The sequence below is a fragment of the Pantoea sp. T14 genome, from assembly GCF_036663535.1.
In the GTDB taxonomy this organism is placed as follows: Bacteria; Pseudomonadota; Gammaproteobacteria; order Enterobacterales; family Enterobacteriaceae; genus Pantoea; species Pantoea phytostimulans.
Map to the genome: position 1 here is coordinate 173,015 of NZ_JAWUEB010000015.1, position 57,671 is coordinate 230,685.

Sequence of the window (57,671 nt, forward strand, 5' to 3'; positions counted from 1 at the left end):
CCGCTTGGCGATTACATGGCCGCGAAAGGGCTTAAAGCGGGCGAGATCCATCCCGTTTATCAAGCGCTCAATACGCTGGACTACAGCGTGGGTAACCTGGGTAATCACGAGTTCAACTACGGTTTGCCCTATTTGAAAAAAGCCCTTGCTGGTGCCCGCTTTCCTTACGTTAACGCCAATGTGATCGATAGTAAGAGCGGCAAGCCACTGTTTACGCCTTATCTGATCAAATCCACTGATGTCGTCGATCGCGATGGAAAACGGCAAACGGTGAAAATAGGTTATATCGGCTTTGTTCCGCCGCAAATCATGGTGTGGGATAAAGCGAATCTTCAAGGCAAAGTGCGGGTAGACGACATTACCGAAACGGCTCGTCGTTACATTCCTGAAATGCGTAAGCAAGGCGCGGAAGTGATTATTGCCATTCCGCATTCTGGCCTGAGCAGCGAGCCTTATCATGCCATGGCGGAAAACTCGGTTTACTATCTCAGCCAGGTCGAAGGCATAGACGCCATTCTGTTTGGGCACGCACATGCCGTATTCCCAGACAAAGATTTCGCCAACATTAAAGGCGCCGATATCGCTAACGGAACCCTGAACGGCATTCCTGCGGTGATGCCGGGCATGTGGGGCGATCATCTTGGTGTGGTCGATCTGGTGCTGAACAATGACGATGGGCGTTGGCAGGTGAGCAGCGGTAAAGCGCAGGCGCGTCCCATTTACGACATCGCGCAGAAAAAATCGCTGGTGGCTGAAGATCCGGCGCTGGTTAGCGTGCTGGCGGATGCGCACCGTGCTACACGAGAGTTTGTTGCCAAGCCGATCGGTAAATCAGCAGATGTGATGTACAGCTATTTGTCGTTGGTGCAGGACGATCCCACCGTGCAGATCGTTAACAATGCACAGCGCGCCTATGTAGAACATTTTATTCAGGGCGATCCTGACTTAGGACGTCTGCCGGTGCTTTCTGCTGCTGCACCGTTTAAAGCGGGTGGACGTAAAAACGATCCGGCAAGCTATGTTGAAGTTGAAAAAGGAGCGCTAACCTTCCGCAATGCCGCGGATTTGTATCTTTATCCCAACACGTTAGTGGTGATGAAGGTCAGCGGCGCGCAGGTGAAAGAGTGGTTGGAGTGCTCAGCTGGCCAGTTCAATCAAATTGATCCCGCCAGCGGCAAGCCACAATCACTGATCAACTGGGATTTCCGCACCTACAATTTTGATGTGATCGATGGCGTGGAGTATCAGATTGATGTGACGCAACCCGCGCGATATGACGCGGAGTGCCAGATGATTCACCCTGAGGCTTCGCGTATCAAGCAGCTTAGCTGGCAGGGCAAACCGGTTGATCCGAAGGCGACTTTCCTTGTAGCGACCAACAATTACCGTGCGTATGGCGGCAAATTTGCCGGAACCGGCGATAAGTACATCGCTTTTGCTTCACCGGATGAGAACCGTTCAGTGGTGGCGGCTTATATCAGCGCAGAGACCAAGAAGCATGGCGAGGTTAAGCCACAGGCCGATAACAATTGGCATTTGGCACCGATTGCTTCCACTGCGTCCGTCGATATTCGTTTTGAGACTGCGCCGGGAGAAAAAGCCAACGGCTTTATCAAACAGCATGCGCAATATCCGATGCAGCAGAAAGGCAGTGATGAGATTGGCTTTGCGATTTGGCAGGTGAATTTGCAGCAGCAGAAGAAGTAAAACAGAGAGGGCGGCATGATTGCCGCCCTTGGGTATTACAGGATTTCGAGCAGCTCGACTTCAAACACTAACGTGCTGAAAGGTGGGATGGATGCGCCCGCACCGCGCTCGCCGTAAGCGAGGTTGTGAGGAATAACCAGTTCCCATTTTGAGCCGACCGGCATCAGGGTCAATGCTTCAATCCAGCCTGCAATCACGCCGCTAACCGGGAATTCCGCTGGCTCGCCACGTGCGACTGAGCTGTCAAACACGGTGCCGTCAATCAGTTTACCGGTGTAGTGAACGCGTACGCGATCCTGACGAGATGGGATTGGGCCTTCACCTTGAGTGATTACGCTGAACTGCAGACCTGATTCGGTGCTGCTCACGCCTTCACGCTGTGCGTAGTCAGCCAGGAACGTCTGACCTTGTGCTGCCATTGCTTCAGTACGCTCACGACGTACGCCTTCCGCACGCTCATGCACTTCACGCAGCGCGCGATGTACCACATCTACCGGGACCGCCGGTGAATTCCCTTCCAGCGCGTCGCGCAGGCCCGCGAGCAGTGCTTCTGGTTGCAACCCTTGCAGACCAGATTCCAGCAACTGCTGGCCAACCTGTAAACCAATACCATAACTTGCTTGTGCTTCGACGCTGTCGAAAGAAGGGGTTGTCATCTTCGTTCCTTTCACTCTGGTAAAAAATTCGAGCGGGCAGCATAGCAGCGCAGGCCGCTGGCGTAAAATGCCCTGCATCGCGGATGACTTTTCGCGATGAAAGAGAAACAATACGCAGGTCAAATTTATCAATGCTGGCGGGCACTTCGCGTCCACATTGCCCATACTGTATCTCAGAACGTTCGAATTGCAGGAAAGCAGCAAGCAGAGAATATCCGGGAGCAAGCAGCCTGGGTATTCGATCCACTGCATATGCAAGTTGAAAAGATGAAAGGTATATCACAACAGACAAGGCTTCTCTTGTCTGTGGCACATAATGAAGAGAGAGAACATGGGCCAGATCGCCCCACGACGCCGCAGGACGCACGCACCGCGTATTTTATCCCGGCTGCAAACCTGGCTGCATCAACGCAAGCCACAGCAATCCGCCGGAGAGGAGGAACCACGAATGGCTTCAGACGCGTCATCCCGCTTACCTAACTGGCTGCATCGTATTTGGCACCTGACAGACACGATTCGCTGGATGGACCCACTACCTGCCCCGCATCGCCGTGGCATTGTTATTGCCCTGCTGCTGATGCTGCTGGCGTTTCTCTGGCCGAGCAGTACGCCAAAATATCCGGTGGAACGTCCTGTGACCTCATCCTCTGAGCAAGAGACGCCGATGCAGGCGGATATCTACGAAAACAAGGCAGCACCTTCACAGCAGCAAACTCCACCGAAAAGTGATTCACAAGGTGCGTGGCGCAGCTATACCGTGGCATCAGGCCAGACGCTAGCGCAGCTGTTTCGCGATAATAATTTGCCGGTGAATGATGTCTTTGCCATGGCGCGTGTCGAGGGCAACGATCAGCCGCTGAGCGCTCTACAAAGTGGACAACAAGTGAAGATAAGACAAGATGCGCAAGGCGCAGTGACAGGATTGACGGTTGAGAGTGCAAATGGCCCGGTGCTGTTTACGCGTCAGCCAGATGGCAGCTTTCTTCGCGCGCAATAAACAAAAACGCCGGCACAAGGCCGGCGTTTTGCGTTGCTGGGTAATAAATTACGCAGCCACTACTTTCACGATCAGTTTCGCGAATACATCGCTGTGAACCTGGAAGTCCACTTCGTGCTCACCGGTGGTGCGCAGAACGCCGTTCGGTAAACGAACTTCGCTCTTAGACACTTCAACGCCAGCTGCAGTTACTGCATCTGCAACGTCGCGGGTACCGATGGAACCGAACAGTTTACCTTCGTCGCCTGCTTTAGACGCGATGGTAACGGTGTCCAGTGCGTTGATTTTCTCAGCGCGTGCAGTCGCTGCAGACAGAACGTCAGCTTGTTTCGCTTCCAGTTCTGCGCGGCGTGCTTCGAAGAATTCAACGTTTTTCTTGGTAGCAGGGACAGCTTTGCCCTTAGGAACCAGGAAGTTACGAGCGTAGCCCGCTTTAACGTTAACCTGATCACCCAGGTTACCCAGGTTTGCTACTTTATCAAGCAGAATAACTTGCATTACCTTATCCTCTTAAAGTCGTTAATGGACAGTTGCCGATTACTGATGACGATCAGTGTACGGCAGCAGAGACAGGTAACGCGCGCGCTTGATAGCACGAGCCAGCTGACGCTGGTATTTAGCGCGAGTACCAGTGATACGGCTTGGGACAATCTTGCCGCTTTCAGTGATGTAGTTTTTCAGCGTTGCGATATCTTTATAATCGATCTCTTGAACGCCTTCCGCGGTGAAACGGCAGAACTTGCGACGACGGAAATAACGTGCCATTTGGCTAGTCTCCAGAATCTATCAATTCAATCTGCTCGGCATGTAACACCATTTTACTCTGGCCATTTCGCGCCTGATGGCAGCTAATGAAACCTTCGAGAATGAGTTGCGTGCCGACCGTTATATGTTGAGTAATCACCTGATGGGTGCTGCCGCTGATAATCACCGGCATCCGACACCAGGCTTGCCGGTGAAACCCGGCTTCCTCCTGCACTGAGTTGTGCTCAAGCACAAACTGACAATGCGGGATTCCTGACGGACTTATTTTTCGAACCGGTGTCTTGCACACGGTGCCAGACAAACGCAGTCGATTAGCCGTCACGATGGATTACTCTTCAGAATCCCCAGCATCTGAGTCATCAGCGGATTCGTTAGCAAAATCTTCGCGACGATCACGACGCTCATCTTTCGCTTTAACCATCGGTGATGCTTCAGTTACCGCGTTTTTAACGCGCATAACCATGCTACGGATAACGGCGTCGTTGAAGCGGAAGTTCGTTTCCAGCTCGTCGATCACTTCCTGCGGAGCTTCTACGTTCAGCAGAACGTAATGTGCTTTGTGCAGTTTGTTGATCGGGTAAGCCAGCTGACGGCGGCCCCAGTCTTCCAAACGGTGGATCGTGCCTTCTGCACCAGTGATAGCACCAGTGTAACGCTCGATCATGCCTGGAACCTGTTCGCTCTGGTCAGGATGGACCATAAATACGATTTCGTAATGACGCATCGAAATTGCTCCTTACGGATTATTCAGCCTCCTGTCTGGGTCAACCGCGGCCCGTGGAAGCAAGGAACGTTATAGACCGTGCCCCAATTTTCATGGGTCACAGCCTGAGAATGCGGCTGAAAAATTGACGCGTAATCATACTGATGTCCCCCACTAAACTCAAGAGCACATTTCAACAAATCGTACAGATCGTGCCAAATACCGCTACCTTTTGTGCTATCTCTGCTAATACAACGCGTTGTATAAGAATTGTTCAAATTAGCTGAAGAAGAGCATCAAAAGGCCGACTGGCGACATAATGACCAGCCACTAAACTTTATTCAGACGTCGCGGCCTTTTTGTCGGCGTCCTGCCAGAGTGTTTTCCCTGTAGTGAGGAGTCGAGCATGAAAACGTTCGTCATCGCCACCTTACTGGGTCTCTTCCTGTCTCCACCCGCCCTTGCCAGCAGTGCTGACTGTGCGCAGCAGATGAGAAGTAACAGTAGCAAAGCGGCTTCAGGCTATGTTTACGTTAATCGATTGGATACGCCAGGCAATAGCAATGCCAACGTCACCATCAGCGCAGCGGAGCGGTTATCGAATTCGTACTAATGCCCTGTAACGTAACGGGCTGGCAGCGTGCTACCAGCCCAATTTCATTTACAGCCGGTGTTTAAAGAAACTCACTAGCGCGGTCAGGCCTGAGGGCGTGATTTTGTGGCCGATATGTTTTTCGGACAGCGAGGTCAAATTAGCGTCCAGCCCTTGTTCGCGCAGGGCCGTATCAAGCCTTGTGGTTTCTGCAAAAGGCACCACTTCATCAGCTTCACCATGCCACAACAGCAACGGCCGATTAGCCAGCTTATCCAACTGTCCGCAAGGATCGTAACCCGCTAGCGGTGCCATGCGTTCGGCAAACTGCGTCTTTTGTTCTGGTGTGCGCGCCACCAGCGGCGGGAACAGCGTATTGCTGAGCTGCATAAAATAGCCCGACCCCATCATACAGGCGACGCTGTGAATCTGCGGATAACGCGCCATTGCACCTAATGCTGTCATTCCTCCCATCGATGCCCCTGCGACCGCAAAACGATCATGACTAATCAGGTCATTCTCGCGCAGCGCGGCTTCCAGTTGAGGGACTTCATCAATGTTCTGTTTCAGGATGTCCCAGAAGTGGCTCATTCGAGACTCGGCATCACCGTTGTAGCGCGCCCCATGCATATCCGCATCTGGCATTACCGCACGAAAACCAGCCTGAGCCAGCGCTACGGCGAAATAGGCATAGACCTCTTTAGACGACGTAAAGCCGTGGTAAAACAGCACGGTCGGCAGCCTGGCGTGGCGCTGACCTGCGGGTGCTGCGTGTAGGCATTCAATACCGGCCAATGTTTCCGTGGTGAGTTCAATCATGTGCTCTCCTGAGTAAGGGGCAAAATCTGCTTTGACGTGTACATTCTGCCAATAAAAATATTAATCAGCCCACCCTTGATCTAGATCAATGCGTCCTAAACTTTTCTTCTTACCTGCCGTTGATCTTGTACCCTCCTATCATAATCAAAGGTAATTTATGAAGCGTCTCTCTCTCAGCAGCCTGAGCCTTGGAATAAAGCTGTCTGTACTGACGTCTCTTAGTGTAGCGCTGCTGTTATTTGTCCTGACTCTCACGCAAAGTCATAACGCATCTCGTCAGCTGGAAAGTCTGGCAATGGACGATATGCATAACCAGGTACAAGGCATCAGCGAAATGGCGACGATGTTTAACGCCACACTGACCGAAGAGGTCAGCAGCTACACCCAACTTTTCGCCAGTTTCCTGCCTAAAAATTTTAGCCGCGACGACAGTGCTCGTATTCAGGTGGGTAACTTCTCGACCCCGACGCTGAGAGCCGGACTGAAGACGCTTAACCTTGATCAAACGGCAGTGGATGATTTCACCGAGCGCACTGCTGCGGTTTCCACCATCTTTGTGCGTGATGGCGATGACTTCGTGCGTATTTCGACCTCACTGAAAAAGGAAGATGGCAGTCGCGCAATCGGTACTCAGCTGGATCGCACCAGCGCCGCGTGGAAAAGTGTGAATCAGAGTGAGGTTTATCGCGGTCTCGCCACGCTGTTTGGTCATCGCTATATCACGCAGTATCAGCCGGTGAAAGATAGCAGCGGTACGGTCGTTGCCATTCTGTTTGTCGGCGTACAGATTGATAAAGAATACGCCTTAATGCGTGAAAAAATACTGGCGCGTCGACTCGGCGAAAGCGGCCACTTTTACGTGCTAAATGGCACGTCAGGCAAATTGCAGGGCCAATACCTGTTTGATAAGCAGCGTGAAGGCCAGCAGCCCGCTTGGGATAAAGCGCTTCTGCAGCAACTGGTCACTCAACCACAAGGTATCCGTGAAGCAGAAATTGCGGGCGAGAATAAGATGCTTGCCTGGCAGCAGTTGCCTGGTTGGAATTGGGTGATTGTGGGTGAAGTCAACCGCGCCAGCCTGCTGGCTCCTATCACCCATAGCCGCAATCTGTTTATGATCACCGGTCTGGTTCTGGTGGTGATCTTCGCGCTTGGTTTTGCCTGGTACAGCCGACGCGCCATTACTCGCCCATTACAGCAGGTTATCCATCTTGCAGAGCAATACGCTGCGGGCAATCTGCAGGTTCATCTTGATACGTCGCGACGTGATGAAGTGGGTCAGTTGATCACGGCCATTAACGGCATTGGTGACGGTTTAGAAAAAATTGTGGCGCAGGTGCGCGGCGCGGCGCAAGAGATCAGCGATGGTACTGACACTATCGCCGCCAGTAGCCAGGATATCAGCGCCCAGATAAGCCGTCAGGCCAGCAGCGTTGAAGAAACCTCGGCCAGCATGGAACAGTTTGGCGCGACGGTGGAACACACGGCAGACAGTTTACGCCAGGCGATGTCGTTGGTATCGGAAGCCACCAGCATGGTGAATCACGGCAGCAAAACAGTGGTGCGCTCGGTCAACACTATGTCGGCGATTAAAGTTTCGTCACAAAGCATTGCCGACATTACTCACGTGATTGAATCGATCGCTTTCCAGACCAATATTCTGGCGCTCAATGCCGCTGTTGAAGCCGCGCGTGCCGGTGAGCATGGCCGCGGCTTTGCTGTTGTCGCGGCTGAGGTGCGTGCGCTGGCGCAGCGTTCGGCACAGGCCGCCAAAGAAATTGATGGCCTGATTGCGACTTCCATCAGTAACGTTGCTGAAGGCCATACCTTGTCTGAGCAAACACGCGAAGCGATGACTAACATTGTGACGCACATTGAGCAGGTTCAGGCATTGATGGGTGAAATCAACGTTGCCGCGCAGCAGCAGGCAGCGGGCATTGGTCAGGTGAATCTGGCCATGAATCAGATCAGCCAGGCGACGCATCAGAACAGCGATTTAGTGGCGCAGGCAGAAACCACTGCACAGAACCTGAGTCAGAAAGGGCATCATCTGACGCAGTTGGTCAGCGTTTTTAACCTCAAATCGTAATTGCCTGCGGGACGGTGTGACATACACTTAATACATCGTCCCTCAGGAGGATTTGCCATGCGTTACGCTTTCCTGTTGTTTTTTGCCTTACTGCTCAGCGGCTGTTCAGTTTTTAAAGATACGCCGGAAGCGCCGCCTGCGCCGACCAGCCATGCACAAGAAATTTCACGATCGCAAACTCACGGCTTGCCGAAGCTGGGCACGATTAGCGTTAGCGTGCGCGGTTCGCCAGATGACGCTGAGCGTGAAATCGATGCGCGAGCAAATCAAGCGGGTGCGATTTACTATCAGATTGTGATGGTTGATGAAACGGTGATGCCAGGCTTATGGTACGCCACGGCAACATTATACGGCGCTTCAACTGCCGCTCGCGCGCAGTAATAAACGATCGGTCAGCGCGTTTTCTAACGGACGCGATCCGCGCAAATCGAGCCATTGGCGACACCATGCATCAGCAATCGGCGGCTCAGCATATTTCAGCAGTTGCGCCGCCGTTGCCAGTTGTAGCAGCTGATGCGTGAATTCATGCGCCTGCACTTCCTGCGCTTTATGCAGCCGCAGCTTGAGTTGACGCCAGCGCGCATCAAAATGGCGATTGCTGCCTTTTACCGCATCAAATTCCTGGTTCAACATGTCGATGATGCCAGATTGCCGGGTGAGTACCCGCAGCACATCCAGGCACATCACATTCCCGGATCCTTCCCAAATGCTGTTAACCGGCATGTCACGATACAGGCGCGGCAGTTCGCTCGCTTCGCAATAGCCGATGCCGCCTAATACTTCCATCGCGTCGGCGACAAACGGCATGCCCGCTTTGCAGATGCCATATTTCGCTGCTGGCGTGAACAAGCGAGCAAAACTGACTTCATGCGGTTGGGCAGGCTGCGACCAGGCGCGAGCCAGACGTAATAAAAATGCGGTTTGCCCTTCTAGCTGCAGCGCTTGCGTCGCCAGCATCTGTCGCATCAAAGGCTGGTCCACCAAATTTTTTCCCTGCACCTGACGCTGATGTGCATGATAGAGCGCCACAGAAAAAGCGCGTCGCATTTGACCGTGGCTGCCAAGAGCACAATCGAAACGCGTCATGCTGCCCATTTTCAGGATCATCCGCACGCCTTCGCCTTCTTCGCCCAATAGCCAGCCAATGGCATCTTTAAACTCAACTTCTGCGCTGGCATTCGAGCGATTACCGAGTTTGTCTTTGAGTCGTTCAATAACGATCGCGTTGCGCTCGCCGTCAGGAAGCAGACGCGGCAGAAAAAAACAGCTTAACCCTTGCTGGGTTTGCGCCAGAATCAGATGCGCATCGCTTTGAGGCACAGAAAAGAACCATTTGTGGCCGACGATACGATAGGCTTCGCCAGGCCCGCGCTGCTCCAAAGGCTCTGCGCGAGTGGTATTGGTCATGACGTCGCTGCCGCCCTGTTTTTCCGTCATGCCCATGCCAATCAACAACCCACGCTTCTGTTCGCCAGGTTGTGCATGCGTGTCGTAACGATCGCTCAACAGGGGATCGAGCCAACCTTCAAACGCGGCGGGAAGCGTCCGTTGTAGCAAAGGAATGGCAGCGTGCGTCATGGTCACCGGACAAAGCGTGCCGGCTTCCACTTGCGCATGGAGAATAAAGCGCGCCGCACGCGCCACGCTGGCGCGTTCAAGCACATTGGGCTGCCAGGTAAGATTATGCAGACGGCTGGCGCAAACGCCCTGCATCAGTAAATGCCAGGCTGGATGAAAGCGTACTTCATCAAGCCGCGCGCCACGCGCATCGTAACGCAGCAGTTCGGGTGGCTCAGCGTTGGCTAAACGGCCCAGCTCCAGTGATTCGGCGCTGCCAAGCTGCATACCAACCGAGGCGAGCCAATCGCGATCCCATTCACCGCCTTCACGCAGTAGCGCTTCACATAACGGCGTATCCGACAGAAAGAGATTACTGTTGCTAAGAGGTTGCGGCTGATTGAATACGGTGTGGGTTGTCCAGGTCATAACGGCTCCTCACGGATTTCACTCCCTAATTATGGGAGTGATGCGCAGTTATGCCTGGTACAGAAACTTTTTTGCGGTGGCGATCACGCCATCAGCGATTACAGCGCGCGTTGACGTACCGCTTCAAACAAACAGACGCCGGTTGCGACTGACACGTTCAGCGAAGAAACGCTGCCCGCCATTGGAATGCTGATCAGCTCATCGCAATGCTCTCGCGTGAGGCGACGCATACCTTCACCTTCCGCGCCCATCACCAAGGCCATTGGGCCGGTCATTTTGCTTTGATACACGGTGTGATCGGCTTCGCCAGCGGTACCCACTACCCAAATGTTGTATTCCTGCAGCAAGCGCAAAGTACGCGCCAGGTTAGTCACGCGAATTAACGGCACGTTTTCGGCTGCGCCGCTGGCCACTTTTTTCGCTGTTGCGTTGAGTGTCGCGGAGCGATCTTTTGGGACGATGACCGCATGCACACCCGCAGCATCGGCGCTACGCAGGCAAGCACCCAAATTGTGCGGATCGGTGACGCCATCCAGCACCAGTAAAAACGGTTTTTCCAGGCTTTGCAGCAGATCCGGCAGATCGCCTTCCTGATACTGGCGGCCCGGCTTCACGCGCGCGACAATACCCTGATGCACGCCACCTTCAACCTGGCTATCGAGCCATTGACGGTTAGCCAGTTGAATCACGATACCTTGAGCTTCCAGCGCGGTTACCAACGGTTGCAGACGACGATCGTCGCGGCCTTTGAGGATAAAGACTTCCTGGAAACGTTGTGGATCGTTTTCCAGCAGCGCCTGCACGGCATGGATACCAAAAATTATTTCGCTCATCGATCTGCTCAGTATTGGGAGAATGAATGGATTACGAACCGCCCTTGCTCTTCGGAGCAAGGGCGGAGATGCGCATCAGACAGGATTTGCCTTCTTCGCGGCGCGCTTGGCCTTAGTGGCGGCGGCGATTTTACGGGTTTTCTCCGAGACTTTTTTACTTTTTTTCTCGGTGTTTGCAGCAGCAGGCTTTTTCTTTTCGCCAGCGGGCTTTTTCTTCTCACCGCGGAACGCGGAATCTGGCTCGAAGTTAGCCTTCTTACTGATTTCACGACGACGCTTCGGCGGTGCTTTGCCTTCACGTTTATCGCGTTCACGAGCCGTTTTACCTTCGCCGCGTGGCTTGCGAGAGCTGGAAATCAGGGCAAAGTCGATTTTACGCTCATCCATGTGCACCGCTTCAACTCGGACTTCTACGGCATCACCCAGACGATAAGTACGCCCGCCTGATTCGCCAATCAAACGCTGACCAATCGGGTCGAAACGATAATAGTCATTGTCGAGCGTTGATACGTGTACCAGACCATCAATGAACAGATCGTTGAGGCGAACGAAGAAGCCAAAACCGGTGACGCTAGAAATGACGCCATTGAAGACATTGCCGACCTGATCCTGCATGAAGTCACACTTCAGCCAATCAGCAACGTCGCGGGTGGCTTCATCAGCACGGCGTTCAGTTAAGGAGCAGTGCTGGCCCAACTGCAGCATTTGCTGCATCTCGTAGTGATAACCGCCAGTTTCGGTAGTAATGCCTTTCACTTCGCCCTGCTCTTTTGCCAGCAGATATTTGATTGCGCGGTGCAAGAGCAGGTCTGGGTAACGGCGAATCGGTGAAGTAAAGTGCGCGTAAGAGGTCAATGCCAGACCGAAGTGACCACGGTTTTCTGGATCGTAAACGGCCTGCTTCATTGAGCGCAGCAGCATGGTTTGCAGCATTTCCGCATCAGGACGATCGGCAACTTGCGTGAGCAGCGCTGCGTAATCGATGGGTTGCGGCTTAGTCCCGCCCGGCAAGGTCAGCCCCAGCTCGTTTAATACGGTGCGGAAGCTTTTAATACTTTCATCGGTAGGACGATCATGATCGCGGAACAGCGCCGGCTCTTCATTTTTTTCAACAAAGCGTGCCGAGGCAATGTTCGCCAAAATCATGCACTCTTCAATGAGTTTGTGCGCATCATTACGCGAAGTGCGCTCTACACGTTCGATACGACGTTCAGCGTTGAAGATAAACTTGGCTTCTTCCGTTTCAAACGATATACCACCACGCTCTTCGCGCGCCGCTTCCAGCGCCTGATACATATTATGCAGCTCTTCAAGCTCTTTGACTCGCGGCGCATATTGCTCGCGCAGTTCCGCATTGCCCTGCAGAATATTCCACACTTTGGTGTAAGTCAGACGCGCATGCGAATTCATCACCGCTTCGTAATGCTTAAAGCCTGTCAGCTTGCCTTTGGATGAGACGGTCATTTCGCACACCATACACAGGCGATCGACCTGTGGGTTCAGCGAACATAATCCGTTGGAAAGCACTTCCGGCAGCATAGGAACGACTTGAGACGGGAAGTAAACTGAAGTGCCACGCTGATGGGCTTCATCGTCAAGTGGCGTGCCTGGACGCACGTAATAGCTGACATCCGCAATCGCAACCCACAAACGCCACCCACCGCCACGCTTTTTCTCACAGTAAACGGCATCATCAAAGTCTCGCGCATCTTCACCGTCAATAGTGACCAGCGGCAGCTGTCGCAAATCAACACGCCCAACTTTGGCCTCTTCTGGCACCACTTCACTTAGCTTGCTTACCTGTTTCTCTACTTCTGGCGGCCAGGTGTGTGGAATCTCATGGGTACGTAATGCCATATCGACGGCAAGGCTAGTGCCCATGTCATCGCCAAGAATTTCAGCGATTTTACCAATGGCTTTCGTGCGGCGTGTTGGACGTTGTACCAGTTCGACCACCACCACCGAACCCATGCGGGCGTTCAGGGTTTCTTCTGGTGGAATGAGAATATCGAAACTCAGGCGGCTGTCGTCAGGCACCACAAATCCGGCTCCCGCATCAGTGAAGTAGCGGCCCACGATTTGATTGTTACGCGGCTCTTGCACACGCACAACGCGCGCCTCACGACGGCCTTTGCGATCCGCGCCCAAAGGCTGAGCGAGAATGACATCGCCGTGCATGCAGAACTTCATCTGTTCTGCAGAGAGGTAGAGATCGTCTTTCTGCCCTTCTGCGCGCAGGAAACCGTAGCCATCACGGTGGCCGATAACTTTGCCGCGCAGCAGATCGAGACGTTCAGGTAAGGCGTAACATTGACGGCGAGTGAACACCAGCTGGCCGTCGCGCTCCATTGCACGTAAGCGGCGACGTAATGCTTCAAGGTGTTCTTCTTCTTGCAAATTCATTTCTTGCGCCAGCTCATCGCGGCTGGCTGGTTTTTCGCGTTTTTCTAACAGCGCCAGGATAAATTCCCGGCTTGGAATTGGGTTTTCGTATTTTTCAGCTTCTCTATCCTGATAAGGATCTTTTGACATAACGGTTCCTCCGATGTCATTTAATTTTCATTGCCACCGGCGGTTCGGACAATATGATTTCATATAAAGGTGTATTTCCTTCAACGAGATCCGCCAGGGTATAGCTATCCAGTTCCCGTAAGAATACCTGCACCGCAGCATGGAGTGCATTCCTTAAACGGCAAGCTGGCGTAATGGCACACGCGCTGCAATCTACTAATTGTAGCGGTTCCATCTTACGAACGACTTCACCAATGACGATTTGATTGGCTTTCATGCCTAAACGAATGCCGCCATTTTTACCGCGCGTAGCTGCCACAAACCCAGCACGGCTTAATTGATTGATGATTTTGACCATATGATTACGCGATACGCCATAGGTATTGGTTACTTCGGTAATGTTAGTCAACTTACCTTCCGGCAAGGTAGCCATATATATCAAGGCCCGCAGACCATAATCAGTAAAACTTGTCAGCTGCACATTAACCTCGGTGAATCATCAAAAGTGGCATTGATTCGTGTGTTCGCCTTGCGATTAATTTCAATTGTTAACCGGTTCGCTTTTTAATTAAGTAAGATGATAAACCAGAGTCTGGGCAGCTGTGCGTTTTTTTAAGCCAGAGGGTGATTTGATAAGCGAAGGGATATTCAGGGGCGTCAAAGCGCGGAAAAACAAAGGCCGGAGATTGTCCGGCCTCAATGTGATTATGCGTCGAACGGATCGCGCAGAATCATCGTTTCACTACGATCAGGGCCAGTAGAGATGATATCAACCGGCACGCCAGTGATCTCTTCTACGCGTTTGATGTAGTTACGGGCAGCTTGTGGCAAGCCTTCCAGTGTTTTCACACCAAAAGTCGTTTCGCTCCAGCCTGGCATTGATTCGTAAATCGGCTCAATGCCTTCCCAGTTTTCTGCCGCCAGCGGTGTGGTGGTTGCTTCACTGCCATCTGGCATGCGATACGCTACGCAGATTTTCACTTCTTTCAGGCCATCCAGCACGTCCAGCTTGGTCATGCAGAAACCGGATAAAGAGTTGATCTGAACGGCACGACGAACAGCAACAGCATCCAGCCAACCAGTACGACGACGGCGACCCGTGGTAGCACCAAATTCGTTGCCTTGCTTACACAGGAACTCACCCGTTTCATCAAACAGTTCCGTTGGGAACGGGCCTGCACCTACGCGAGTAGAGTAGGCTTTAACGATGCCCAGCACATAATCAACGTAACGAGGACCAATACCTGAACCGGTGGCAACGCCGCCTGCGGTGGTGTTTGATGAGGTTACATACGGATAAGTACCGTGATCGATGTCCAACAACGTACCTTGTGCGCCTTCGAACATGATCAGGTCGCCACGCTTACGCGCGCCGTCCAATAGTTCAGACACATCAACAACCATGCTGGTCAGGATGTCGGCAACCGCCATCACATCACTCAGCACTTTGTCGAAATCGACAGCTTCTTCTTTGTAGTAATGCACCAGCTGGAAGTTGTAGTAATCGACCACTTCTTTCAGTTTGGCTGCGAAAGTTTCTTTGTTGAAGAGATCGCTAACACGCAGAGCACGGCGAGCCACTTTATCTTCATAAGCCGGGCCAATACCACGGCCGGTGGTGCCGATCGCTTTGGCACCACGCGCTTTTTCGCGCGCCATGTCCATCGCAACGTGATATTGCAGAATCAGCGGACAAGCTTCAGAAATCAGCAGACGTTCGCGTACCGGAATCCCACGCGCTTCCAGGCCTTTCATCTCTTTCATCAATGCTTCAGGAGAGAGAACCACGCCATTACCAATAATACTGGTAACGTTTTCGCGCAGAATGCCAGAAGGGATCAAGTGGAGAACGGTTTTTTCACCGTTGATGACAAGTGTGTGGCCCGCATTGTGGCCGCCTTGATAACGCACAACGTAATTCGCGCGTTCAGTCAGAAGGTCTACAATCTTACCTTTACCTTCGTCACCCCATTGGGTGCCCAGTACGACGACGTTCTTACCCATTTCTCAAAATCACCGATTGCTTAAAAATGGATTCTACCATCTGATCGGGTCGCTTTCAGCACTTTTAGCATACGATTGCGCGCTTTTTTGCCTGAGTTTTGATCACTACAACATGTGGGGGGAAACGCGCCTTAAAACCACAATTTAGGCTGTGAGCGATCGCGCATCAGATATTGCCGTGCATGCTTAACATGCAATAAATCACTACACCCGCGACCACTAAGCCGCCGCCAAAACGATGCAGCAGGCGATCGGGCAGTTGCGTCATGGTTTGAATTAACCGCCGCCAGGCACGTGGCATAAACATCGGTCCTAAGCCTTCCAGCACCAATACCAACGCTAATGCCATCCAGATACTCGTGTTCATTCCTGTAATCCAAAAAAAAGGCCGACAAAAGTGTCGGCCCGTAGGTTATATCAGTTCTTATCGCGTTGCGTTAGAGGGCGCTTTCATATATCGGAAGAAATCGCTGTCTGGACTCAACACCATGATGTCCTGATTTTCGTTGAAGCTATTTTCATAAGCGCGCAGGCTGCGGATGAAAGCATAGAAATCCGGGTCCTGACTAAACGCATTTGCAAATAACTTCGCCGTTTCAGCATCACCATCACCGCGGGTAATCAACGCTTCACGCTGTGCTTCTGCGATGGTACGTGTTACCTGATAATCGGCCTGAGCGCGCAATTTCTCCGCCTCTTCCTGACCTTGTGAACGCTGACTACGCGCTACCGCTTCACGTTCTGCACGCATACGGTTAAAGATGGCGTCAGACACTTCGGTCGGCAAGTTAATTTGCTTAATACGCACATCAACAACCTGAATACCTAACGCCGCCATGCTGTTCGGGTTTGGCGCAGGTTCACTGCTGTTGGTTTCACGCTCAACGCGCGCTGCCGCGTTAGCAATCGCATCATCAGCGGCGGGTGTCGCAATTTCGTCGTCGTTGCCCGCGCTACCGGTATTCAGTGCATCACGCACGTCAGTGGTTAAGCGGCCACGCGAATCCGTCACGATGTCTTTCACATCCAGACGACCCATTTCAGAACGCAAACGGTCACTGAACTTACGTTTCAGCAGCACTTCAGCCTGTGAAACATCACCGCCGCCGGTTGCCAAATAATAACGGCTAAAATCACTGATGCGCCATTTGATATAAGAGTCAACGATCAGGTCTTTTTTCTCTTTGGTTACAAAGCGATCGGCTTGGTTATCCATGGTCTGAATACGTGCATCCAACGATTTAACCGTTTCGATAAACGGAATCTTGAAATGCAGACCCGGTGAAAACACCTGTGGTTTGTTTTCATCATCGCGCAACACTTTACCGAAACGCAGCACAATGCCCCGCTGGCCTTCTTGCACAACAAACAGCGATGCGTAAAGCGCCACCAGCACAACAATAAGTAAAAAGATTATGGGCTTACGCATCGATTACTCTCTCCCTTCGCGCTGGGTATCGTTGCGCTGAGCATTCACTCGACGCTGATCCAGGACGCTGTCTGGACTGTATGACGAACTTTCACTGCGGCTGGTATTACGGTCTGAAAGGGGTGGCAGCGTTGATGAACTCGTGCCTTTTTTACCACTCTGACCGGAAGAATCCATGCCACGCATCAGTTGATCAAGCGGCAGCACCATCAGGCTATTACCACGATCATTAACCAGCACCTTACGAGTGTGACTCAACACGCGTTCCATGGTTTCGATATACAGACGCTCTTTGGTGATCTCTGGCGCGGCTTTATACTCCGGCAGAATCTTGGCAAAACGCGCTACTTCACCTTGTGCTTCCAGAACAGTACGCTCTTTATAAGCACGTGCTTCTTCAAGCAGACGTTGCGCCTGGCCATTGGCTCGCGGCTGAACTTCGTTGGCGTAAGCTTCCGCTTCACGTACGTATTGCTCGCGGTTTTCACGCGCTGCAATTGCATCATCAAACGCTGACTTCACCTCTTCCGGCGGACGTGCTGCCTGGAAGTTGACGTCAAGCACCGCAATACCCATGTTGTATGGACGAATGGTTTCATCGATTTCACGTTGGGTATCGCTACGCACCACGGTACGGCCTTCAGTCAGAATGCGGTCCATGGTTGAACGACCAATAACGCCACGCAGCGCACTGTCAGTTGCCTGACGCAGGCTGTCATCGGCGCTGGTCACTGCATAGAGATAGCGCTCTGGATCGGTCACGCGGTACTGCACGTTCATTTCTACGCGCACCACGTTCTCATCTGACGTTAACATCACGCCAGAAGCCGCCAGTTCACGTACCGCTTCAACGTTAACCGCGCGGACCTGATCGATAAATGTCGGCTTCCAGTTAAGGCCCGGCTCAACCAGATGGCTGAATTTACCGAAGCGTGTAACCACGCCGCGTTCCGCTTCTTTGATGGTGTAGAATCCGCTGGCGGCCCAGATGACCACAGCAGCAACAGCTACAATGCCAACAATTTTTCCACCGCTGCCGGAGCCGCGCTGACCGTTGTCACTCTGTTTGCCACCGCCCAGTCCACCGAGCTTCTTGCTCAGCTTACGGAAGATATCATCCAGATCAGGTGGCCCTTTATCTCGACCTCCTTTATTTCCCCCAGAGTTGCCGCCTTGATTATTGCTGCTTCCCCACGGGTCGCGGTCCTGTCCGTTATTTCCGGGCTGATTCCACGCCATGTCTCTACTCCATTTATTGTATTTGCGGCTTACCTTCATCTTTCATGCTGGCGCGACGTTAGCTGCTCTCGCTTACCCCAATGACTTACCGCAGTATGCTTTATGGGATTCGCTCAATGACTGCCTTGCTACAACCTGAAATCTATTGGGTAAGTTCGATTGGGCAACATGTCAAACAATGTAACTGGTTAGTGACGGCTCTTGTTTACATAAACGACGCCAGTCAACAATTGGCATCCTGATCTGTAAACCGACACTGCCGTCTTCTTCATTCCACTCTTTTTCAATCGCCTGCAACTGATAGAAACGGCTGCGCAAGCGCCCCGCATCTGGTGGCAGACGCAAATCATATTGGGCAATTTCACCCGACAGGCGCTCTGACAACGCTTGCCACAACAAAGGAATGCCCACGCCAGTCTGGGCTGAAAGCCAGACACGAATCGGCAGGTTTTCTTCGTTGCGATCAATACGCGGTTCAAAATTATCGAGCATATCGATTTTATTCATGATCAGAAGCTTCGGTATTTCGTCCGCTTCAATCTCTTCAAGAACCGTATCTACGGCTTCGATATTCTCATTCAGTCGCACGTCTGCACCGTCAATGACGTGAAGCAGCAATGCTGCCTGACGCGTTTCTTGCAGTGTAGCTTTAAACGCAGCGACAAGGTCATGCGGGAGATGGCGAATAAACCCAACAGTATCCGCTAATACCACCTCGCCAACATCAGCCACATTCAAGCGACGTAAAGTAGGATCAAGGGTCGCAAAGAGTTGATCCGCAGCGTACACATTGGCAGAGGTAATGGCGTTAAACAGAGTGGATTTTCCGGCGTTGGTGTAGCCTACCAGAGAAACGGTGGGTACATCGGCTTTAGCGCGCGCCTGACGTCCCTGCTCGCGCTGTTTTTCAACACGCTCAAGACGGGAAAGAATCTGGCTTATGCGGCCACGTAATAAACGGCGGTCAGTCTCTAGCTGCGTTTCACCCGGGCCACGCAGGCCAATACCGCCTTTTTGGCGTTCAAGGTGCGTCCAACCACGCACAAGACGCGTAGCAAGATGACGTAGCTGAGCCAACTCGACCTGCAATTTACCTTCGTGGGTGCGGGCGCGCTGGGCAAAGATATCAAGGATTAAGCCTGTGCGATCAATCACACGGCATTCGCATAACCGCTCCAGGTTTCTTTCCTGAGCGGGCGTTAAGGCATGATCGAATAATACGACCGATGCTCCACTTGATTTTACCGCATCGGCAATTTCAACGGCCTTTCCTTCACCGACAAAATACTTCGGGTGTGGCGCTTTACGACTGCCGGTAATGACTTGCAGCGCTTCGACGCCAGCAGAAGAAACCAGGGTTTCAAATTCCTGTAGATCTTCTACCTCTTTGTCTTGGGAGAACCAGATGTGTACCAGTACGGCCTGCTCACCGGCATCATAACGGTCAAACAAGCTATAACCTCGCTAAAAATAAAAGACCAGGACGGAAAACGATTAACGTTCTCCAGTCCTGGCTGAACGGCGGCGCCTTATTCTGCGCTATCACCGTCTTGTTGTGGCTGCGGCTGCGCTGATGGCGTGCTGCCGCTATGATGGTAATTATTCGTGCTGCCGCCGGTATTATTGCTATGGTGAGAAACCGGACGTGAAGGCACTACGGTAGAAATGGCATGCTTGTACACCATCTGACTGACCGTGTTCTTCAACAAAATCACAAACTGATCAAATGACTCAATCTGACCTTGCAGCTTAATACCGTTAACCAAATAAATCGAAACCGGAACACGTTCACGACGCAATGCGTTCAAAAACGGGTCTTGTAATGATTGCCCCTTAGCCATTCTATCTTTTCCTTATATGCTTGTTGTTTGTTGCTTTTAGAACCTAGAGTTCTGAAAAAACTGCGTAAAAATTTGCGCACGATAACCAGCCAATTGTACACAATCACCCATGCTTCGCACTAAGAACCTGTAACACCGTTTCGCGGGCTAATTGGGGTTCGTCGCTGTCTAACCAGTGAACGTTTTCCCAACCACGTAGCCATGTCATTTGGCGCTTAGCGAGCTGCCGGGTCGCGCAAATTCCCCGATAAACCATCTCGTTGTAATCAATTTCGCCAGATAAGTAAGACCACATCTGACGATATCCCACACAACGAATGGAAGGCATGTCCGTATGCAAATCACCTCGTGCAAACAGGGCCCGAGACTCCGCTTCAAATCCTGACGCTAACATCTGTTCGAAACGTAAAGCGATGCGCTGGTGTATCAGCTCGCGGCTCGCGGGGGCGATGGCAAACTGGTACACGTCGTAGGGTAACGCTTCGCCGGACGTTTTTGTCAGTTCCGTTAAAGTTTTACCCGAAATAAAAAAAACTTCCAGTGCTCGCGAAAGTCTCTGCGGATCATTCGGATGAATACGACTGCCGGCAACCGGATCGATTTCACACAGTTGGCGGTGTAAGGCTTCCCATCCATCATCACGCGCCATTTGCTCTATACGCTGACGAACCTCCGGATCGGCCGAGGGCAGCGGCGACAATCCTTCAAGTAACGCCTTGAAGTAGAGCATAGTTCCACCAACAAGCAACGGAATACGTCCGCTTCGGACAATATCCGCCATTTCTGCTAAAGCATCGCGACGAAATTCCGCAGCCGAATAGGCCTCTGCGGGATCGCGTATGTCTAACAAACGATGGGGTGCCAACGCTAACTCTTCAGCCGACGGTTTCGCCGTGCCAATATCCATCTGACGATAGATTAAGGCAGAATCCACGCTGATAAGTTCCACAGGCAACTGCTTGCGCAGCTCAATCGCTAAGGCGGTTTTGCCCGAAGCGGTGGGTCCCATCAAAAAAATAGCCTTGGGCCGGCCAGCCTGGTTTAGTTCACTCATGCTTCAACGCGTTGATCGCGCTCTCAGTTTCAAGGGCTTGTAATAAGCCTGAAGGCGGCGATTTTAATAGCTGTGGGCAAAGCCGTTCCAGCTCAGCCAACAATGTAATCGCCTGCGAGTGATTCCAGTTTTGAGACTCTGCATCTTCGCGTCGTGCCAGCCATTGAGCCAGCTGCGCGGCAGAATTCTCTTGCTGTCGGGCCAAATAGCCTAACAGCTCAGGAATCAAGATTTGTAAATTTTGTGTTCGTAACGGTAAAGGCACTGCGCGTAAGGTCACATGGTCGCCTTGTGGCTGCAAATCAATTGCCATCTGATTGAGTAAGCTGGCATTTTCTTGCGCCGCCTTGCGCTCAACCTGTGCAATTTTCAGCCGGACCGGAATCAACAATGGTTGCGGTTTTAATCCCGCTTCGCCAGGCTGAAGCTGGGCCTGTTTCAACCAGCGAGATGCAACCGGTAGCGCCATAAGCATCAGGGTTTCATTTTGTTCCAGCAGCGCATATTGGCCCTGTATTACCGTTAATACGCGACCAAAACTTTGTGCATGCGCTGCCAGCGGAGCTTCTTTTACCGCTGGACGAAGCGTGGTTTCTGGCGCGCTAACCTGCGGCGTTTTCAGCAATTGCTGATACACCGAGCCTTCACGCTTACTGTAACTGTTCTCTTTCGTTTGCCACGCAGGAACCTGAGCGGGAGCTGGAGCTGAGACACTTTCACTGCGGCGCGGCGCGGGCTGGGCAAAATGGTTGCCTCCCGCCGCCTGGCGGTTTTCGGGCTGCCAGCGCGGAGCCGGTTCTTCAGCTTGCAACGTAGGCAACGTTGGCGCGGCGCTCGCCTGTAAAGCGCTGATTACGCCCTGATAAATAAAATCATGCACCAGTCGCGACTGATGAAAGCGCACTTCATGTTTTGCCGGATGAACGTTCACATCGACCTGATGTGGGTCGATCTCCAGATAAAGCACATAAGCGGGTTGTTGGTCGTCCTGCAGCTGCGTTTGAAAAGCCTGGCGAATGGCATGATTGATCAACTTGTCACGCATCATGCGGCCATTAACATAGCAATATTGCAGCTCGCTAACCTGACGTGAACCGGCGGGATCGGCGACCCATCCGCGTAAAGAGAGATCATCATGTTGCCAGTCAATACGCATCGCATGTTGCATAAAGGTGGTGCCGCAAATCGCGCCCAGACGGCGTTCGCGCTGCCCTTCATCAGTGACAGCACGATATTGGCGCATCAATTTGCCGTTGTGGCTAAGTGAAATAGCCACGTCAAAACGCGCCAGCGCAATGCGACGGACAACTTCATCGATATGCGTAAATTCGGTTTTTTCGGTACGCATAAACTTGCGGCGTGCAGGCGTGTTGTAGAACAGGTCGAGCACCTCAAGCGTGGTGCCGCAAGGATGTGCCGCCGGTTTGACTGTGACCGCCATATCGCGCCCTTCTGCATAGGCCTGCCAGGCTTCATTTTGCTCAGCAGTACGTGAAGTCAATGTCAGACGCGAAACGGAACTGATACTCGCCAGCGCTTCGCCACGAAAGCCCAGGCTCATAATGGCTTCAAGATCGTCAAGTGAGGCGATTTTACTGGTGGCATGACGTGCCAGCGCCATCGCCAGTTCTGCCTTGTTAATGCCGCAGCCGTTATCGCGAATGCGGATCAGCTTGGCACCCCCCTTTTCAATATCCACATCAATGCGTGTCGCACCAGCGTCGAGGCTGTTTTCCACCAGCTCTTTTACAACCGATGCGGGACGCTCAACCACTTCGCCTGCGGCAATTTGATTAGCCAGCTGCGGCGGTAAAATTTGAATCGGCATGATGGATATCCTTTTAGCGGGTAGCCCGGCGCAGTGGCCGGGCAAACAATCAGGACGTTGGAATCTTCAGATTTTGACCTAGCATCACATTGGTCGATTTCAAATTATTCGCCTGCATAATCGCTTTCGGGCTAACACCGTAATGCGCAGCAATGCCCGTTAACGAATCACCTCGAACCACTTTATGACGTACCGGTTTTTGTGCGGCCGTCGTGCGGCTGGCTGCGGCGCTAGCGGGCACTTTTAAACGTTGGCCAACCCAAACTACATCACGCTTCAGGGTATTCATCTCACGCAACGTCGCCATGCTAACGCCATATTTTTCCGCAATCCCGGAAAGCGTTTCACCGCGTGTCACCGTATGACGCTGGGTAACGCCCGTGTACTGCGTTACGCCCGTGGCCGGATTACTGGCAACACTAATCGTCGGCTGCGAGCCGACTGGGCGGTTTTCCTCCTTTGGGACCGATTGTAGCGGGTGCGCCAGGAAATAAGTGCGCAGACCTTTATAGATCGACTGCGCAATTTTTTCCTGGTGTGCGCTACTGCCAAGCAGTCGCTCCTCCGAGGTATTACTGATAAAACCGGTTTCCACTAACAGTGAGGGAATATCCGGCGAACGCAGCACGCCAAGGCTGGCATGCTCAGGTAGACGCTTGTGAAGGGTTGCGACACCCCGCATCTGTTGCAATACTTTTACCGCGATGTCATATCCCACGCGTTGCGAATGACCAAATTGCAGATCAAGCACCGCCTGGCTGAGATAAGGATCGGCCTGACTGTTTGCCAGCAAATCGCCCGCGCCGCCGAGCAGTTCAGATTGCTTCTCTTTCTGTTCCAGCCAGTTCGCCATTTCGCTGTTAGCACGCCGATTCGACAACACCCAAACTGACGCACCGGTCGCCGCATGGCTTGGTGCCGCATCGGCGTGAATCGAAACCAGCACGTTAGCATTGGCTTTACGCGCTACATCCGAGCGCCCCATGACCGAAATAAAATAGTCACCGTCACGTGTCAGCACACCTTTGAACATCGGGTCATTGTTCAATAACACTTTCAGCTTGCGAGCGATCGCAATGGTGACATTCTTCTCTTTTAAGCCATTCTGCCCCATCGCGCCGGGATCCTGACCGCCATGCCCGGCATCAATCGCCACAATTACCGTATCGTTAAGACTGGATGCGGAGCCAGGCCGAACCGTGCTTGCAGTACTGGTTACAGCGGTCACCGGACTCGCATCGAAAGGATTGCGGGTTGAGGTGCTTTGTGTCGGAACGCGAGAAGGTGTTAGCGTGCGGGAAGGTGTGCTTCGTGTTGCAGGCCGCGTACCGTTGATGGTAAACACCACGTTGTAATTGTTGCCATTGCGCTGCGTCACTGCACGCGTTTTGCCTGGCTGCGTTAGCTCAAGCACCAACCGAACGCTTTGCTTATCTTTCGGCGTGCTGGTGCGGATGCGTTTAACGATGTTTTCGCCACTGAAATTCAGCGGTAAACCTTGAATAACGCCGCTTTGACGAATATCCAACACCACGCGATCGGGATTACGCAGCGGGAAGAAACCGTAAACCGGTTGGCCGGCAAAGCTAAGTGTCACCGTTGCCTGACTGTCGCCATTCGCCACTTTAATATCAGAAAGATTTGCGGCAAACAGCGGGGTGGCAACCAGTAACAACAGCGTTACCAGCGCGATTTTCATCCGTGACATCATGCTTGATTCCTGCCTTGCTCAATCTCATCAATCCATGTTTGACCTAATGGCGATTGCGCCACCAGCTCAGCTTCACGTGCCGTATCAACGTAGCGCAGCGTCAGTGCCAAATCGGGCGGCGGCAAAACGCCTGCACCCTGCTGCGGCCATTCCACCAGGCAAATTGCGTCTCCCGTGAAATAATCACGAATTCCCATGAACTCAAGTTCCTCGGGATCGGCAAGACGATAAAGGTCGAAATGGTAAAGTGAGCGATCGCCCAAGATGTAAGGCTCAACCAGCGTATAGGTTGGACTTTTTACATTGCCTTGATGGCCTAACGCCTGCAGAAAACCACGGCTAAAGGTGGTTTTACCCGCCCCGAGATCGCCATACAAATAGATAACCGCCGCGCGGTGACATGCGCGAGCGAGTTGTGCACCCAATTCCAGCGTTGCCGCTTCGTCAGGCAGAGAAATAACACAGGTTTTCATGCTTTATTATTGATTCATCTCTGGATTAACAAACTGCCACAGCAGATCGAATAAGTCTGTCGCTAGCATGCCGCGGGTGCCGCGTTTCGCTGCCACCGCATCGGCTGCAGCGCCATGCGCCACACAACCCGCACAAGCTGCATCGAACAGCGCCAATTTTTGCCCCATCAGCGAGGCGATAATACCGCTCAGCACATCGCCCATTCCGCCTGAAGCCATCCCTGCGTTTCCTACATCGGCAAAAGCCATTTCACCCGCTTCGCTGGCGATAATCGTTCCCGCGCCTTTTAATACCACAACACCACCATAGCGATTTGCTAAAGCTTGCGCGGCATGTAAGCGGTCACTCTCAATTTCGCTGGTCTTTATTCCCAGCAGGCGAGCCGCTTCACCTGGATGTGGCGTAATGATGCGATTCTGACGTTTCTCCGCACTGATTGCCAGCAGGTTAAGAGCATCAGCATCCCAAAGCATCGGCTTTTCGCTTTCAGCGACGCTTTTCAGTGCCTTCTTACCCCAATCTCGCTGTCCTAAACCTGGGCCAATGGCAATCACATCTGCCCATTCCAGCGCCTCGCTCAACCGTTCATCGGTTAATTCATCTACCATAATTTCTGGCCGTGCAGTCAGAATCGGCGCGATGTTATCTTTGTGAGTGAGTACTCGCACTAAACCACTGCCGGTGCGCAGTGCAGCTTCTGAAGTCATGCGAATAGCGCCTGCGGTTCCTGCATCGCCACCCACGACCAGCAAACGTCCCTGATTGCCTTTATGTGAGGTAGGTTTACGTGGTTTCAACCAGTGTGACAAAAAGCAGGCGTCAAAACGTGCCATAGGTGCTATTTCACCGGACAAATAGGCGCTCAAGCCTAAATCTGCATAATTCAGCTCGCCAATGTAATCGCGGGCTTTACCGGTGATTTGACCCGGTTTCAGCGCAATAAAGCTCAACGTATGGGTTGCATCAACGACATCGCTAGGCGCACTGCCGGTGGCGGCAGACAGACCGGACGGCATATCAATGGATAAAACCGGCGCAGCATGCCTGTTTGCCTGCTGAATCAAAGTGGCATAAGGTTCCGCTGGCGCCCGATTGATTCCGGTGCCCAATAGCGCATCAATAATGAGATCAACTTTTTCGGGCCAGCTCGCATCGGCCGCATGGATTTCTCCCCCCGCCTCAAGCCAGGCGTCACGCGCGGATTGTGCTTCTTCAGGAAGCGGCTTTTTCCCTTCACAGGCCAGCAGCGTAACCTGTTTTCCCGCCGCTTGTGCCAGCCGCGCCACCACATAACCATCACCACCATTGTTACCGTGACCGCACAAAATTAACCAGCTCTGCGCCTCAGGCCAATGGGTTTGACTGTGCTCATAGGCAGCCTGACCGGCGCGCAGCATCAGTTCATATAAGGTAATCCCGAGCGTATCGGCGCCTTCACGCTCTAGCTGCGCCAGTGCCTGCGCAGGCCAGACAGAATATGGTAAACTGCCCCTGTTTTTCTTCGAATCCTGGTTACTCATGTCATACCCTCTCGATCTTCATCAACTCGCTCAACACATTAAACAGTGGGGATTAGATCTCGGCTTTCAGCAGGTCGGCATTACCGATACCGATCTCAGCGCGGAAGAGCCGCGTCTGCAAGAGTGGCTGGATAAGCAATATCATGGCGAAATGGATTGGATGGCGCGCCACGGTATGATGCGTGCCCGGCCGCACGAGCTGTTGCCCGGTACACTGCGCGTCATCAGTGTTCGCATGAATTATCTTCCGGCAAAAGCCGCCTTTGCCAGTACGCTGAAAAATCCCCAACTGGGCTACGTCAGTCGTTATGCTTTGGGACGTGATTACCACAAAGTATTGCGCAATCGACTGAAAAAGCTCGGAGAAATGATCCAGGCACACTGCGGCGAGCTTAACTTCCGCCCGTTTGTTGATTCTGCGCCGCTGCTTGAACGCCCGCTCGCCGCCAAAGCGGGCTTGGGCTGGACCGGCAAACATTCACTGATTCTCAACCGGGAAGCGGGCTCATGGTTTTTCCTTGGCGAATTATTAATTGATCTGCCGTTGCCGATTGATGCGCCACAGGAAGAAAACTGCGGACGCTGCGTAGCCTGCATGACCATTTGCCCAACCAATGCGATTGTCGAACCCTACGTAGTGGATGCACGCCGCTGTATTTCCTATCTCACCATTGAGTTGGAAGGGGCGATCCCGGAAGAGTTCCGTCCGTTAATGGGCAACAGAATTTATGGCTGTGACGATTGCCAGCTGATCTGCCCATGGAATCGCTACGGGCAATTAAGTGATGAACCCGATTTTTCACCGCGAGCAGCGCTGCATGCGCCTGAGTTGATCGATCTTTTTGGCTGGGATGAAGCAAAATTTCTGCGTATTACCGAAGGTTCTGCCATTCGCCGGATTGGGCATTCCCGCTGGCTGCGTAATATTGCTGTCGCGTTAGGCAATGCACCCTGGTCAACGGAAGTGGTAGCAGCGTTACAACAGCGTCGGGGAGAACAGGCTTTGTTAGATGAGCATATTGAATGGGCATTACTACAGCAGCAGCAGAAACGTGAGCAGCTGGCTATTGAAGTGCAGCCGGCTCAACAAAAACGGCTGGTTCGTGCAGTGGAGAAAGGATTACCGCGTGATGCATGATTGAGCAACATGCTAGTCAAAAAAGTTTTTCCACACCTTGTGAATAAAAATAAAAAGCTGTTGTCATTCAAACGACATAACATTATCAAGTCGCTTAAATAACAAATTGAAATATTTTCATTAACTTATTATTCAATAGGTTACGCTGAAATTGTGTTTATTTAAGAATTGGGCTATCGCTTGGCTTGCTAATCAAAGCTGTGGATAACTCTGTTTAAAAGAGTTTTGTAGATCGCTGTGAATGGCATAGATGACGGCGTGTAGCGCTGTGGATAACCTTTAGAAAAGCGTCGACAGCAACAACAATCAACGTGTTATATAACTGGCTGATTTTATGTCATCAAAAAAAATTTGGAGCGGGAAACGAGACTCGAACTCGCGACCCCGACCTTGGCAAGGTCGTGCTCTACCAACTGAGCTATTCCCGCGCCTTGTACCGTTAATAAATTCTTCACCGGTACGGGGTGCGCATTATACGAGAAATCGTTGCTGCTGCAAGTGCCTGAAAGCAAAATTTTTCGCTTTCGATGCGTTTGCTGATTAAATCAACAAACTGGCGATTTCCTGCGCACCGCCTGACGCTTAAAGCTGCAAAAAGTGCTCGCGGTAATAAACCAGCTCGGCAATGGATTCACGAATATCATCCAGCGCCTGATGCGTTCCGGTTTTTTTGAAGCCTGGCAAAATACCCGGCTTCCAGCGACGCGCTAACTCTTTCAGGGTGCTGACATCCAGATAGCGGTAATGGAAGTAGGCTTCCAGTTCCGGCATGTATTTGAACAGGAAGCGACGATCCTGCCCAATGCTGTTACCACAAATAGGCGAAGTATTGGCTGGCACCCATTTTTTCAAAAACTCAATGGTCGCCAACTCTGCCGACCGATCGTCAAATTCGCTGGCTTTTACGCGCTCAACCAAACCGCTGTTGGTATGGGTACGCACGTTCCACTCATCCATCAGCGCCAGTTGTGCATCAGACTGACGCACCGCCATCACTGGGCCTTCTGCCAGGATATTCAAATCGGCATCGGTCACGATGGTCGCGATTTCAATAATACGATCGCGTTCCGGATCGAGGCCGGTCATCTCAAGATCAATCCAGATCAGATTGTTTTCATTTCCAGTAGCCATGCTGTTACCTGCCGTTGCTGTAGTCGTCATTAACTGTGATTAGGGTGTATCATAGACGTTTTGCCCAGCGGGGCGAAACCAGGCGAAAGCCGTGTGAGGGTTAGTGAGCAAAAATAAACTGTCGAAAGGTCAACAACGTCGCGTAAGTGCTAACCACGATCGTCGTCTTAATCAGCGGAAAGATCGCCCGGAAGCTGACGACAATCTGTTTGGTGAAGCTGCTGATGGCGTGGTGGTCAGCCGTTTCGGGATGCATGCCGACGTCGAAGACAGTGCGGGCATCGCCCATCGTTGTAACATTCGCCGCACCATCCGTTCATTAGTGACCGGCGATCGCGTTTTATGGCGTCCTGCCCACAGCGGTGGCAAAGGGATCGTCGAAGCGGTGCATGAACGCACCAGCGTATTGACCCGTCCCGATTTTTACGATGGCGTAAAACCCATCGCTGCCAATATCGATCAAATCATTATTGTTTCGGCGATTCTGCCAGAGCTGTCGCTTAACATTATCGATCGTTATCTGGTCGCCAGTGAAACGCTGGATATTGAGCCGCTGTTGGTGCTGAATAAAACCGACCTGCTGGACGAAAAGGCACGCGCCTTTGTTGATGAGCAGATGGATATCTATCGCCAGATTGGCTACCGCGTGTTGATGGTGTCCAGTCGGGCAAAAAACGGCCTTGATGAACTGCAGGAAGCGCTGAACGATCGCGTCAGCATTTTTGCCGGCCAATCGGGTGTGGGTAAATCCAGCCTGCTGAATGCGCTGCTCGGCCTTGATCGCGAAGAGCAAACGGCCATTCTGACCAAAGATGTTTCAGATGCCTCCGGCCTCGGCCAGCACACCACCACCGCTTCACGTATGTATCACTTTCCCAATGGCGGCGATGTGATCGATTCACCGGGCGTGCGCGAGTTTGGTTTATGGCATCTTGAGCCGGAACAAATCACCCGTGGATTTGTCGAATTCCGTGAGTTTCTTGGCGATTGCAAATTCCGTGATTGCAAGCATGACACCGATCCGGGTTGCGCTATCCGCGAAGCGGTAGAAGCAGGTAAAATTAACATTTCCCGTTTCGAGAACTATCACCGCATTTTGGAAAGCATGGCGCAGGTAAAGACGCGTAAAAACTTCGCCAGCGAAGAATAACGGCCGGTATTCGCCATCTGACCGGGGCGCTGCTACAATCCGCCCCCATTTTTCTTAACGTCACGATAAATAGCCAGGAGGCTAAGGTGTTTGATCGTTTAAAACTCGGCTTGAATCATGTTCTCCCGAAAAAATGGCTGACTGAACTTGCCGGTTGGGGCGCCAGTCGCCGCGGTGGCTGGTTGACCAAACTGGTCATCGACATCTTCGTCTGGTTCTACAAAGTTGACATGGCGGAAGCGCGCAAATCTGATACCGCTAGCTATCGCACTTTCAACGATTTCTTTGTTCGCCCGTTGAAAGATGACGCGCGCCCGATTGACCTTGATGCAAACCTGATCGCCCTGCCCGCCGATGGCGCAATTAGCCAGCTTGGCCATATTGATGGCAATCAGATTTTTCAGGCTAAAGGCCATCATTACACCCTCGAAGCACTGCTGGCCGGTAATGAGCAGATGGCGGCGAAGTTCCGCGATGGCGAGTTTGTAACGACTTATCTGGCACCGCGTGATTATCACCGTGTACATATGCCGTGCAATGGCATCCTGCGCGAAATGATTTACGTGCCAGGCGATCTCTATTCAGTAAACCCGCTTACCGCGCGCAACATTACCAACCTTTTTGCTCGCAACGAGCGCGTCATCTGCTATTTCGAGACGGATATTGGCCCAATGGTGCAGATCCTGGTGGGTGCCACCATTGTCGGCAGCATTGAAACTGTGTGGGCAGGTACCATTACGCCGCCGCGTGAAGGTGTGATTAAACGTTGGCACTATCCTGCGCCTGCGGCTGATGATGAAGGCGCAGTGGTGTTATTGAAAGGTCAGGAAATGGGCCGCTTCAAGCTGGGCTCGACGGTCATTAACTTGTTCGCACCAGGCCGCATAAAACTGGCAGAAAGCCTGGAAGCTGAAAGTAAAACACGTTTGGGCCAACCGCTGGCGATGACGCTACCGATGGCGCCCCACGTTTCTGACGTTATCGTCGACTAAATTGAGTGTTCCCTTTGCGTTCGATCCTCTTCTTGCTGCTGAGCCTGTGGCTCAGCACCTCAGCCTTGGCGGCCAGCGTTCCGGAAGCCAGTTCTTTAAAACAGCAGCTGGAAGAGGCGAAAGCCGCTAAAAGCTCTCCGGCACAGGCGGAACAGATTCAGTCGCTTGAAGCTGCGCTAAATTCCCTTTCTGAACGTGATGAATCACTGGAACGGGCCCGGCAGTATCAGCAAGTTATTGATGACTTCCCGCGCCTTTCCCGTGAAATACGCCAGCAAATTGCCTCGCTAAACGACAGTCCTAAAACTCTTCGAACGACGATGAGCAGCGCTGAATTGGATCAAGAGATCCTGCAGGTCAGCAGCCAGTTGCTGGAAGAGGGACGGCAAGCTCAGCAGGAGCAAGATCGCGCGCGTGAAATCAGTGACTCCCTCTCTCAACTGCCGCAGGATCAGACAGAAGCGCGTCGCGCCATGACTGAAAGTGAGCGTCGTTTGCAAAGCGCAGGCAACGGCGGCACCACGCCGCAATCACAGACGCAATTGGCCGCACGTCAGGCAGAAAATGCCGCGAACAAAGCGCGCGTTGATGAGATAGAGCTGGCACAGCTGTCAGCCAATAATCGCCAGGAGCTGGCACGCATGCGCGCGGATGCGCATCAACGCAAAGCCGCGCAGTTAGATAACTATCTTCAGTTACTGCGTAATCAGCTCAACGACCAGCGCCAGCGCGAAGCTGAACTGGCGTTAGCGCGGACAGAGCAGTTGGCGGAAAACAGTGGCGATCTCCCGCCATCAATCAGCGATCAGTTCCGGGTTAACCGCGATCTTTCCGGTGCGCTGAATCAGCAGGCGCAGCGTATGGATTTGGTGGCTTCGCAACAGCGACTGGCTACCAATCAAATTATTCAGGTGCGTCAGGCGCTCACCACGTTACGCGAGCAGTCGCAATGGCTGGGTGCATCGAGCTTACTGGGCGAAGCGTTGCGGGCTCAGGTTGCCCGCTTACCGGAGATGCCTAAGTCTCAACAGATTGATAACGAGATGGCGCAGCTGCGTGTGCAGCGCCTCTATTATGAAGATTTGCTGGAACGTCAGGATGCGTTACGTAAAGCGCATCAGGCCGATGGACAGCCTTTCACCAATGATCAAAAACGTATTCTTGATGCGCAGCTGAAAACCCAGCGCGAACTGCTGAATTCGCTGATCTCCGGCTGCGATACCTTGATCCTTGAAATCACCAAGCTGAAGGTCGCTAACACGCAGCTTCAGGATGCGTTAACAGAAGTCAAAGACGCGACACATCGCTACCTTTTCTGGACTGCCGACGTCAGCCCCATTAGTTTGAGTTATCCGCTGGAGCTGGCTAAGGATCTGTCGCGTCTGCTGTCGCTCGACACCTTAGGCCAGCTCGGCAAAGCGCTGGCGATGATGTTTACCAGCCGCGCCACGGTGCTGCCTATTATCGGCGCGGTTTTATTGGTGGGTTTCAGTATTAGTTCACGCCGTCATTTCAACGGCTTCCTTGATCGCTCTGCCAGCAAAGTCGGCAAGGTAACGCAGGATCGTTTTCGCCTGACGATTCGCACCGTGTTTTGGTCGATTCTGGTGGCGTTACCGCTGCCGGTATTATGGGGCGCGCTGGGATATGGTTTGCAAAATGCCTGGCCTTATCCGATCGCAGTTGCGATTGGCGATGGCATTACCGCCACACTGCCGCTGCTGTGGGCGTTTATGATCAGCGCTGCGTTTGCACGTAAAAACGGTTTGTTTATTGTGCACTTCCGCTGGCCCCAGAGCCGCGTGGCGCGCGCAATGCGTTATTACTCGCTGAGTATAGGCCTAATTGTGCCGCTGATTATGCTGCTGATCGCCTTTAGCAACCTCGAGGATCGCCAGTTCTCCTCCTCGCTAGGCCGCCTCTGTTTTATCCTGATCTGTGGTGCAATCAGCCTGGTTACCGTTAGCCTGAAACGCGCCGGTATTCCGTTACATCTGGATAAAGAAGGCAACGGCGAAAACATCATTAACCGCGTGTTGTGGAATTTGATGATTGCGATCCCCCTGCTCGCCGCCCTCGCCTCGGCGATTGGTTATCTGGCGACCGCGCAGGCGCTGTTGGCACGTCTGGAAACCTCAGTAGCGATCTGGTTCCTGTTGCTGATCATTTACCACATTATTCGTCGCTGGATGTTGATTCAGCGCCGTCGCCTCGGCTTTGATCGTGCCCGCGCACGCCGTGCCGATATACTGGCAAACCGCGCGCGCAGCGAAGAAGAGAAAGAGCAAGGCGCGCAAAATGTGGATGCGATTGAGATAGAAGAACCGGTCATTGATCTTGATGCCATTAGTGCGCAATCGTTGCGGCTGGTGCGTTCTATTCTCACCTTGATTGCTTTGGTTTCGGTGATTGTCCTGTGGTCAGAAATTCATTCGGCCTTCGGCTTCCTTGAGAATATCCGTCTGTGGGATGTGAACACGTCTATACAAGGCGTCGAGAGCATTCAACCGATCACGCTTGGCTCAGTATTGATTGCGATCCTGGTGTTTATTATCACCACGCAGCTGGTACGTAATATGCCCGCACTGTTGGAGTTGGCTCTGCTACAACACCTTGATCTTACGCCTGGCACCGGTTACGCCATTACCACGCTAACCAAATATGTGTTGCTGTTAATTGGTGGCCTGCTGGGTTTCTCATTGATTGGTATTGAGTGGTCGAAACTGCAGTGGCTGGTCGCCGCACTCGGTGTTGGATTGGGCTTTGGTTTGCAGGAGATTTTCGCCAACTTTATTTCTGGCCTGATTATTCTGTTTGAAAAACCTATTCGCATCGGTGATACCGTGACAATTCGCGATCTCACCGGCAGCATCACCCGAATCAATACCCGTGCGACCACCATTACCGATTGGGACCGCAAAGAGATTATCGTGCCTAACAAAGCGTTCATTACCGAGCAGTTTGTTAACTGGTCCTTGTCAGATTCAGTAACACGTGTGGTGTTAACCATTCCAGCGCCTGCGAAAGTGAGCAGTGAAGAGGTTACGACCATTTTGAAACAGGCCGCCGAGCGCTGCAGTTATGTTCTGGATACTCCGCCACCAGAAGCATTCCTGGTTGATTTACAGCAGGGCATTCAACTGTTTGAATTGCGTGTTCATGCCGCTGAGATGGGGCATCGCATGCCGCTGCGCCATGAATTGCATCAGCTCATCCTGCAAGGCTTTGACCAGCACGGCATTGAAATGCCCTTCCCTCCATTCCAGATGCGAATGGAAACGTTGGGCAAGAAAGCGCCAGCGACCAATGGCGCGCCCGCGTCACGTAATTTCAAATCAGGTGGTTTGTAGAAAAAGGTTTGTAGGGACAAAGAGCAAACAAAAACGCCCGGTTAAGCCGGGCGTTTTCCTGTTTATCTCACGCTTACGCTTACTGCTTCACAAACTCTTCACCCTGCGCGATATCTTTCTTCAGGGTTTCTAACATGCCATCCAGTGCCTGCTGTTCAAAACTGCTTAAGTTACCCAATGGCTTGCGTTCAGCGACGCCATTTTTGCCCAGCAGCAGCGGTTGTGAGAAAAAGCGCGCATATTCCCCATCGCCTTCGACATAGGCACATTCCACCACGTTCTCTTCGCCTTGTAAGGCGCGTACCAGTGACAAGCCAAGGCGCGCTGCCGCTTGTCCCATGGATAACGTTGCTGAACCACCACCCGCTTTGGCTTCTACCACTTCAGTACCTGCATTCTGAATGCGTTTGGTTAAGTCCCTGACTTCCTGATCGCTAAAGCTGACGCCTTTAACCTGTGACAGCAGCGGCAGAATAGTCACGCCCGAATGCCCACCGATGACCGGAACTTCAATATCGCCCGGTGATTTGCCTTTTAGTTCAGCAACAAAAGTATTGGCGCGAATGATATCGAGCGTAGTGACACCAAACAGGCGGTTTTTATCATACACGCCATGTTTTTTAAGCACTTCAGCGGCAATGGCTACCGTAGTGTTGACGGGATTAGTGATGACGCCAATTAACGCTTTAGGTGCAGTTTGAGCAACCTGATCAATCAGGTTACGGACAATGCCCGCGTTGACGTTAAACAGGTCAGCGCGATCCATGCCAGGCTTACGTGCAACACCGGCAGAAATTAATACTACGTCAGCGCCTGTCAGGGCTGGCGTGGCATCTTCTCCACTGAAACCTTGAATTTTTACCGCAGTAGGAATATGGCTGAGATCGACAGCGACGCCAGGCGTAACCGCGGCGATATCATAAAGGGTGAGTTCTGAACCCGCAGGAAGCTGCGTTTTGAGTAAGAGTGCGAGCGCTTGGCCAATGCCACCTGCAGCACCGAGGACGGCAACTTTCATTCGTGACTCCTTATTAAGGTGGGGCAGAGAAGAGCCGAAATTCCATCTGAGTCAGACCTTAATCAACAGCTCAGGCGATGACGATTATCCGCGCTCATTCTACGTGCTAACGCGCTTAATCTCCGGATTCAATAATTACTTATCATCTCATTACCTGAATGACCGACAACTTCGCCGTCTGCAGACAGAGAACGGCTGTGTTCGTTATCTGTTGCTACATCTCCAATAGTATAACAACTTTGCAACCTTTGCCCTGATGCGTCATAAAGCGCGGTTTTGGTCTGAACAAAAATCTTTGCTATTATCCACGCCCGCTGGCCGCTTCAGATAGCTCACTTGCTAACCAATTGAATAAAAATTCATTTAAATGCATAATCATCGCTCTGCCGTGGGCTGAATCCCGGTTATTCCCCTTTTTTATTGGTAACCTATGCGAAACCCATCCAAACAAGACGATCTGATTAAGGCCTTTAAAGCCTTATTAAAAGAAGAAAAGTTCAGTTCCCAAGGCGAGATTGTTCAGGCGCTGCAGGATGAAGGCTTCGAGAATATTAACCAGTCAAAGGTTTCTCGTATGCTCACCAAGTTTGGCGCAGTGCGTACTCGCAACGCCAAAATGGAGATGGTTTACTGTTTACCTGCAGAATTAGGCGTGCCCACCACCACCAGTCCACTGAAAAATTTGGTGCTGGATATCGATTACAACGATGCGCTGGTGGTGATTCATACCAGTCCCGGCGCGGCTCAGTTGATTGCACGCTTGCTGGACTCCTTAGGAAAATCAGAAGGTATTCTTGGCACTATTGCAGGTGATGACACCATCTTTATCACCCCTGCCCGCGCCTTCACAGTTAAACAACTGCACGACGCTATTCTGGTTTTATTCGAACAAGAGCTATAAACCCCGCTTTGGCTGCCGGCAGTTAACCTGCCGGTTACGCGTTCTTTTCTCTCTGTTACACAAGAAACTCAAATTTTTTATTAAAATTCAATACATTGACATTAAAACGCTTCATATTTAGCGCTGCGCGAAAATGGTTAAACCTTTGCGCCAACTTAACCTTTTGCGCTATTTTACACTGCTTTACATCACAGACTTAGCGTCATTACCCAGATCTAAATCAACCTGCAGCCATATCGACCACTACTTTTCGCACAAAAAGATAAAGTGATGCATGTCACTGTTTTAACATGAAATTAACCACCTACGCTCATTTTATAACCACTTTTTATAACTTAAGGTTATTAAAATATGTCATAAGGATAAAGAATCGCAAAAAAACATTATTAGCAGAGTATTAATTTCTTCCGTTATTAGTTCTATACTTGTTTTCGTGATGCGAATCACACAAACAAAAAGATAAAAACAGACGACGAGGAAATATATATGAACGTTAAAACCACTATCGCCACCCTGAGTATTCTATCTGCCCTGTCATTTGGTGCTGTTGCAGCTGATTCTATCAATACTTCGCAAGCGCAAAATTTGCAGTCCGTTGGCACCATAAGTGTTAGCGGTGTCGCTGGCTCGCCAATGGATATCAACCAGAAGCTGAGTGATAAAGCCGATCAGCAAGGCGCAAAAGCCTATCGTGTGATTGAGGCTTACAACAACGGCAACTACCACGCGACGGCTGAACTTTACAACTAAGTTCAGGCGACAAGACAACAGATAACGGGCGGCCTTTTTGAAGCGCGCATATGCACTTCGGGTTGCCACCTCAAATTTCAGGAGAGTGAATCATGAAAACCAAATTAACCCTTGCCGTATTAAGTCTGGCTTCTGTTCTGTCATTTGGCGCTAGCGCTGCCAGCTTGGTTTCAAATCAACAGGCGCAGACTCTACAGCCTATGAATCAAACCATTACCGTAAGTGGTCGTGATGGTGATCAGACGAATATCCGTGAAGTGCTTTCTGAGAAAGCCGATGCGCAAGGTGCCAGCCACTATCGTGTTATCGAGAACAATCAAGACAACACCTATCACGTGACAGCTGAGCTGTATAAATAATTAACCGAACCGGTGTTTAAACGACACCTGACACATATCGACGACCCGCTTCATCTTTGAATTCCGCAGGTTGTTGATTGTAATGAGGAGACGAATTATGAAAATCAAAGCAACCATCGCTACAGTTAGCCTGCTTTCAGTTATCGCTTTTGGCGCATCTGCTGCCCAGCTAGTGACTGAACAGCAAGCACAAAATATGCAGCCTGCGGGAACCATCACCATTAGTGGTACGGCTGGCGCACCAATGGATTATCGTGCGCAGCTTTCTCAGAAAGCCGATGAGCAAGGTGCCAGCGCTTATAAAGTGATTGAAGCACGTACCGGTGATAATTATCACCTCACCGCTGAGCTCTATAAATAATTCCTCGTCAGTTTCTTGACGAACCCTTTGGCCCCGCTCGTCGGGGCCCTTTTTCGTTGTTATTTGACATTGAAATGGAGTTGACCTTCCAGCTCCTCTTCTGCTTCATCAAATAATAAAATTAGCGCGCCGTAGCGTCTTTTCTGTCCCTTGCCTAAGTTCACAAATTCGATGTGTAGCGGCATAGGCAATATTTCACCCGTGACAACTTCCCATAATCCATCCAGATCACAGATACGCCGATCTTCCAAAGCAAAACGTTCGCTGAACTGGCGAAAGAAATGGGCTTGATCAACGATCTCATTAAAGTCAAAACACTCGTTTTTCATGCGGACAGCTCCCATCCTCCCACTGCGGACGACCGCTTTCGTCGTCCGTAGTGATGAAACTAGTTCAGACCGCCCAGATGCAGCGCTTTGATTTCCAGGTATTCTTCCATGCCAAGCACCGATCCTTCGCGCCCTAATCCAGACTCTTTAACGCCGCCAAACGGCGCCAGTTCAGTTGATACCGCGCATTCATTAATACCAATCATGCCGCTTTCCAGCGCGGCTGAAACGCGGAAAACGCGCTGCAAATTCTGCGTATAGAAGTAGGCAGCCAGGCCAAACTCTGTGTCATTAGCGCGGCGAATAACGTCATCTTCATCATCAAAGCGGAAGCATGCTGCCACAGGACCAAACGTCTCTTCCTGTGCCAGTTTCATCCCTTCATGCGCCTCAGTAATGACCGTGGGTTGCCAGAAATTGCCACCCAATGCGTGACGTTCTCCTCCCACCAGTACTTTGCCGCCTTTAGCTATCGCGTCTTTAACATGCTGTTCTACTTTTTCTACTGCTGAAGACTCAATCAACGGTCCAACAATCACACCCTCTTCCATACCATTGCCTACTTTAAGTTTTTTCACTTCGTCGGCGAGTTGGTTAACAAAGCGGTCGTAAACGGCATTATGGATATAAAAGCGATTGACGCTGACGCAGACCTGCCCGGCATTGCGAAACTTATTGGCAATCGCGCCCTGTACCGCTGCATCAATATCTGCATCATCAAACACGATGTAAGGCGCGTTGCCGCCCAGCTCCATCGACACTTTTTTCATGGTTTCGGCGGCGTTACGCATCAGCAGCTTGCCGACTTCCGTGGAGCCGGTGAAAGAGATCTTGCGCACCACTTTGCTGGCCATGATCGCGTCGCTGATAGCATGTGTGTCGCCAGCGACAGCATTCAATACGCCATCCGGCACGCCCGCTTTTTTTGCCAACGCCAGCAAGGCAAACGCACTCAACGGCGTGTTATTTGCGGGTTTAATAATACCGGTACAGCCCGCTGCCAGTGCGGGTCCCAGCTTGCGCGTCAGCATTGCCATGGGGAAATTCCATGGCGTGATAGCGGCCACCACACCAATCGGTTCACGTGTAGCAAGAATGCGCGATCCCGCTTTGGCCGGAGGAATAATTTCACCATTTGCACGCTTGGCCTGCTCAGCAAACCACTGAATAAAACTGGCGGCATATTCCACTTCGCCTTCGGCTTCTTTTACAGGCTTACCTTGTTCAGCCGTCATTAGCTGACCAAGCCAGTGTTTGTTCTCAATCATCAGCTGATACCAGCGATTAAGAATGTCTGCGCGGGCTTTAGCCGTTTGCGCTCGCCAGGCAGGAAAGGCGCGTTCAGCCGCAGCAATCGCCTGTTCGGTTTCGCTTTTCCCTGCTTTTGCGACCTGCGCTATTACCTCGCCTGTAGCGGGATTGGTCACGTCAAAGGTAGCGGCAGCGTGATGCCATTTGCCATCAGCCAGGTAGCCGGTCTGAAACAGTTCGCTGTCTTGTAGTGAAGTACTCATTGATTCGCTCCTGTCAGTTTCACTTTCCGTTAAGAAAGTATAGTTGGCAAAAGCGACAGGTTTTATGAAGGAGTGGCATTGCGCAGGCCGCTGCTGTACGCAGCGGCCAGTTTCAGATTTGGATGAGCGTATTCTGGTATTTACTTAACATCAGCGCCAGCCGTTTTACCGGCTCAGTGACGCTAGCTGGCGCTTCGTACTGCTGCAATTTTTCTTGATAAACATCCAGTTCTTGCAGCAAACGCTCAAAGTAATAACGCCGCTTGTCATCGCTGCTGGCAGAGATCACTCGATCAGCGGTATAGCGAAGCTGGCGATGATAGGCCGATAAGTCAGCATTAACCGGCACTTCGGCATTACGTAGACGCTGATGACCGATAATCAACGTGAGCGCGATGCGGTACTTATCTATATCGCCAGGAAACAGATTCAACAGTAGAAAGAGTTGCTGATAGAGCGCAGGCAGGTGGTTTTCACGACGTCGTGCCTGATTGGTGGTCATCGCTGATACGGCTGCATACATGAAGCGGTTCAACAACTTGCGGCCGGTGCGCTCTTTTGATTTATCGCGAATCAGCAGAATTACCATCATCGCCACAAAACAACCAATGACCTGGCCCAACACGTTATCGAGGAAAACGTTGAACTCGAACTGCATCGGATTATCCAGCACCAGCACGTTGATGGTGCCGATCAGCGCACCCAGCGTACCCAACTGGCGTCGCTGAACAAAGATACCGCCGATGAAACCCAGCAATCCAATGGCAATACACAACAGGAGCGCGCTTTGCTGGGTGCCCGGCAACACATACATAAAGTAGAGTGCACCCAATGGCACCGCCACCGTCATGCCATACAGAAAGTCTTTGGCCATCATCAACGGATTTGGCATACGCATCGCCAGCGCGGTAATGACTGCCAGCATCACCATGCAGCCGCTACCAGAAGTCCATCCGGTATAGAGCCAAAACAACGAGCCCAGCGCCGTTGCTACAAAGGTACGGATACCGTTGATCATTGCATGATGCGTTTCTGCTGATCGTGCCTGAATCACTACCTCACGCTGTAAAATCTCCTCTTCCAGCGCGGTGATACGACTATTACTTCTGATGCCGTTGATCAACAGCAAATATTCTGTGGCTGCGCCGACCCAGCTCGCCAGCGTGAGCGGCGAGGTTTTACTGCTGACGCCCAGCACCCGACGCATAATCTTCATACGCTGGTGCACGTCTTCGACGCTTTCAACCTCTTTTTCAATCAGCAAACGATACTGCGGCGCGATGTAATCTGGTCGGGCGTTTTGTATCAAAAACGTTTCCGCCGCTTGGGTAATCAGCGTCAGCGATAAGGTATTCAGCATTTGCAGGCGGCGATTAGCGTTCTGCCAGCGCGAAGATTCCATCATCAGCTGGCTGCGCATGCTGTTAAGTGCAGTGGTACGACGCACCAAGGCGGCCCACGCTTTATCCACTTCTTCTTTATCACCATGTGCAACGCAGAGTTGCAGCAATTTGTAGTGCGCCACCAGCAGTGAATCAACTTCCTGATCGATCACTTTTTTAATCGATCGCGGTGAGAAGATCATGTCGGCGAGGATCGCACACAAGATCCCTAAAACGATTTCGCTGCAACGCTCTACGGCATATTGCGGTGCTAACGTCAGGCCGCCGCTGGCATCCGCAGTAACCACGATAATCAACGCGGTATACCCGGCTAATCCCAGCGCATAAGAGTTTTCAACTTTAATCAGCGAGGAGAGCCAAACGCATAAACCGGCCCAGATGCAGCACAGTAGTAGCATCACCACCGGCGCACGCACGGTCGCAATCATGATGGTTAGCGCAGCGATACAACCAATGAAAGTACCGATAATACGGAGGATGCCGCGATAGCGCAGCGCGCCAGAATAGGGATCGCCACCTGCAGCAAAGGCGGTGCCGCCAGCGACAATCCCTGCGGTCATCACCGCCCAGCGTGGCGTTTCAAGATTGAGGTGAAAGCCGATCATCAACGCTGCGACCAGCGCGAAACTGAGCTTTACCGGGAAACGCAGAAACTCAATCATAACCCTTAACCGAACTCACGCAGGCGATTGAACAGCTTGCTCATCGGCGAGGCATTGGTATGTTGGCGATCCTCTTTTCCGGTGATAACCACTGTTGCGGTGGTGCCCGCCGGGAAGCGATTACCGGGCTGCTGATCGAGACGAATACGTACCGGCACACGTTGTGCCAAACGTACCCATTCAAGATTTGAATCCACGGTTGCCATACCTTTGGTATCTACCGAACTGCTGCTGTTTGTCACACCCGCGGCAACGCTGTCTACCGTGCCGCGTAACACCACGTTACTGCCTAAAGGTGTGACTTCTGCGCGGAAACCTTGCTGAACGCCGTGCAGCTTGGTCTCTTCCAGATATGCCAGCACATAGAACGAATGTTGCTGCACCAGCGCCACCGCGACTGAGCCGCGCGTGATGTATTCACCTTCAAAAACGTTAAGGTTGGTTACCCAACCGTCAGACGGTGCCTTGATCGTGGTGCGGTCGAGATCAATTTTCGCCAGATCGCGCGTAGCAATGGATTTCGCTAACTGATGCTCGCTGGTTTGCAGATCGTTGTTGGCTTGATCAATCGCTTCACGCGACATCGCAGAAGTGCCCAGCTGATTACGTCGTCCAGCTTCACGGCGTTTTTCGCTGACCAACGCCTGATAATACTCAACATCCGCCTGGGATTGATCCAACGCCTTTTGATAGCGCGGGCGATCCACCACAAACAGCGTGTCACCCTTCTTCACTAACTGGTTGTCGTGAATCGGGACATCTGTGATCAAACCAGTGACATCGGGTGAGATCGCTACGATATCGGCTGAGAATTTGGCATCACGCGTCCACGGCGATTCGGTGTAAAACACCCAAGCGCGAAAAATGATGATGACTGCGATGATGACTAACAGAATGGTAATCGCGTAACGCGCGATTTTTCTTATGAGCGTTTTCACTTAAACCTCAGACAAATAGACGGGATACAAGGTAAAACACACAGCAGTAAAGTGCTGTATTAAAAAGTGCCGGATGCCAGACAAGATCGTAAATACCGCTGGGCGTCAGCACACGCTTCACCAACCAGAACAGCATCAGTGAAATAATCAGTTCAATGAAAACGGGCGGAAAAGAGAGCCCAAACATGACAAATACCGGAAGCACACTCATCAGAAATCCTTAGTTCGACCTTGCCGGGATAATCCGTTGCCTAATTGAACCCATTAATGTTATCGAAGATAACAAACAGCTGAACACCACATCCGAACCACGGATGGCTTAATAATAGCGTATCATCGGGTGATATCAGGCAATGAAGAATCACCGGGTAATACCCCGGCGCGCATATAGTAACGCGCTTGACTATACGTTTTCTACCGAATGTGATCTAAATCACTTTTTAGCCAGAGTAAACAATGGAACGACTAAAAGGCATGTCCATTTTCGCCAAAGTGGTTGAAATGGGTTCTTTTACCGCCGCTGCACGTCAACTTCATCTTAGCGTTTCGTCTATCAGTCAAATTGTTGCGAAACTGGAAGATGAGCTGCAGGTTAAACTTCTTAATCGCAGCACGCGCAGTATTGGACTGACTGAAGCAGGAAAAATTTATTATCAAGGCTGTCGCCGTATGCTGGCAGAAGCGATGCAGGTTCATGAGCAGCTTTATGCCTTCAATAATACGCCCATTGGTGTACTGCGCATCGGCAGTTCATCCACCATGGCGCAGAACGTTCTCGCCGGCATGACCAGCGATATGCTGCGTGAATATCCCGGGCTTAGCGTTAATTTGGTCACCGGTATTCCCGCGCCAGACTTAATAGCGGATGGGCTGGACTTAGTGATTCGTGTCGGTGCATTGAAAGATTCCAGCCTGTTCTCCCGCCGCCTTGGCGCTATGCCAATGGTGGTCTGTGCAGCAAAAAGTTATCTGGCGCAGCAGGGAACGCCGGAAAAACCCAGCGATATCGATAACTTTGCCTGGCTGGAATACAGCGTGCGGCCTGACAACAATTTCGAGTTAATCGCCCCGGAAGGTTTGGTTACGCGGTTATCACCGCAGGGACGTTTCGTCACTAATGATTCACTGACGTTGATTCGCTGGTTAAAAGCGGGCAATGGCATCGCTTACGTGCCAATGATGTGGGTGATTGAAGAGATTAAAGCAGGCGAGATCGATATTTTATTTCCGCAGTATCAATCCGATCCGCGTCCGGTTTATGCGTTATATACCGAAAAAGATAAACTGCCGCTTAAAGTACAGGTCTGTATCGATTATCTGACAGAGTATTTTGAACAGGTCGCCGAGCAGTATCAGCAGCACCGTAAAAGCTAACAACCCGCCGGGTGGCGGGTTGTTTTTAACACATCAGGCGGTGCCGCCGATGGTGAGTTTGTCGAGTTTCAACGTGGGCTGACCTACGCCAACCGGCAGGCTTTGGCCTTCTTTACCGCAAACGCCAACACCTTTATCCAGTGCCAGATCATTACCGACCATGGAAATCTGCTGCATAGCTTCAATGCCAGAACCGATCAGCGTCGCGCCTTTCACCGGTTTAGTCACTTTACCCTTTTCAATCAGATAGGCTTCCGACGTTGAGAACACAAATTTCCCGGACGTGATATCGACCTGACCACCACCGAAGTTTGGCGCATACAAGCCGTACTCAACGCTTTCGATGATCTCTTGCGGGGTAGATTTACCCGCCAGCATGTAGGTGTTTGTCATACGCGGCATAGGCAGATGCGCATAGGATTCACGTCGACCATTGCCGGTTGGCTTCACACCCATTAAACGCGCATTGAGCTTGTCCTGCATGTAACCTTTCAGCACGCCGTTTTCGATCAGCACATTGTATTGGCCAGGCACACCTTCATCGTCAATTGCCAGCGAACCGCGCAGGCCATCAATCGTGCCGTCATCAACCACGGTACAGAGATCGGAGGCGACCAGTTGCCCCATTTTACCGCTGAACACAGACGTACCGCGGCGGTTGAAATCACCTTCCAGACCATGTCCAACAGCTTCGTGTAACAGCACGCCCGGCCAGCCTGCGCCCAACACCACCGGCAAGGTGCCAGCAGGCGCGGCGACGGCAGAAAGATTAACTAACGCCATGCGTACCGCTTCACGTGCCCAGGCATCAGCACGTACGTCACCGTTTTCATCGGCGAGGAAAAATTCATAACCTGTGCGGCCACCGCCACCGCTTGAGCCACGCTCGCGCTTGCCGTTGTCTTCCACCTGAACACTGATAGAAAGACGAACCAGCGGACGGACATCCGCCGCCAGCGTACCGTCGGTTGCGGCCACCAGCACTTGCTCATAAACACCGCTCAGGCTGGCGCTGACTTCCTGCACGCGCGCATCGGCAGCACGCGCAACCTGGTCAACACGGTGCAGCAGTGCAATTTTGTCTTCACGCGTCAGACTATCCAACGGATTAGTCGGTGCATAGAGCGAGCGGTTTATCACCGCTGACAGCGTATGCGCTTTGCCATCACCTTGCTCACGCACGATACTGCGTGCTGCTTCAGACGACAGACGCAGCGCATTCAAAGTGATTTGGTCAGCATAGGCGAAACCGGTTTTCTCACCGCTAACCGCGCGCACGCCAACACCTTGATCAATATGGTAGGAGCCATCTTTAATGATTTTGTCTTCCAGCACCCAGGATTCGTGGAAACTGGACTGAAAATAGAGATCGGCATAATCCAGACGACGTTCTGAAAGCTGCCCTAACAGGGAAAAAAGGTCCTGCTGATTAATGCTGTTAGCAGTTAGCAACTGCTCACTTACCAGGTTCAGAGTCATCGTTTCTCACTCATTATGTGCTCGGATAATCATAGCCTGCGGCAATTCCGGTACGGCGTCAAATTCACTTGGTGCCGTTTTCACGCGGTTTGCGCAGCACTTCATTGATTTCCGGTTTATCCAGCGGTCCGCTGATGTGATAACGCAGCAGCGATATTTTGTTCCACAGTGGTCCCAATACCTTACTGGCGGCAAATACTGCGGCACCCACCACCGGATTCACGACAAATGCCGCCGCAACGCCGACCGAGGCGGAAATTTCCGGCGCAACCACCGCTTCCATATCAATGCGACGCTGCACTAAATCCATCTTGCCTTGCATGGCAATGTCCGCTTCAAGCCCGTCCACCAGCAGGTTATCCGTTCTCATCACGCCATTTTCAATCCATGCGGTGCCATTAATTGAATCGAAATAGAATCCCTGATTGAAGGTGTCATTGAAATCAAAGCGGAGCTTGCGTAGCAGCGCGTCAAAGCTGAACAGCCGCAGAATTTGTCCGGCGGTACCGGTATTCACATCAGCGATTTGGCCTTTGCCGAAATGCGTTTTTAACGTGCCGCTCAGCGTTTTCTCTGAAGGCTGCCACGGCGCTGAACGCCAGTGCAGATCGTAATCGATGTTAAACGGTGCGTCGCGCAGCGGCGTGTTCATCCCAAACCAGTTGGTCGCATTATTGATGTTTTGGCCTTTCAGGGTGCCTTTTAGTGAAGTGCGCTGGTCGTTAGGTCGGTTTACCCATTCACCCTGAATGTTGAGTTTTGAGCTACCCGTATCCACTGAACCGTTAGTAAGCGCTAACGTATCACCTTTAGGTTGCAACGTGGCCTGCATGCGGCCATATTTTTGGCCCATTAACCAGCACTCGCTGCAGCGAAGTTGTAACGCCGGCCAGCCACTGAAATTAATTTGGCTGGATTGCTGCGACAACGGTGACGCGCTTTTCGCCTGACTATCACCCCACTGTGGATTGTAATAAAGGTAATCGAGTGCAATCTGCCATGGCGCAGAAGGTGATATGGCCAGTTGCCCTTGGATTTCTTTACCTTTTACTGAAACCTGCGTATTACCGTTGGCATTTTCTGCCAGCGTCGCATCAATATCATGCCACTGCTGTCCCGCCAGCTTGACCGCTGGGCTACGTAGAATGATGTTGCCAGGAATAGTCGCACCGCCAACTTGTCGCGCACTTTGCGTCGTTTTAGTGCCGCCATTACCGTCGCTGCTACCGGCCATCAACGCCGTCCAGGCTTCGCCATCCAGCGCCGGTAAGTTCAACACCATGCCGGTGTTTTCAGGCAGCGCGGGTGTACGTTTCGCATCATTCAGCCAGATGCCGCGATCAACGCGCAACTGCGGTTCCAGCAACCACCGGCTGTTAAAGCGATGGCGCTCATCAATGCTGCCACTGAGTTCAAAACGCTTCAGATCACCGCTGGCTTTGATAGTGATCGGCATCGCTTCGCCGCCTTTTTTATCCAGCGGCTCAGGTAAGCGACTACTTACTTCTTTCGCTTCGCCTTTAATCCCAATCTCATAACGTGCGCCGCCTTTATGCGGCAGCGTAATATCAACATTGCCTTGCCATGGCAAATGACCGCCGAGCTGGCTACGAAATTGCTGTGGGATTTGCGTGATTTTGCCCGGCTGCCAGTCGCCCAACAGTTTGACGTTCACACCAAAATCGTCGGGATTTTCTTTGGTGCTGAAAGTGACGCCCAGCGGCTGACCAAACCAGTTCGCCTGCATTTCCTCACTGTCTAAATTACCGTTGTTGTAACGGAATCGGCCCGTCAGGTTGGTCAATGTCGTGTTGAGCGGCTTGATATGTAGCGAGTTATTATTCATTACCACGTTACCGCTGGCATGCACCAGTTTGCCATTCAGCGGGATATCCAGATTAAGGTGGCCGCGTGTATTGCCGCCAATCTGTAACTGCTCTAATGCCGCGCCCAAAGAGCTTTTCAACGGCGTTTGCTGGAAGTAATCAGCAATTTGGCTGCCCTCGCCGCTTACGTCGCCATCAATAATCAGCTTCTCTTTGAGATAATCAGGAATAATAGCGCTGATATTGCGAACATTAACGTCGCCCAGCTTTGCGGCTGGCGCATTCATCCACAAACCGTCATTGATGAAGTTGAGATCGATGTCGAGATTATTGATAGCTGGCCATTTAGGCTGGAAAGCATACGTTGCCTGACGCAGCGGCACCCAAACCTGGAACATGCCATCGTTATGTTTGAACGGGAACAGTTTGGGATTACCGGCAAACAGCAGCGTGGCATTGTCCACCTTGCCGCCTTTAATCGCACCGCTGAGATAATGGGTTAAGTTATGCCCCATCAGCGGAACCGGGAAATAGCGCCATGCATCTCCGGCATTGGTCAGGTTAATGCCAGCAAGAATATCCAGGCGTGGCTCGCTGCCCCTGTTCTGTTGATAACGGAAACCGCCGCGCGCCCAGAGCGAACGTGCCTGTACGTCGAGATCTTTGCCATCCAGGGTCAATCCATGATCATCACGTAGCCAGCTCATTGACCCCGTGATTTGATCAATTTCCAGCGGAGCCTGGAACATGTCGCCATACGGCACATCGGCACGGCCCATATCCACTTTCACTTGACCATTCACCAGGCTGCCGCGTGCTTCACCGTTCAGCTTGCTGATCCCTGGCAACAGCTTCCAGTGTTGCCAGCTAAAATCGCGCCATTTTACCTGCATGCGGGTATTTTCTGGCTGCTGTAACGGGATATCCAGTGCCAGCCCTTCAATGGTGCCTTGCGGTCGCACGGCGCGCCAGTTATCGAACAAGGCTGGCGATAACGGCGCAAAAAGCGGCACCAGCGGCGCAATGTGCTCTAAATTTAACTGCGTCGCACGGACGCGCACTTCAGCCTGCTGATTCGCTCCCAGCAATTGTTTGTCTTCAGGTCGCCACAGCAACGCGAAATGTCCCGCGGGCCAGGCTATACCATCGGTGCTGAGTTTGGTTTGCGGCACATTCACCGCCCAGCCATTTTGATAACGTGAAAGATGTGCAGTCAGGCCATCAACCTGCAGCTGATGCGGCCCCCCCTCGCCCTGCCAGCGCGCGCCGCCTTTGCGCAACAATAAATCACCTGCATAGATTTCGCCTTCACGCAAATTAACCCATGCCGCAAGGCTAAAGCGCGCGCTGTCGAGACGCGTGTTATCGCGCATCCAGCGTCCTAACCATGGCCGTACATCTACGTCGTCCGCCTGCATCCAGATGCGCCCGTCGTTAAGTAAACCTTCGCTATCGTTGAGATTGAGGCGCACCTGCACCACGCCATGTTGGCCGGTAAAACTGGAAAGACTGACTTCACCTTCGGCGCGGTGACGCGTTTTTTCGTTTACCCAGGTGAGCTTAGGGATCGCCAGTTCGGCGTGTTGGCCTGAAGGGGTGAGAAAGCGTATTGAGCTGTCGCGCAGATCGAAGTGATCAAACTGGCGCAAAAAGAGTTCGTTGATTTGGGCTGGCTTGAAGCTATTTTTCTGTTCATCACTCGCCAGCAGCGGGCGGTTGCTGTCGAGATGCAGCTGCCAGAAGGTCAGATCGCGGAACTGCCAGCGCCAATGCAGCAAAGATTGCCACACATCCAGCGCCAGATTAACCCGGGCAATGGTCAGCTTGTCGCTGTCCTTCATTTCTACGTTGAGGTCGTGAATTTCCAGCGTTGGGCCGAAGTTCTCCCATTTGCCCTGCAGCTTGCTCGCCTTTATCGGCATGCCGCTGGCATTGGAAGCAAACTGCAAAATGTTACTGCGATAGCTGTCGAGATGCGGCATCGCCAGACGCAGCCCACTGACAAGCAGCGCGACAATCACGATGACTGTCGCGACCAGCAGTAACAAGATCCTCGGCAACTGCCTCACTCACACTTCTCCTTGCCTTCCGCGAATGACGGAGGATTCATTCTCATACCCAACCGTCATCAGACAAAAATAAGCGGTATGAATGTGCATTTTAACCCAAACATGGGCGCTTTTTTAGCCCGACCAACTTGGTCGGGCCAGCGTTAGCAAGACGCTACATCATCACAACATCAAACTGCTCTTGAGTGTAAAGCGCTTCGACATGCACCTTAACCTGTTTCCCGACGAAAATTTCCACCTCGGCCAATGCATGTGACTCATCGGTTTTTAAAGCTTCACCGACGGTTGGCGAGACGTAGACCAGGAAACGATCGGCGTCGTAAGCATGGTGAACGCGGACTATCTCACGCATGACTTCGTAGCAGACGGTTTCGACGGTTTTCAAGGTGCCTCGCCCTTTGCACACCGGGCAATCTTCACAGAGTACGTGTTCAATGCTTTCGCGCGTGCGCTTACGCGTCATCTCCACCAGCCCCAACGCGGAGAAACCGCTGATGCCGGTCTTCACCCGGTCTTTATTTAGCGCACTTTCCAGCGAATGTAGAACGCGGCGGCGATGATCTTCATTACTCATATCAATAAAGTCGATGATGATGATGCCGCCGAGATTACGCAGCCGCAGCTGGCGAGCAATAGCCTGCGTTGCCTCTACATTGGTATTAAAAATGGTTTCGTCGAGATTACGATGGCCGACAAAGGCACCGGTATTAATGTCAATGGTGGTCATCGCTTCGGTTTGATCGATGATCAGATAACCGCCAGACTTCAACTCGACCTTGCGATCCAGTGAACGCTGAATCTCATTCTCTACGTCAAACAGATCGAAGATTGGCTGTTTGCCGTTGTAGAGCTCCAACTTACGGGCCATTTCTGGAATATATTCGCTGGTAAATTCCAACAGCAAATCGCAGGTCAGACGTGAATCAACACGAATGCGATCCAACGCGGCATCCGTGAAATCACGCAAAATACGCTGCGCCAGCGCCAGCTCACCGTAAAGCAGGCAGCGTGTTTGGTTGCGCTTTTTACGCTCGCTGACTTTGGTCCACAAACGTTTTAAAAAGGCGGCGTCTTGCGCCAGCTCTTCGTTGCCGATGCCTTCTGCAGCAGTACGAATAATGAAGCCACCGAGATCGTCACAATAATCAGCCACTACAGCTTTCAGCCGTTCGCGCTCGCTTTCGCTTTCAATGCGTTGTGAGACACCTACATGCGACGCACCAGGCATGAACACCAGATAACGCGACGGCAGTGTGATATCAGTAGTCAGACGTGCACCTTTGGTGCCCAGCGGATCTTTCACCACTTGCACCATCAGATCCTGGCCAGGACGTACCAGTTCAGCAATATCGCGTACGATAAAATTCTTTTTCTCATCGCCGGCTACGCATTCGGTGTGCGGCATGATATCGGAAGCATGTAAGAAGGCTGCTTTTTCCAATCCAATATCGACAAAAGCGGCCTGCATGCCAGGCAATACGCGACTAACGCGTCCTTTATAGATATTACCAACGATACCGCGGCGCGCTTCGCGCTCGATATGGATTTCCTGCAGAATGCCGCCGTCAATATAAGCGACGCGCGTTTCGGATGGCGTGACGTTTACCAGCAGTTCAGCCGTCATTGTTGTCCCCTTAAGGCACGCAGTGACTGAAAATGGCTGAATAACTCTCCTGTCTCAACCAAAGGTAATCCGACAACCGCGTGATAGCTTCCATTGATTTTGCGGACAAAGTTTCCACCTATGCCCTGAATGCCGTATGCCCCGGCTTTATCCATCGGCTCGCCGGTCGTAATGTACTCGCGAATATCTGATGCGGTTAAGTTTCGAAACGTGACATCAGTTGTAACCAGACAATCCAGCGCTTGCTGACGATCAACCAGCGCGACGGCGGTCATCACTTGATGCGTTTGCCCTGAAAGTTTGCCCAGCATTTCTGCCGCATGTTCTGCGTTGCGCGGTTTTTCGAGCACTTCGCCGTTTAACACCACGATCGTGTCCGCGCCCAGCACGGGTAAATCATGCTCAGCCAACATAACGCCCGCGCGAGCTTTGTCATTCGCCAGACGGCGAACATAGGCATCAGCCGCTTCATTCGGCTGACGCTGCTCTTCTACATCGGTAATGAGACGTTCAAATGTGAGGCCAAGCTGAGTCAACAGCTCACGCCGACGCGGTGAACCGGAAGCCAAATAAAGGGATACCATAAATTTCCTTATTGAACAGCGAACTGACGACGAATCTTTCTCATTAATAAGAATAGCCAAGGCCAGAGAATACCGTCGACGACACTGCTCCAGAAAATCTCGGGTCGAAATGAGACGTTGATCACTAAGAATTCCGCCCAGAATACAATCACATCCATCGCCAGCGACAGCACCATAACCATTAACGCCTGCTGCCACAACGCTAAGTTACGGAAAAGCTGGAATTTAAAGGCTACAAGGTAGGCGATGATGCTTAGCGCTAACGCGCGTACACCGAGCGTCGAACCGGCAATCAAATCCATGATTGCACCCATCAAAAATCCACTACCTACGTTTACCCGATGCGGTAGCGCTAAAACCCAATAGATGAGAATTAACAAAAGCCATGAAGGCCGGAACATATAGAGCTGGTCCGGCCATGGCATGATTTGCAAGATGAGAGCAACCAGAAAAGACAGCCAGATAACCCAACGTCCCTGGCTGCGATATCGACTCAAGGCTGACCTCCGCGTGAGCGGGCTGGCGTACCTTGTGTGTTGCCTTCGTTACGCGTTGGTGCTGGAGGTCCCATCTGCACAGCAGGTGCCGGTGGACCCATTTCTCCCGCAGGCGGTAAAACTTGCGGCATCATCTGCATCAATCGTTCGTTAGCAACACGATGGACATCTGCCGGCGCCATAGGCATATCCCCATTGCGATCGGCTCCCCACAGCAGCAGCAAATAGCGCAGACGCTGCAAACCTGCGGCTGGACGCGCCTGAATCACAGTGTAAGCACGTTGCGTATCCACTTTCACGGAAGAGACCACACCAACCGGATAACCTTCCGGGAAGCGCCCGCCTAATCCTGATGTGACTAACACATCACCTACACGGATATCAGTATTACCTGGCAGATGCTCAAGTTGCAGATCTTCGGTGCAGCCATTTCCGGCCGCAATAACACGAATATCGTTACGCAACACCTGGATAGGTAACGCATGCGATGCATCACAAATCAGCAACACGCGGCTGGAGACTTGCCCTACGGCAATCACTTGCCCTACTACGCCTTTATCACTGATAACGGGCTGACCTTCATAAACACCGTTAACACTGCCTTTGTCGATGACCACTTGATCGGTATAAGGATCGGTGCCGGTGGAGATCACCTGCGTCACCATTTTTTGCTCATCCTGACGTAGCGGTGAACCCAACAGTTCACGCAGACGTGCGTTTTCCTGCTTATATTGCCCCAGCATTAACAGGTCACTATTTTTCAGGAAGAGTTCGCGACGTAAGGCTTTGTTTTCCAGCTCAAGCTGCTGACGCGATGCCAGCGTTTCTGACACGCCGTCTAAAAGCTGGCGTGGCCCGTTAGCCAGAAAGTAAAACGGACTGACCGACGTATCCAGATAGTTGCGTATTTGATTGAATGAACTCACACGGCTGTCGGCAATAATGATAGCTATTGCCACAATCACCGCCAAAAAAAGACGCAACTGCAGGGAAGGCCCCCTGCTAAAAATCGGCTTCATATAATCTGCGTGTTCCTCGACAACAGGTAAGGAAGCACGGTAATGACCGTACTCCCTTGGGCTGGACGTATCTAACCGACGCGTGCCGCGCCGGTTTACACGCTATTCCCTGCGCATGATAATTCACGGTCTCAGCCGGTTGAGGCGATTATTCTTCGCTGAACAGATCGCCGCCATGCATGTCGATCATTTCCAGTGCTTTACCGCCGCCGCGTGCTACGCAAGTTAATGGATCTTCTGCGACAACCACCGGAATACCGGTTTCTTCCATCAGCAGACGATCCAAATTACGCAGCAACGCACCACCGCCAGTCAATACCATGCCGCGTTCGGAAATATCAGACGCCAGTTCTGGCGGACATTGTTCCAACGCAACCATTACCGCACTAACGATACCGGTCAGTGGCTCTTGCAACGCTTCAAGAATTTCATTGGAGTTCAGCGTAAAGCCGCGCGGTACACCTTCAGCAAGGTTACGACCACGCACTTCAATTTCACGCACTTCATCGCCCGGATAGGCTGAACCGATCTCATGCTTGATACGTTCTGCGGTCGCTTCACCAATCAATGAACCGTAGTTACGACGCACATAATTAATAATAGCTTCATCGAAGCGGTCACCACCGATGCGCACGGAAGAGGAATAAACCACACCGTTCAGGGAGATCACAGCCACTTCTGTCGTACCGCCACCGATATCAACCACCATTGAACCGGTTGCTTCAGAGACAGGCAGGCCAGCACCGATTGCCGCAGCCATTGGCTCTTCAATCAGGAACACTTCACGCGCACCAGCACCTTGAGCAGATTCGCGGATGGCACGACGTTCTACCTGCGTCGCCCCCACCGGCACGCAGACCAGCACGCGTGGGCTGGGACGCATAAAGCTGTTGCTATGCACTTGTTTAATAAAGTGTTGCAGCATTTTTTCGGTGACGAAGAAATCAGCGATAACGCCGTCTTTCATCGGGCGAATGGCTGCGATATTACCTGGCGTACGGCCAAGCATCTGTTTTGCGTCATGACCGACGGCCGCAACACTTTTCGGTGAACCGGCTCGATCCTGGCGGATAGCAACCACGGAGGGCTCGTTCAGCACGATGCCTTGTCCTTTCACATAAATCAGGGTATTCGCGGTACCCAGGTCAATGGACAAGTCATTGGAAAACATGCCACGAAATTTTTTAAACATACTAAGGGATAATCCTGCAAGCTGGGGGCGGAAAATAAAATCCGCTTACTTTACCAACCACACGAAGCTGCCACAAGGCGCAAAAACGTTCTGCTTCGGTGAAAAAACACGCCAAATTGCGTTTAAGTTATCTGTACGAGGCTTCTGCACCAGCGGAATGGCGAAATGACGCCCTGTTAGCCGCTTTTAGCTGCAATGTTTCAGAAGAGCTTCGACATAAACTTTAACATTTCCGGCCAGATATTCTGGACTCTGCGTTAGGTTCATTGGCAAAAAAGCGAGTGTAAAGCCTATAAAGCGGCGCAATGGGCTAAATACGATAACGTTGAGAATACTTTTTAACGTTACTGTTTACCGGTTGAGATGGCGCAAATAGGTCGCCTTGCCCCCCTGCTACACCTAAGCCCACCAGCGTTTGCCATTCGGCGCGCGTTCGTACGCCTGTGGCAAAAACTTGGGTCTGCGTCGATTTACACACTTCCATCAAATTCTGCACAAAAAGCTGGTTTTCAGTTCGGTGCTCAATGTTGCGAACTAAGCCGGGATCAAGCTTGATCAATTCCACCGGTAATTGCTTGATATAGGCGCTGCTTACCACCGTCAATCCAGCCTGGCTTACCGCAATCCGGCAACCAAAAGCTTTTAACGCACGAAAAACTGGCGTTAAACGGTTGATGTGTTGACATACATCTGCCTCGGCAAGTTCAAATAAAAATCGTTTTCTTTGTCCTTTTGGACATTGCAGCAGCATATTCTGCAGCCAGAGCACAAAAGAACGCTGTAACAAAGAGTCTATATTCACGGGCATGACCAGCGTTTCTTCCGGCCACCATTCTGATAAAGCCGCGATTCGCGTCACTAATTGGCGGTCCCAAACCTCTGCCATGCCGAGCTGCTGTACCAGCGGCATATACTCTGCCGCTTGCACCTCTTTATCGCCATCAAAGATGCGCGTCAGCATTGTCCGGTGCTGCACTTTGCCTTCTCTGTTCACTGCAGGTTTTTGATATAAGCGTGGCCCACCGCGGCTCAGCGTATTTTCCAATAAAGTGCGCCAGCGCACGCTACCTCGCCCGGCATCAAGAGGATTGCCTTCGCCATTCGACCAGTTATTCCCGCCAAGTAGCGTTGCCCGCCGTGTCGCCATTTCGACATTTTCCATTACCTGCGGCACGCTTTGTCCGCTGTGCCAGGCGCTGATACCGATATGTATCAGATCGTCACGATTCACCATGCGCATGGGTGGCAGCGAATCGACAGCATTAATCAATTTATCGGCAATGCCATTCGCCTCTTTTAAGCTACGATGCGGCAGTAATACGGCAAAATCACTGCGGAAATAACGGGCCAGCAGCGCGCCTGGATAGCGCAACACAAAAGTCGACAACATGTTGACCAGATCGAAAAGATATTCTTCGACTAAGGAGGGACCCAGTGTTTCATTCAGGATATCGAAATCGGGCAGGCGCACCATCATAACCACCCCGTGCGTGCCGACAGCCTCCTGATCTTCAAGCAGCGTAGCCAGCTGGTTATCGAAAAACAGACGATTATTCAAACCTGTGCGGCCATCCTGAGCGGCAAATGTGCGAATCAGGGTATCGATGCGAAGCCGCTGCTCACCCGCTTCCTGTAAATCTGTCAGCAGCACGTCCAGCGCACGACTGGCTTTGGGTGGCCACTCGTCGATATGGCTGTTGCGCATTATCTGGCGCTCACCTTCAATAATTGCATCTGCACGCACTTCTAAATGTTCCATGCCTCGCCATTGTCGGGTTAACCAGCGATGCATAATGAACAACAGTAGACTCATCACCAGCACAACGGAGAGTAAGGCACCAAGCGTATAAGCCGCGGTAATAGAACGCAGCCAGGTTTTCGCCGGATCGAGCATCAGGACACGTAAACTCACGCCTGTTTGGTGCATTAATGGCACATCAAATTGAATAAAACGATTGGGTTGATCTTCAATCATTTGATGTTCGTGGCGAGAGAGTGTGAGCAGCGTGTGACTACCGCTGTGCAAGGTGAGTTGCTCGGCATTCATGACCGGCATCAAGCGAGATAGCCAGCCGTTGAGTTGATCGGGTGTTTGGTTAAAAAGTGATTTATCCACTTCGGTCGCCAGCACTTGTACTCTGTTTTCAACCCGCTGATGGCTCAGCCAAAAAACGCTGAAAGCACAGCCTACCAGCATAAGTAACATCGCCAGTACGCTGAGAAATGTAATAAACGCGGATAGTTTGGTGGTTAATCGCATCCCTGTGCCTGTATTACTGCGGTGATAACCAGATCACGTTCCTGTATGGCATCGCCGAGCCGATGAAAACGCGAGCAAAATAGCATAATTTGCGTCAGGCGGCAGCGTTGCAATGTGTGAGCGATCAGTATACCGCCGGCAGATGACCGCTGAACTTTATCGCGAAACTTTTCGGTGTATTCTGATTGGCAAGACTTGCCAGGAAATTTCACATTTTCGCGGCGAAATTCGCCAGCATCAGGGTTTTTAGCCATGCTGGAAGACAAAATCGAGTCTGGAGAATAGAGCATGAAAACAACCAAAAGCCTGACTGAAAACGACGTTACCCCTGAAAGTATTTTTAATATGCAGCGCCGTCAGGTCTTGAAAACTTTAGGTTTGAGTGCTGCGGCCATGAGCGTACCCAGTATGGCGAATGCAGATATCCTCAGTTGGTTTAAAGGCAACGATCGTCCTGCAGCACCGGCTGGCCGCCCCCTGGATTTCAGTAAACCAGAGCAATATCAAAATAATCTGACATTAACGCCAGAAGATAAAGTGTCGGGTTATAACAATTTCTATGAATTTGGCCTGGATAAGGCCGATCCTGCCGCTAACGCTGGCACACTGAAAACCGATCCCTGGAAACTGACGATAGACGGTGAAGTGGCTAAACCCATTACGTTAGACATGGATGAGATTTTTAAACGCTTTGCTATGGAGCAGCGTATCTATCGCATGCGCTGTGTCGAAGCCTGGTCGATGGTCGTTCCATGGGTTGGTTTTGAGTTAAACAAACTCATTAGTCTTGCGGAGCCCACCAGCAATGCGCGTTTTGTCGCTTTTCAAACACTTTATGCACCAGACCAGATGCCGGGCCAAAAAGATCGGTTTATTGGCGGCGGGCTGAACTATCCCTATGTTGAAGGATTACGCTTAGATGAAGCCATGCATCCGCTGACTCTTCTCAGTACTGGCGTCTATGGCAAGGCGTTGCCCCCTCAAAACGGTGCG

At 51.8% G+C, this 57,671-nt stretch carries 52 protein-coding genes and 1 tRNA gene (2 of these 53 running past the window's edge); 16 read left to right on the top strand and 37 right to left on the bottom strand.

The annotated features are described in order from the left end of the window. Positions 1–1,707, top strand: partial view of a bifunctional 2',3'-cyclic-nucleotide 2'-phosphodiesterase/3'-nucleotidase gene (locus SC127_RS06730; RefSeq protein ID WP_332625839.1) — the 3' portion only. The gene continues 243 nt to the left of window position 1, outside the view; the window shows 1,707 of its 1,950 coding nt (coding positions 244–1,950); its start codon lies off the left edge, out of view; the stop codon is at positions 1,705–1,707. Positions 1,708–1,742: 35 nt separating this feature from the next. Here SC127_RS06730 and fklB read toward each other — a convergent pair whose 3' ends face one another. Then, the gene (gene fklB / locus SC127_RS06735) at positions 1,743–2,363 is read right to left on the bottom strand and encodes an FKBP-type peptidyl-prolyl cis-trans isomerase (RefSeq protein WP_243078849.1); all 621 of its coding nucleotides are present in this window, start codon (positions 2,361–2,363) and stop codon (positions 1,743–1,745) included. 96 nt (positions 2,364–2,459) lie between these two features. Between fklB and SC127_RS06740 the strand changes: the two genes are divergently transcribed. After that, the gene (locus SC127_RS06740) at positions 2,460–2,843 is read left to right on the top strand and encodes a hypothetical protein (RefSeq protein WP_332625840.1); all 384 of its coding nucleotides are present in this window, start codon (positions 2,460–2,462) and stop codon (positions 2,841–2,843) included. Beyond that, a complete protein-coding gene (locus tag SC127_RS06745; RefSeq protein WP_243078847.1) occupies positions 2,812–3,360 on the top strand; it encodes a LysM-like peptidoglycan-binding domain-containing protein in 549 nt (182 codons plus the stop codon). Before SC127_RS06740 ends, SC127_RS06745 begins: the two co-directional genes overlap by 32 nt. Before the next feature lie 48 nt (positions 3,361–3,408). Here SC127_RS06745 and rplI read toward each other — a convergent pair whose 3' ends face one another. Genes rplI through rpsF form a run of 4 tightly spaced genes read right to left on the bottom strand, consistent with a single transcriptional unit; the run spans position 3,409 to position 4,849 of the window. Beyond that, on the bottom strand, positions 3,409–3,858 hold the full coding sequence (rplI, locus tag SC127_RS06750) for a 50S ribosomal protein L9 (protein ID WP_215845488.1): 450 nt from the start codon (positions 3,856–3,858) through the stop codon (positions 3,409–3,411). A 39-nt stretch (positions 3,859–3,897) separates the two neighbouring features. Beyond that, positions 3,898–4,125, bottom strand: coding sequence for a 30S ribosomal protein S18 (gene rpsR, locus SC127_RS06755; protein WP_000135199.1), 228 nt, complete (start codon positions 4,123–4,125; stop codon positions 3,898–3,900). A 4-nt stretch (positions 4,126–4,129) separates the two neighbouring features. Continuing rightward, complete coding sequence (priB, locus tag SC127_RS06760; RefSeq protein WP_215845487.1) at positions 4,130–4,447, bottom strand: primosomal replication protein N; 318 nt, start codon at positions 4,445–4,447, stop codon at positions 4,130–4,132. 6 nt (positions 4,448–4,453) lie between these two features. Beyond that, entirely contained in the window at positions 4,454–4,849 is a 396-nt protein-coding gene (gene rpsF, locus SC127_RS06765) for a 30S ribosomal protein S6 (RefSeq protein ID WP_215845486.1), read from the bottom strand. 385 nt (positions 4,850–5,234) lie between these two features. Between rpsF and SC127_RS06770 the strand changes: the two genes are divergently transcribed. Then, on the top strand, positions 5,235–5,441 hold the full coding sequence (locus SC127_RS06770; protein WP_215845485.1) for a hypothetical protein: 207 nt from the start codon (positions 5,235–5,237) through the stop codon (positions 5,439–5,441). Between the two features lie 48 nt (positions 5,442–5,489). Here SC127_RS06770 and yjfP read toward each other — a convergent pair whose 3' ends face one another. Beyond that, on the bottom strand, positions 5,490–6,239 hold the full coding sequence (gene yjfP / locus SC127_RS06775) for an esterase (protein ID WP_215845484.1): 750 nt from the start codon (positions 6,237–6,239) through the stop codon (positions 5,490–5,492). A 157-nt stretch (positions 6,240–6,396) separates the two neighbouring features. Between yjfP and SC127_RS06780 the strand changes: the two genes are divergently transcribed. Beyond that, positions 6,397–8,328: a methyl-accepting chemotaxis protein gene (locus SC127_RS06780; protein ID WP_215845483.1), complete on the top strand. Its 1,932-nt coding sequence runs from the start codon at positions 6,397–6,399 to the stop codon at positions 8,326–8,328. Positions 8,329–8,385: 57 nt separating this feature from the next. Then, a complete protein-coding gene (gene bsmA, locus SC127_RS06785; RefSeq protein ID WP_215845482.1) occupies positions 8,386–8,709 on the top strand; it encodes a biofilm peroxide resistance protein BsmA in 324 nt (107 codons plus the stop codon). Here bsmA and SC127_RS06790 read toward each other — a convergent pair. The 15 genes from SC127_RS06790 to nnr all read right to left on the bottom strand — a co-directional run bounded on the left by SC127_RS06790 (position 8,686) and on the right by nnr (position 26,758). After that, a complete protein-coding gene (locus tag SC127_RS06790; protein WP_332625841.1) occupies positions 8,686–10,314 on the bottom strand; it encodes an isovaleryl-CoA dehydrogenase in 1,629 nt (542 codons plus the stop codon). The genes bsmA and SC127_RS06790 overlap by 24 nt on opposite strands. Positions 10,315–10,412: 98 nt before the next feature. Beyond that, on the bottom strand, positions 10,413–11,147 hold the full coding sequence (gene rlmB, locus SC127_RS06795; protein WP_215845480.1) for a 23S rRNA (guanosine(2251)-2'-O)-methyltransferase RlmB: 735 nt from the start codon (positions 11,145–11,147) through the stop codon (positions 10,413–10,415). A 75-nt stretch (positions 11,148–11,222) separates the two neighbouring features. Beyond that, the gene (gene rnr, locus SC127_RS06800; protein ID WP_243078844.1) at positions 11,223–13,679 is read right to left on the bottom strand and encodes a ribonuclease R; all 2,457 of its coding nucleotides are present in this window, start codon (positions 13,677–13,679) and stop codon (positions 11,223–11,225) included. Between the two features lie 16 nt (positions 13,680–13,695). Continuing rightward, entirely contained in the window at positions 13,696–14,139 is a 444-nt protein-coding gene (nsrR, locus tag SC127_RS06805; protein WP_215845479.1) for a nitric oxide-sensing transcriptional repressor NsrR, read from the bottom strand. 224 nt (positions 14,140–14,363) lie between these two features. Then, entirely contained in the window at positions 14,364–15,662 is a 1,299-nt protein-coding gene (locus tag SC127_RS06810; RefSeq protein ID WP_215845478.1) for an adenylosuccinate synthase, read from the bottom strand. Positions 15,663–15,828: 166 nt separating this feature from the next. Then, entirely contained in the window at positions 15,829–16,029 is a 201-nt protein-coding gene (locus tag SC127_RS06815; protein ID WP_243078843.1) for a DUF2065 domain-containing protein, read from the bottom strand. A 57-nt stretch (positions 16,030–16,086) separates the two neighbouring features. Then, positions 16,087–17,091, bottom strand: a complete 1,005-nt coding sequence (gene hflC, locus SC127_RS06820) for a protease modulator HflC (protein WP_215845476.1) — start codon at positions 17,089–17,091, stop codon at positions 16,087–16,089. 3 nt (positions 17,092–17,094) lie between these two features. Further along, the gene (gene hflK / locus SC127_RS06825) at positions 17,095–18,330 is read right to left on the bottom strand and encodes an FtsH protease activity modulator HflK (RefSeq protein WP_215845475.1); all 1,236 of its coding nucleotides are present in this window, start codon (positions 18,328–18,330) and stop codon (positions 17,095–17,097) included. A gap of 171 nt (positions 18,331–18,501) precedes the next feature. Beyond that, the gene (gene hflX / locus SC127_RS06830; RefSeq protein WP_215845474.1) at positions 18,502–19,782 is read right to left on the bottom strand and encodes a ribosome rescue GTPase HflX; all 1,281 of its coding nucleotides are present in this window, start codon (positions 19,780–19,782) and stop codon (positions 18,502–18,504) included. Between the two features lie 77 nt (positions 19,783–19,859). Further along, positions 19,860–20,171 (bottom strand): RNA chaperone Hfq, encoded by a 312-nt coding sequence (hfq, locus tag SC127_RS06835; protein ID WP_215845473.1) that lies wholly within the window; start codon positions 20,169–20,171, stop codon positions 19,860–19,862. A 103-nt stretch (positions 20,172–20,274) separates the two neighbouring features. After that, positions 20,275–21,225 (bottom strand): tRNA (adenosine(37)-N6)-dimethylallyltransferase MiaA, encoded by a 951-nt coding sequence (gene miaA / locus SC127_RS06840; RefSeq protein WP_332625842.1) that lies wholly within the window; start codon positions 21,223–21,225, stop codon positions 20,275–20,277. Beyond that, a complete protein-coding gene (gene mutL / locus SC127_RS06845; protein WP_332625843.1) occupies positions 21,218–23,053 on the bottom strand; it encodes a DNA mismatch repair endonuclease MutL in 1,836 nt (611 codons plus the stop codon). Before mutL ends, miaA begins: the two co-directional genes overlap by 8 nt. A 49-nt stretch (positions 23,054–23,102) precedes the next feature. Next, a complete protein-coding gene (gene amiB / locus SC127_RS06850; protein ID WP_215845472.1) occupies positions 23,103–24,764 on the bottom strand; it encodes an N-acetylmuramoyl-L-alanine amidase AmiB in 1,662 nt (553 codons plus the stop codon). Next, a complete protein-coding gene (gene tsaE / locus SC127_RS06855; protein ID WP_215845471.1) occupies positions 24,761–25,237 on the bottom strand; it encodes a tRNA (adenosine(37)-N6)-threonylcarbamoyltransferase complex ATPase subunit type 1 TsaE in 477 nt (158 codons plus the stop codon). The genes amiB and tsaE overlap by 4 nt, the downstream gene beginning before the upstream one ends. Before the next feature lie 6 nt (positions 25,238–25,243). Beyond that, complete coding sequence (gene nnr / locus SC127_RS06860; RefSeq protein WP_332625844.1) at positions 25,244–26,758, bottom strand: bifunctional ADP-dependent NAD(P)H-hydrate dehydratase/NAD(P)H-hydrate epimerase; 1,515 nt, start codon at positions 26,756–26,758, stop codon at positions 25,244–25,246. Between nnr and queG the strand changes: the two genes are divergently transcribed. Then, positions 26,757–27,896 (top strand): tRNA epoxyqueuosine(34) reductase QueG, encoded by a 1,140-nt coding sequence (queG, locus tag SC127_RS06865; protein ID WP_215845470.1) that lies wholly within the window; start codon positions 26,757–26,759, stop codon positions 27,894–27,896. The two genes, nnr and queG, sit on opposite strands and share 2 nt — an antisense overlap. 352 nt (positions 27,897–28,248) lie before the next feature. Here the strand turns inward: queG and SC127_RS06870 are convergent. Next, positions 28,249–28,324 (bottom strand) — tRNA-Gly (locus SC127_RS06870). Between the two features lie 154 nt (positions 28,325–28,478). Then, positions 28,479–29,027, bottom strand: coding sequence for an oligoribonuclease (gene orn, locus SC127_RS06875; RefSeq protein WP_215845469.1), 549 nt, complete (start codon positions 29,025–29,027; stop codon positions 28,479–28,481). A 103-nt stretch (positions 29,028–29,130) separates the two neighbouring features. Between orn and rsgA the strand changes: the two genes are divergently transcribed. The 3 genes from rsgA to mscM all read left to right on the top strand — a co-directional run bounded on the left by rsgA (position 29,131) and on the right by mscM (position 34,519). Continuing rightward, on the top strand, positions 29,131–30,177 hold the full coding sequence (gene rsgA, locus SC127_RS06880) for a small ribosomal subunit biogenesis GTPase RsgA (protein ID WP_215845468.1): 1,047 nt from the start codon (positions 29,131–29,133) through the stop codon (positions 30,175–30,177). 86 nt (positions 30,178–30,263) lie between these two features. Further along, on the top strand, positions 30,264–31,169 hold the full coding sequence (asd, locus tag SC127_RS06885; protein WP_332625845.1) for an archaetidylserine decarboxylase: 906 nt from the start codon (positions 30,264–30,266) through the stop codon (positions 31,167–31,169). 14 nt (positions 31,170–31,183) lie between these two features. Continuing rightward, positions 31,184–34,519, top strand: a complete 3,336-nt coding sequence (mscM, locus tag SC127_RS06890; protein WP_215845466.1) for a miniconductance mechanosensitive channel MscM — start codon at positions 31,184–31,186, stop codon at positions 34,517–34,519. Positions 34,520–34,598: 79 nt separating this feature from the next. Here mscM and mdh read toward each other — a convergent pair whose 3' ends face one another. Further along, positions 34,599–35,537, bottom strand: a complete 939-nt coding sequence (gene mdh, locus SC127_RS06895; RefSeq protein WP_215845465.1) for a malate dehydrogenase — start codon at positions 35,535–35,537, stop codon at positions 34,599–34,601. A 430-nt stretch (positions 35,538–35,967) separates the two neighbouring features. Between mdh and argR the strand changes: the two genes are divergently transcribed. The 4 genes from argR (at position 35,968) to yhcN (SC127_RS06915) (ending at position 37,908) form a co-directional block, all read left to right on the top strand. After that, the gene (gene argR / locus SC127_RS06900; RefSeq protein WP_215845464.1) at positions 35,968–36,438 is read left to right on the top strand and encodes a transcriptional regulator ArgR; all 471 of its coding nucleotides are present in this window, start codon (positions 35,968–35,970) and stop codon (positions 36,436–36,438) included. Positions 36,439–36,924: 486 nt separating this feature from the next. Next, positions 36,925–37,188, top strand: coding sequence for a peroxide/acid stress response protein YhcN (yhcN, locus tag SC127_RS06905; RefSeq protein WP_215845463.1), 264 nt, complete (start codon positions 36,925–36,927; stop codon positions 37,186–37,188). 92 nt (positions 37,189–37,280) lie between these two features. Continuing rightward, on the top strand, positions 37,281–37,547 hold the full coding sequence (locus SC127_RS06910) for a YdgH/BhsA/McbA-like domain containing protein (RefSeq protein ID WP_215845462.1): 267 nt from the start codon (positions 37,281–37,283) through the stop codon (positions 37,545–37,547). 97 nt (positions 37,548–37,644) lie between these two features. Continuing rightward, complete coding sequence (yhcN, locus tag SC127_RS06915) at positions 37,645–37,908, top strand: peroxide/acid stress response protein YhcN (RefSeq protein WP_215845461.1); 264 nt, start codon at positions 37,645–37,647, stop codon at positions 37,906–37,908. A 59-nt stretch (positions 37,909–37,967) separates the two neighbouring features. Here the strand turns inward: yhcN (SC127_RS06915) and SC127_RS06920 are convergent, their stop codons facing one another. The 5 genes from SC127_RS06920 to aaeX form a co-directional block, all read right to left on the bottom strand. Then, on the bottom strand, positions 37,968–38,237 hold the full coding sequence (locus tag SC127_RS06920; protein WP_215845460.1) for a barstar family protein: 270 nt from the start codon (positions 38,235–38,237) through the stop codon (positions 37,968–37,970). A 59-nt stretch (positions 38,238–38,296) separates the two neighbouring features. Then, a complete protein-coding gene (locus SC127_RS06925) occupies positions 38,297–39,751 on the bottom strand; it encodes an NAD-dependent succinate-semialdehyde dehydrogenase (RefSeq protein ID WP_243078837.1) in 1,455 nt (484 codons plus the stop codon). A gap of 112 nt (positions 39,752–39,863) precedes the next feature. Continuing rightward, complete coding sequence (gene aaeB / locus SC127_RS06930; RefSeq protein ID WP_243078836.1) at positions 39,864–41,816, bottom strand: p-hydroxybenzoic acid efflux pump subunit AaeB; 1,953 nt, start codon at positions 41,814–41,816, stop codon at positions 39,864–39,866. Positions 41,817–41,821: 5 nt separating this feature from the next. After that, entirely contained in the window at positions 41,822–42,754 is a 933-nt protein-coding gene (aaeA, locus tag SC127_RS06935; RefSeq protein ID WP_215845458.1) for a p-hydroxybenzoic acid efflux pump subunit AaeA, read from the bottom strand. A gap of 7 nt (positions 42,755–42,761) precedes the next feature. After that, positions 42,762–42,965, bottom strand: a complete 204-nt coding sequence (gene aaeX / locus SC127_RS06940) for a p-hydroxybenzoic acid efflux pump operon protein AaeX (protein WP_031375118.1) — start codon at positions 42,963–42,965, stop codon at positions 42,762–42,764. 245 nt (positions 42,966–43,210) lie between these two features. Here aaeX and aaeR point away from each other — a divergent pair, with 245 nt between their 5' ends. Further along, entirely contained in the window at positions 43,211–44,128 is a 918-nt protein-coding gene (gene aaeR, locus SC127_RS06945) for an HTH-type transcriptional activator AaeR (protein ID WP_215845457.1), read from the top strand. Between the two features lie 33 nt (positions 44,129–44,161). Here aaeR and tldD read toward each other — a convergent pair whose 3' ends face one another. The 8 genes from tldD to csrD all read right to left on the bottom strand — a co-directional run bounded on the left by tldD (position 44,162) and on the right by csrD (position 56,678). Beyond that, the gene (gene tldD / locus SC127_RS06950) at positions 44,162–45,607 is read right to left on the bottom strand and encodes a metalloprotease TldD (protein ID WP_215845456.1); all 1,446 of its coding nucleotides are present in this window, start codon (positions 45,605–45,607) and stop codon (positions 44,162–44,164) included. A gap of 64 nt (positions 45,608–45,671) precedes the next feature. Further along, a complete protein-coding gene (gene yhdP, locus SC127_RS06955) occupies positions 45,672–49,502 on the bottom strand; it encodes an AsmA2 domain-containing protein YhdP (RefSeq protein ID WP_332625846.1) in 3,831 nt (1,276 codons plus the stop codon). Positions 49,503–49,656: 154 nt separating this feature from the next. Continuing rightward, entirely contained in the window at positions 49,657–51,126 is a 1,470-nt protein-coding gene (gene rng / locus SC127_RS06960) for a ribonuclease G (RefSeq protein WP_215845455.1), read from the bottom strand. Continuing rightward, on the bottom strand, positions 51,123–51,710 hold the full coding sequence (locus SC127_RS06965) for a Maf family protein (RefSeq protein WP_215845454.1): 588 nt from the start codon (positions 51,708–51,710) through the stop codon (positions 51,123–51,125). Before SC127_RS06965 ends, rng begins: the two co-directional genes overlap by 4 nt. A gap of 8 nt (positions 51,711–51,718) precedes the next feature. After that, on the bottom strand, positions 51,719–52,207 hold the full coding sequence (mreD, locus tag SC127_RS06970) for a rod shape-determining protein MreD (protein WP_215845453.1): 489 nt from the start codon (positions 52,205–52,207) through the stop codon (positions 51,719–51,721). Next, positions 52,204–53,226 (bottom strand): rod shape-determining protein MreC, encoded by a 1,023-nt coding sequence (mreC, locus tag SC127_RS06975; RefSeq protein ID WP_243078834.1) that lies wholly within the window; start codon positions 53,224–53,226, stop codon positions 52,204–52,206. The genes mreD and mreC overlap by 4 nt, the downstream gene beginning before the upstream one ends. Before the next feature lie 148 nt (positions 53,227–53,374). Continuing rightward, positions 53,375–54,418: a rod shape-determining protein MreB gene (gene mreB, locus SC127_RS06980; protein ID WP_003855260.1), complete on the bottom strand. Its 1,044-nt coding sequence runs from the start codon at positions 54,416–54,418 to the stop codon at positions 53,375–53,377. Between the two features lie 310 nt (positions 54,419–54,728). Beyond that, the gene (gene csrD, locus SC127_RS06985; protein WP_243078833.1) at positions 54,729–56,678 is read right to left on the bottom strand and encodes an RNase E specificity factor CsrD; all 1,950 of its coding nucleotides are present in this window, start codon (positions 56,676–56,678) and stop codon (positions 54,729–54,731) included. Positions 56,679–56,966: 288 nt separating this feature from the next. Between csrD and msrP the strand changes: the two genes are divergently transcribed. After that, on the top strand, positions 56,967–57,671 hold the 5' portion of the coding sequence (gene msrP, locus SC127_RS06990) for a protein-methionine-sulfoxide reductase catalytic subunit MsrP (RefSeq protein ID WP_332625847.1). It continues 300 nt past the right edge of the window; only the first 705 of its 1,005 coding nucleotides appear in the window; it begins with the start codon at positions 56,967–56,969; the stop codon falls past the right edge of the window.

What these genes read in the sequence shown, in the direction of transcription:
- miaA (WP_332625842.1), bottom strand. Translation starts at nt 21,225, where the DNA reads ATGAGTGAACTAAACCAGGCTGGCCGGCCCAAGGCTATTTTTTTGATG.
- SC127_RS06810 (WP_215845478.1), bottom strand. Translation starts at nt 15,662, where the DNA reads ATGGGTAAGAACGTCGTCGTACTGGGCACCCAATGGGGTGACGAAGGT.
- yjfP (WP_215845484.1), bottom strand. Translation starts at nt 6,239, where the DNA reads ATGATTGAACTCACCACGGAAACATTGGCCGGTATTGAATGCCTACAC.
- SC127_RS06740 (WP_332625840.1), top strand. Translation starts at nt 2,460, where the DNA reads ATGAAAGAGAAACAATACGCAGGTCAAATTTATCAATGCTGGCGGGCA.
- SC127_RS06745 (WP_243078847.1), top strand. Translation starts at nt 2,812, where the DNA reads ATGGCTTCAGACGCGTCATCCCGCTTACCTAACTGGCTGCATCGTATT.
- mdh (WP_215845465.1), bottom strand. Translation starts at nt 35,537, where the DNA reads ATGAAAGTTGCCGTCCTCGGTGCTGCAGGTGGCATTGGCCAAGCGCTC.
- amiB (WP_215845472.1), bottom strand. Translation starts at nt 24,764, where the DNA reads ATGATGTCACGGATGAAAATCGCGCTGGTAACGCTGTTGTTACTGGTT.
- hflC (WP_215845476.1), bottom strand. Translation starts at nt 17,091, where the DNA reads ATGCGTAAGCCCATAATCTTTTTACTTATTGTTGTGCTGGTGGCGCTT.
- rpsR (WP_000135199.1), bottom strand. Translation starts at nt 4,125, where the DNA reads ATGGCACGTTATTTCCGTCGTCGCAAGTTCTGCCGTTTCACCGCGGAA.
- SC127_RS06815 (WP_243078843.1), bottom strand. Translation starts at nt 16,029, where the DNA reads ATGAACACGAGTATCTGGATGGCATTAGCGTTGGTATTGGTGCTGGAA.
- yhcN (WP_215845463.1), top strand. Translation starts at nt 36,925, where the DNA reads ATGAACGTTAAAACCACTATCGCCACCCTGAGTATTCTATCTGCCCTG.
- SC127_RS06780 (WP_215845483.1), top strand. Translation starts at nt 6,397, where the DNA reads ATGAAGCGTCTCTCTCTCAGCAGCCTGAGCCTTGGAATAAAGCTGTCT.
- SC127_RS06965 (WP_215845454.1), bottom strand. Translation starts at nt 51,710, where the DNA reads ATGGTATCCCTTTATTTGGCTTCCGGTTCACCGCGTCGGCGTGAGCTG.
- hfq (WP_215845473.1), bottom strand. Translation starts at nt 20,171, where the DNA reads ATGGCTAAGGGGCAATCATTACAAGACCCGTTTTTGAACGCATTGCGT.
- SC127_RS06920 (WP_215845460.1), bottom strand. Translation starts at nt 38,237, where the DNA reads ATGAAAAACGAGTGTTTTGACTTTAATGAGATCGTTGATCAAGCCCAT.
- csrD (WP_243078833.1), bottom strand. Translation starts at nt 56,678, where the DNA reads ATGCGATTAACCACCAAACTATCCGCGTTTATTACATTTCTCAGCGTA.
- rpsF (WP_215845486.1), bottom strand. Translation starts at nt 4,849, where the DNA reads ATGCGTCATTACGAAATCGTATTTATGGTCCATCCTGACCAGAGCGAA.
- SC127_RS06770 (WP_215845485.1), top strand. Translation starts at nt 5,235, where the DNA reads ATGAAAACGTTCGTCATCGCCACCTTACTGGGTCTCTTCCTGTCTCCA.
- fklB (WP_243078849.1), bottom strand. Translation starts at nt 2,363, where the DNA reads ATGACAACCCCTTCTTTCGACAGCGTCGAAGCACAAGCAAGTTATGGT.
- yhcN (WP_215845461.1), top strand. Translation starts at nt 37,645, where the DNA reads ATGAAAATCAAAGCAACCATCGCTACAGTTAGCCTGCTTTCAGTTATC.
- SC127_RS06790 (WP_332625841.1), bottom strand. Translation starts at nt 10,314, where the DNA reads ATGACCTGGACAACCCACACCGTATTCAATCAGCCGCAACCTCTTAGC.
- mutL (WP_332625843.1), bottom strand. Translation starts at nt 23,053, where the DNA reads ATGCCGATTCAAATTTTACCGCCGCAGCTGGCTAATCAAATTGCCGCA.
- SC127_RS06925 (WP_243078837.1), bottom strand. Translation starts at nt 39,751, where the DNA reads ATGAGTACTTCACTACAAGACAGCGAACTGTTTCAGACCGGCTACCTG.
- tldD (WP_215845456.1), bottom strand. Translation starts at nt 45,607, where the DNA reads ATGACTCTGAACCTGGTAAGTGAGCAGTTGCTAACTGCTAACAGCATT.
- queG (WP_215845470.1), top strand. Translation starts at nt 26,757, where the DNA reads ATGTCATACCCTCTCGATCTTCATCAACTCGCTCAACACATTAAACAG.
- aaeR (WP_215845457.1), top strand. Translation starts at nt 43,211, where the DNA reads ATGGAACGACTAAAAGGCATGTCCATTTTCGCCAAAGTGGTTGAAATG.
- argR (WP_215845464.1), top strand. Translation starts at nt 35,968, where the DNA reads ATGCGAAACCCATCCAAACAAGACGATCTGATTAAGGCCTTTAAAGCC.
- orn (WP_215845469.1), bottom strand. Translation starts at nt 29,027, where the DNA reads ATGGCTACTGGAAATGAAAACAATCTGATCTGGATTGATCTTGAGATG.
- rlmB (WP_215845480.1), bottom strand. Translation starts at nt 11,147, where the DNA reads ATGAGCGAAATAATTTTTGGTATCCATGCCGTGCAGGCGCTGCTGGAA.
- rplI (WP_215845488.1), bottom strand. Translation starts at nt 3,858, where the DNA reads ATGCAAGTTATTCTGCTTGATAAAGTAGCAAACCTGGGTAACCTGGGT.
- aaeB (WP_243078836.1), bottom strand. Translation starts at nt 41,816, where the DNA reads ATGATTGAGTTTCTGCGTTTCCCGGTAAAGCTCAGTTTCGCGCTGGTC.
- rnr (WP_243078844.1), bottom strand. Translation starts at nt 13,679, where the DNA reads ATGTCAAAAGATCCTTATCAGGATAGAGAAGCTGAAAAATACGAAAAC.
- aaeX (WP_031375118.1), bottom strand. Translation starts at nt 42,965, where the DNA reads ATGAGTGTGCTTCCGGTATTTGTCATGTTTGGGCTCTCTTTTCCGCCC.
- bsmA (WP_215845482.1), top strand. Translation starts at nt 8,386, where the DNA reads ATGCGTTACGCTTTCCTGTTGTTTTTTGCCTTACTGCTCAGCGGCTGT.
- SC127_RS06910 (WP_215845462.1), top strand. Translation starts at nt 37,281, where the DNA reads ATGAAAACCAAATTAACCCTTGCCGTATTAAGTCTGGCTTCTGTTCTG.
- mreC (WP_243078834.1), bottom strand. Translation starts at nt 53,226, where the DNA reads ATGAAGCCGATTTTTAGCAGGGGGCCTTCCCTGCAGTTGCGTCTTTTT.
- tsaE (WP_215845471.1), bottom strand. Translation starts at nt 25,237, where the DNA reads ATGAAAACCTGTGTTATTTCTCTGCCTGACGAAGCGGCAACGCTGGAA.
- nnr (WP_332625844.1), bottom strand. Translation starts at nt 26,758, where the DNA reads ATGAGTAACCAGGATTCGAAGAAAAACAGGGGCAGTTTACCATATTCT.
- mreB (WP_003855260.1), bottom strand. Translation starts at nt 54,418, where the DNA reads ATGTTTAAAAAATTTCGTGGCATGTTTTCCAATGACTTGTCCATTGAC.
- rng (WP_215845455.1), bottom strand. Translation starts at nt 51,126, where the DNA reads ATGACGGCTGAACTGCTGGTAAACGTCACGCCATCCGAAACGCGCGTC.
- hflK (WP_215845475.1), bottom strand. Translation starts at nt 18,330, where the DNA reads ATGGCGTGGAATCAGCCCGGAAATAACGGACAGGACCGCGACCCGTGG.